We start from the raw sequence: 57,671 nt of genomic DNA, 5'->3' as shown, positions 1-57,671 counted from the left end.
GGGGAGACCACCTTGACGACGTGCTTCGCGCCGATCGCTGCGGCAGATTCTGCAGCGACGTCGACCTCGGAATAGCCCTCACGTTCGAAACCGGTCGTGAAGGTGATCAGGTTGGGGTTGTGGCGCATCGCCAGCGCCGCGATCGCCGTGGAGTCGATACCACCGGACAAGAACGAACCGACGGTGACGTCGGCGCGCATGTGCTTGGCGACCGAATCCTCGAGTGCCTCGGCGATTTCCTGGTAGCGCGCCTTCTCGGTGCCAGGTGCAAAAGGCTTGGCCGGGAACTTCGGCGTGAAATACCGCGTGAACGTGGGCTCCTCGCCCGGACGCACCCGGGCGAAGCTGCCCGACTCCAGGCGTCGGATCTGCTTGTGCAGTGTTTCCGGCTCCGGTACGTACTGCAGAACGGTGTAGTGCTCGATGGCACGCGGATCCAGCTCGGTACCGATGCCGATCAGATCGGTGAGTTCGAGCAGGCTCTTCTTCTCGCTGCCGAACGCGGTGCCGCCGGCGCCGGTCGCGATGAACAGCGGCTTGATCCCGAACGGATCGCGCGCGATGAACAGCTCGCGTGTGTCGGTGTCCCAGATCGCGAACGCGAACATTCCGCGCAGGCGCCGGACCGCGTCCTCACCCCAGTAGTGGAATGCAGCGACGATGGCCTCGGAGTCGCCCTCGGTGAAGAACTTGGCGTCGTGGTCCTTGACCAGTTCGGCGCGGATCTCCAAGTAGTTGTAGATCTCGCCGTTGAACGTGAGCGCATAACGCTCCGGGTTCTCCGGTGGGCCCCAACGCAGCGGCTGGTGGGAATGAGCGATGTCGATGATCGCCAGGCGGTTGAACCCGAAGACGAGGTGATCGTCGTTCCACGTCCCGTGTTCGTCCGGCCCGCGGTGACGAAGGCAATGCATCGCCTGGTCGACCCGCGAGACGGCGTCCTCGCTGGTTCCGCCAGATGTCAGTAGCCCGAGCAGTCCACACACAGCGTCCGGTTCCTCGATTCAGAATTTTTGTACAGAAGGCTCCCGGACACGAGTGTCGGGGAGAGGTCAACGAACTCTTGACGAAAGTATGCCGCAGATCGACGTCCCTGCCGATCGCGGCGGAACGAATCGACGTGATGTGCGTCGCCGAAACGACCTGAGCCGTTCCTGAGCAGCACCTGAGAGAGCTGTGTGACGTCCGCCGCGACACGGGCGAGGACCCGAGGATGGATAGCGCCCGGCTTTGGTCTACGCTGCGTAGTAATTGGGCCTTCCCTCCGGGCATGCCCTAGTTGAATTTTGTGGCGATCAGGAAGGCGTGAACGTGGCGCAAGGTCGGATCCTTCGGCGAGCGGGGCTGGCAGTATCTCTGGGCATTGCTGCCTTGCTGCTGTCGGGTTGCTCCATCGACAACGAAGTGCTTCGTTTCGGGTGGCCTTCGGGCATCACCCCGGAGGCGACGCGCATGCGTGAGCTGTGGACGTGGTCGGTTGTAGCCGCCCTCGTCATGGGTGTGCTGGTGTGGGGGTTGGTCTTCTGGGCCGTCATCTTCCACCGTAAGAAGAAGGACTCGCCGGAATTCCCGCGTCAGACGGCATACAACGTGCCGCTCGAACTCGGTTACACGGCAGTTCCCTTCGTCATCATCGCGGTTCTCTTCTACTTCACCGTCATCGTTCAGAACCATGTTCTGGACAAGACGGACAACCCTGACGTCGTTGTAGACGTCACGGCCTTCCAGTGGAACTGGAAGTTCGGCTACCGCTCCATCGAGTTCGGTGACGGTTCCGCCAAGTACAACGGAATCGACGTCGAGGCCGAAGAGGCTGCCAAGACCGAGGGCTCGACCGTGAACGAACACGGGGAAGAAGTTCCCGGCCCGATCCACGGCAACAGCACCGAGGACCTGAGCTACCTGCACTACGACAAGATCGAGACCGTCGGCTCCAGCCAGGAGATCCCGATCCTCGTTCTGCCCACCGGCAAGCGGATCCAGTTCGAACTTGCTTCCTCGGACGTCATTCACGCTTTCTGGGTGCCTGAGTTCCTGTTCAAGCGCGACGTTCTCCCGAACCCCAAGGAGAACCACTCGGACAACATCTTCCAGATCAGTGAGATCGAGAAGGAAGGCGCGTTCGTCGGGCGTTGTGCAGAAATGTGTGGCACGTTCCACGCGATGATGAACTTCGAGGTTCGTGCGGTTTCGCCCGAGGACTTCGCCAAGTACATCGAACTGCGCAAGGGTGACGCGGAGGGCAAGGGTGGTCTGACGACCGCCGAGGCTCTGCAGGCAATCGGTCAGTCGCCGGTGGCTACGTCGACCACGCCGTTCAACACCGACCGCGAGTACCGTCAGGCAACCGTCGCCACTGCAGGCAACTGAGCCGGCCAGCCTCTTCACTGAACAAGGACAAGTGCTGATATGAAGATCGAAGCCAAGCTCTTCGAGATCCTGACGATGTTCTTCATTCTCGTCGCGATCATCTACGGAGTGTTCACCGCTCTGTCACGCACAGGTATCGAGTGGGCCGGACTGACGGCCATCGTCCTGTCTGCAGGTCTGACGCTCATCGTGGGTACCTACTTCCGCTTCGTCGCCCGTCGTCTGGACACCCGTCCCGAGGACTACGACGACGCTGAAATCTCGGATGGTGCAGGAGAACTGGGCTTCTTCAGCCCGGGTAGCTTCTGGCCGATCCTGCTTGCCGCTGCTGCTGCACTCGCGGCAGTGTCGCTGGCGTACTTCCAGCCGTGGCTCATCGCAGTCGCAGTTGTCTGTGTGCTCGCCGCAGCCGCAGGCCTGGTGTTCGAGTACTACACCGGACCCGAGAAGCACTAGTTTCACCCGCACTCGAACAGAGGCGCCGCACCCACCCGGGTACGGCGCCTCTGTTGTCGTTTATGTACGTTTCGGTGGTAGGAGGGTGCCTGTCAACAACCGCCCTCTGTCAATCGTGGAGCGAGTATTCGAGGTCGTAGCGGTGCAGACCGTCGACGACCTCCAGCTCGAGAGTGCCTGCGATGCCCTTCAACTCGCCGGTTCCGGACCCCGGCACGATCTCGTACAGAAGCTTCTGCGTTCCGTCGATCATCTGACCGAACTGCTGCAGGGCGAACGATCCCACAGCTTCGTCGACCTGCCCCGTGACAAACTCCAAAGCGACATAGCCCGCTGCACCGGCTGTCGGATCGCCCGCGGACAGCATCAGGCCGGACGACGTGCCTTCGACGCCGCCGATGAACGTCTTGTCGAACTCGAAGCGTCCGACGCGTCCGGAGAGCTCAGGATCGGCGGGGCGAAGATCGATCTCGAAGGTGCCGCGTGCATGGGATGTCATGGTCCGAGTATCTCACCAGGCGACAACGCCTCGAGGGGACTCCCGAGAACGTGCAACACTCCGTAGATGATTCTCGAACATGCCGTCCTGCAGGTCGATCCGTCGCAGTCAGCGCGTTTCGAGGCCGCATTCGACGTGGCCCGAACCATCATCTCCGAGGTTCCCGGATTCATCAGGCTGCGGCTCTCGCACTGCCTGGAATCACCGGAGCGATATCTCCTGCTGGTCGAGTGGGAAGACGTGGAGTCACACACCATCGGCTTCCGTCAGTCCACGGGATACGAGAAGTGGCGAGAACTTCTCCATCACTTCTACGAGCCGTTCCCGACGGTGGAGCACTATTCAACTCTGTTCGAGGACTAGTAAGGCGTAGTGCCCGCTGTTGTCGACGCTCAGACGACGAACCGGGGGAGTGGTGCCCACTTGGAGGTTGTCCATACTGAATCGCTCAGAGAACGAGTGAGGCCCCGAACCGGAATCCGGTTCGGGGCCTCACTGGTCAACTGACGTTCTTAGTGGAGTTCTCCACTGGAACCATCGGACTTGCCGTTGGTTCGGTTCTGGTAGTCCAGAAGGATCTGAAGCTGCTCGTGCTCAGCTTCGTGATGAGCGGCTTCGAGAGCCTCGCTCTCCTCGACTGGGTCAGCGGTGATCAGGCTACCGCTACCGGGCTTGCCGGCGAGGCCGAGCTTGTTCATCTTCTTCGGGACAGCAGCACCCTGGTACTCGAGCGGGATCGGGTGTCCGTGCTCGTCGACGGGGCCGAGCGGCTGGTGGATCTCGATGTACTGGCCGTTCGGCATCCGCTTGATGATGCCGGTCTCGATGCCGTGTTCGAGGACTGCACGGTCACTGCGCTGCAGGCCGATGCAGAACCGGTACGTCACGAAGTACGCGATGGGCGGAAGGATGACCATGCCGATACGGCCGATCCACGTCATTGCGTTCAGCGAGATGTGCAGGTGGTACGCGATGATGTCGTTGATGCAGGAGATCGTGAGCACCAGGTAGAACGCGATGGACATCGCACCGATAGCGGTACGGACCGGCACGTCGCGCGGGCGCTGCAGGATGTTGTGGTGAGCGTCGTCTCCGGTGAGACGCTTCTCGATCCACGGGTACGCGATCAACAGTGCGAAGACGAGGCCCATGATCAGGGCGACGGCGAACACTGCAGGGATCGTGTACCGGTTGAACAGGTAGATCTCCCACGCCGGCCACAGTCGAGCAAGGCCGTCCGTCCACATCATGTAGATATCGGGCTGGGAACCTGCCGAGACCTGTGACGGGTTGTACGGACCGATGTTCCACACGGGGTTGATCTGGAACAGACCACCGAGCAGTGCGAGCACGCCGAAGGTCATGGCGAAGAACGCGCCACCCTTCATCGCGAAGACCGGGAGGATGCGGACGCCGACGACGTTCTGTTCCGTACGGCCGGGGCCGGGGAACTGCGTGTGCTTCTGGTACCAGACCAACGCGAGGTGGCCGGCGATCAGAGCCAGGATGATGCCCGGGAACAGCAGCACGTGAGCGACGTAGAGACGCGGGATGATGAGGTCGCCGGGGAAGTCGCCGTCGAAGATCAGCCAGTGCATCCAGGTACCGACGATCGGGATACTCATCGTGATACCACCGAAGGCGGCGCGGAGGCCGGTGCCCGAGAGCAGGTCGTCGGGGATGGTGTAACCGAAGAAGCCTTCGAACATCGCCAGGATGAGCAGCAGGCAGCCGATGACCCAGTTCGCTTCACGCGGGCGACGGAAGGCGCCGGTGAAGAAGATGCGAGCGAGGTGAACGATGATCGACGCCGCGAACATCAGTGCAGCCCAGTGGTGAATCTGGCGAACGAAGAGACCGCCGCGCACCTCGAAGGAGATGTTCAGGGTCGTCTCGTAGGCGCGAGACATCGTGACACCACGAAGCGGCTGGTATGCGCCCTGGTAGACGACGTGCGCCATAGACGGATCGAAGAACAGCGTCAGGAACACACCGGAGATCAGCAGGATCACGAAGCTGTAGAGCGCGATCTCGCCGAGCATGAAGGACCAGTGCGTCGGGAAGACCTTGTTGATCTGCCGGCGCATGCCTGCGGCGAGGTGGTAGCGGGAGTCCATAGCCTCCGCTTGTCCAGCCGCTGCCGCGCTGATCTTGGACGGTTTGGTTGTTGTTGTGGTCACGGTCGACGCTCCCAAAATGCCGGGCCGAGTGCTTCGATGAAGTCACCGTCGGCGACCAGGAAGCCCTCTTCGTTCACTGTAATAGGCAACTGCGGAAGTGCGCGAGCAGCGGGACCGAAGATCGGCTTGCCGTAGGTCAGTGCGTCGAACTGCGACTGGTGGCAGGGGCACAGAATACGGTTGCTCTGCTGTTCGTAGAGCGAGGTGGGGCAACCCAGGTGGGTGCAGATCTTCGAGTAGGCGAAGTAATCGCCGTAGTTGAAGCTTTCCTGGCCCTTACGCTTGGTGACACGCGCGGTGTCTTCCGTGCGGAGGCGGATGAGCATCACCGAGTTACGAATGCCGCGCAGTGCTGCGAGCAGAGCGTGCTCGTCGCCACGGTCGGACTCGCGGAACGGGAAGACCGTTTCCATCGAACCGGCATCGAGATCTTCCGGGCGAACGAGGACGATGTCCTCGGGACGGCCGGTGTCACGACGCAGGTAGATGGTCTCGCCCGGGTAGTTCGGGGTCCAGCCGGACACCCACAGAGGTGAGTCGTCGCCCTTGGCCCACGGGTTCTTGATGAGTCCGCCGAGGGGCATGACCATCATGACGCCGAGTGCGCCGCCGCCGAACATCAAGCTGCGCTTGATGGCCTTGCGGCGGGGGAGGGTGGACGTCTCGAGGGTGTCGCCGAGCTCGGCGACGATCGTGCGACGATCGACCTCGGTGGAACCACCGTCGTGGCGGTCCTGGATCGAGACCTCTTCGGGGATGAACTTCTTCGTGAACTGAACGGCACCGATGCCGACGCCGAGGATCGCCAGACCCATGGTCAAGCCGATCAACGGGGTGTACAGGCTGTACTTGCCGTAGTTCTCGTCACCGGCGCCTGCGTACTCCCAGGGCCAGAACAGGTAGATCGCGATGAACGCGATCGCCGAAACGCCGGCGAGGCCGAACCAGAAGGCGACGTTGCGCTCGGCGCGCTTTTCCGCCCTGGTGCCCTTTACCGACCAACGATCACGGCGGTAGACGACATCGACGCCATCGAGATTGGTACCCAGCTTGACCAGGTCGTCGCGTGACATCGCGTCGAGCTCTTCATCTGTGTACTTCTTAGGCGTATCGCCGCCATGCTGGCCAGCGTCGCTCATGACCTTGCTCCGATCCACAATGCTGCACCGACGACAGCGATGATTCCGACGGCCCACATGGCGAGACCCTCAGAGGCCGGACCGAGGCCACCGAGCCCGTACCCACCGGGGTCCTTCGACTCGCCCGACGACTTGACGTAGGCGATGATGTCCTTCTTCTCCTCGATCGTCAGCTGACGATCCGAGAACTTCGGCATGTTCTGGGGACCGGTAACCATGGCAGCGTAGATCTGCTGCTCGCTGGCCGGATCCAGGACCGGGGCGTACTTGCCCGAGGACAGTGCGCCACCGCGGCCGGTGAAGTTGTGGCACGACGCGCAGTTGAGCCGGAAGAGCTCACTGCCGCGTCCGACGTCGCCACCGCGCAGCGAGGACTGGGCGATTTCGCCGTTCTCGTCGCGGATGAGCGTCGGGCCGCCGCCGTTGGCCTGGATGAAAGCGCCGAGGGCGTCGGTCTGCGCAGCATCGAACTTGGGGTCCTTGCGTGCAGCCTGGGCCTCGTTGCGAGCTGCCGGCATACGACCAGAGGAGACCTGGAAGTACACGGCTGCTTCGCCGACGCCGATGAGGCTGGGACCGCGGTCCTGCACGCCCTGCAAGTTCGCGCCGTGGCACGTGATGCATGACGTGTCGTACAGCTGCTTGCCTTCACGAATCAGGGCTGCTGAATCGTCACTGGCGGTCGCAACCTGCGGAGCTGGTGTCAACGCCGAAGCGAGGAAACCTGCGCTGATCAATCCCATCATCAATACGAGCGCGCCAGTGACGCGCCGGCGGATTTTCCGCTGGCGACGCGACTTCGCGGCATTCGCTGAGTTATCGGATGCGGGAGGGGGGGATGAACTCATCTGTATCCCTTTGGTATGTCGGGACGGAACTGGACGTCAGGGGCTGCCTGGGGCGTACAGCTGATTAACGGATGAAATAAATCGTGGCAAACAGCGCGATCCACACGATGTCGACAAAGTGCCAGTAGTACGAAACAACGATCGCGGCGGTGGCCTGGGCGGGCGTGAACTTGCTGACCCGGGTACGTGCGATCAAGAAGACGAAGGCGATGAGACCGCCGATGACGTGCAGACCGTGGAAGCCGGTGGTCATGTAGAACACCGAGCCGTACACGCTGCTCGAAATCGTGGTGCCCTCGTGCACGAGGTGGTAGTACTCGTAACCCTGGCCGGCGACGAAGAACGCCCCCATGACCAAGGTGATGGTGTACCAGCGACGAAGTCCGAAGACGTCGCCACGCTCAGCCGCGAAGACACCCATCTGGCAGGTGAACGAAGATGCGATAAGCACCAAGGTCACCGGCACGGCCAGATACAGGTTCAATTCGGTTGGCTCCGGCGGCCAATTTCCGTTCGCCTGAGCTCGTGCCACGAAGTACATGGCAAAGAGCCCTGCGAAGAACATGAGCTCACTTGACAACCACACGATGGTGCCAACGCTGACCATATTCGGCCGGTTCAGCGAGTGCACGCGTTGGGTGATTGCCGATCCTGAAGTCCCTACTGCGCTCGTCACAGACAGAAGTATGACGCTTCGTCGTAAGAGACGACCACTCGGGTCCACCATCGGCGCGTCGCTCGGCTCGAGTTCGCGGGATCGGGCGGCGAACGCGCTGGTGGCGTGGTCGGAATATGCTGGCGCGATGGCAGCTACACACAAGAGTAGACCGTGGTTCCTGAGAATTTTCGGCACGAAGATTCCGACACCGCTCGATGCAGGGCGGTCGGATCTGGTCGTCGTTGCCGAAGGCTTCGACGACGCCGAGGCGAGCTCGACGGCTCTCGAACGTGCCGCCTCCACCGAGCCGGAGTTCAGGGCGGAGTCCGAAGTGGTTCTGCGGCATCATCTCGACCTCCCGGAGGGCTCGGTAGCCGATGCCGAGAGCATCGTCGCCCAGGACGGATATGTGCGAGGCTCGAGTCGGCCCGAGGACGTGACTCCGGTGGTCGAGAATTCGGTTCGCGTCGTCTTCGAGCGTGTCCAGGTGCTTGACGCCCTGCATTGCTCCCAGGAGCGGTCACGAATGGCTGGTCTGGCGCAGCGACTCGGTGGTTCGGTCGCCGGGTGGGACGCGCTCCAGCCCCCGATACTTGTGGAGGCGCCGCCCAAACGCGGTCGCAGAAAGTCCTGAGCGGCCCTATTCGGTTTCCTCGTTACCTCACTGACTAGGCTGCGAGGGTCATCGGCAGCACAAAATGGCAGCGCGAAACGACAGCTCGAAACGACAGCTCGAAATCCAGCCCACTTGAACGACAGGGGACCAAGGCACTATGGCCGGCACCGACGCATCCAACGCCGTGAACGTCGATTCGAGTGCAGTGGTGCGGTCCTGGCCGATGATTCTCGGTTTGCTCACGGACGGCAGTGACTTGTCGGAAGCCGACAGTCGCTGGGCTATGGGCGAGATCATGTCGGACAACGCCACCTCCGCTCAGATCGCTGCTTTCGGGGTCGGTCTGAAGATGAAGGGCGAAACCCCCGCGGAGTTGGAAGGGCTCGCCGCCGCGATGCTCGAACACTCCAGGCGCGTGCCGGTCGATTCCGACGTCGTCGACATCGTCGGCACGGGTGGTGACCGCTCCAACACGGTGAACATCTCGACGATGGCCTCGATCGTGGTTGCCGCGTCCGGTGTGCGAGTTGTCAAGCACGGCAACCGCGCTGCTTCGTCCAAGAGCGGTGGCGCCGACGTGCTCGAGGCGCTCGGCGTTCGCATCAACCTCGGGCCGGAGCAGGTTGCGAGGTGTGTCGAAGAGGTCGGCATCGGCTTTTGTTTCGCGCCGGTCTTCCATCCCGCACTGCGCTTTGCGGCGGTGCCTCGCAAGGAAATCGGCATTCCGACGGCATTCAACGTGCTCGGTCCACTGACCAATCCGGCTCGTCCGCGTGCCGGGCTGATCGGGTGCGCATTTCCGAAACTGATCTCGGTCGTCGCGGGAGTCCTTGCGCAGCGCGGCAATTCGGCGTTGGTGGTACGGGGAGACGACGGACTGGACGAACTGACCACATCGACGACGTCGACGGTTCACATCGTCGGCGGTGGAAGTGTGCGAACTGTCACGCTGGATCCGCGTGACCTCGGAATCGACCGCGTTCCTCTCGAAGAGTTGCGTGGAGGCGACGCCGAAATCAACGCCACCGTCGCCAGAACGCTGCTTTCCGGGCAGAAGGGGCCGGTCCGGGACGCGGTCCTGCTGAACGCGGGAGCAGCCATCGCGGCATTCAACGGTGTCGGCGACGATCTCGAGAGTGCGATCTCTGCCGGGATGACTGCAGCCGCTGCCGCGATCGACAGCGGCGCGGGCGCTGAACTGCTTCACAAGTGGGCGGCGCTCACCGCCGAGCTGGCCGACCAAGCCTGATCGAGGGGCTATTCACCCAGCGAGAAACCGGCCTCGACGTCTGCGCTGGAGAATGACTGGAACGCAATGTGTGTGGCGGTTCGGAGAACGCCGGGCACCTTGTTGATTCCTCCGGTGACCACGTCGGCGATCTGGGCGTGGTCACGCACTTTCACGATGGCGATCAAATCGACGTCACCTGCGCACGAGTAGACCTCGGTCACTCCGGACAGGTCGGCGACGGCCTGCGCGGTTTCCGGGATCCGAGCGGACTCGGCGTGAATCATGACGATGGCGTTGATCATTTCTCTCCTCGATTTCCCTGCGGGTTGTGATGACCCGGTGGTTTCGATCGAGCTTAGGGGTGCCGCCCCGCCGTTACGTCATCGATGTTCGGATTCGGTTCCGGCTCGGGCGAGTCGGCACCAGGCTTCCCACTTGCCGGCGCCGCTCACAGGTTCGACGTATCCGGATGTCGCCGACACGATTCGGACACCGTCCGACGAGAGCCACCTTGCGATCAGTCCCAGTTCTTCGGGTGACGCGCCGCGGAACGGGGCGTCGTCCGGTAGGACGGTTTCGGCCGCCGCGGTGATGGCGTCGACGACGGGCATCGGGTGAGTCCCACGTCTGGCGAGCCCGGCGGACGCGAGACGCCCGGACCGGATCACCGACAGCTCCCAGCCGCCGTCTCCGGTGGGGCGGGCGAGAACGAGTTGTTCGATCGCCGCGACTGCAGCGAGTCGCTGAGTGCGCCGCACTGCGGTGGCGACTGCGACCGTTCGGTCACGCAGACGAGCAGCATTCTCGAACAACGCGTGTGCGGACAGCTCGTCGATCCGGGCCTGCATCTGTTGGAGGGGAGCGTCGTTGGTTCCTCGGAAGAATCCACGCACGGCCTCAGGGGCGGCCGCGTAGTCCTCTGCGTTGATTTCCGGGGTCCAGGAGGCTGGACACGCCCCCAGTTCGCGAGCGGGGCAGTCAGGGCCGTGAACGGCGCCGCGTCCGAGACGCTTGGTACACGTGCGCAGACGACTGAACTCTGCGACGGTGTCGGCGACGTCGACTGCGTCGCCGCGAGAGGTGAACGGGCCGATCGAATCGGCCGTGGGCGTGCGAACCACGGACAGTCTCGGAAACGCCTCGTCGGTGAGGGTGATCCACCAACCTCGCTTGGGAAACTTGGAGCGACGGTTGTACGGCGGCGCATGCGCGCTCAGCAGTCGTAGTTCACGCACCCCGGCCTCGAGAGCGTGCGCGCACTCGACATGGTCCACGCGGGTGGCCAGCGCGACCATTTCCTTCATCCGGCCGCGGGTCTCCGAACCGGTGAAGTAGTTGCGGACGCGGCGTCGAAGGTCGGTAGCAGTTCCTATGTAGAGGGCTTCGTCGGAAGGACCGCGGAAAAGGTAGACACCGGGGCTTCGCGGCAGGTTTGCGGCGAAGGACCGTTTGGCCCGTTGATGCGAGGAAATGTTGGGCAGGTAGTCGACTAGTTCGCTGTAACTGTGGACACCCTGGTTTCCGACCCTGTCGATCAGTCCGTGGAGGACGTCGACGGTCGCACGCGCGTCGTCGAGAGCCCGGTGCGTCGGCTGGGTGGTCACTTGGAAGAGATGGGCGAGTGCGGAGAGCTTCACCGAAGGTGCCTCGTCGCGTGTGAGTACGCGCCGGGCGAGTTTGACGGTGCACAGGACACGGAACGCGGGCCACGGGCGCGCGCTGCGTGACGCCGCTGCTTTGAGGAAACCGATGTCGAACGGCGCGTTGTGTGCCACCAGCACCGCGCCCTCGGCGAACTCGAGAAATGCAGGCAGGACACGTTCGATGGGAGGTGCGCCGATCAGCATGGCCGTGGTGATTCCGGTCAGTTCGACTATGTAGGGCGGAATCGACCGGCCGGGGTCGACGAGTGTTGCCATTTCGCCCAGTACCTCGCCGCCGCGGATCTTGACGGCGCCGATCTCGGTGATGGAGTCCTGGTCGGCGCTGCCCCCTGTGGTCTCGAGGTCGACGACGACAAATGTTGTCTCGCTCAGCGGTGTGTCCAGTTCGTCGAAGCTCAGTTGCCGCCCGACGTCGAACTTCTCCCCGTCGGAGAACGGGGGCGGAGACGGAAATTCTCGGGCCGAGGCGGGACTCACACCGCAGACAGTAGAAGTACCCCCCGACACGAATTCGAGAGTGCAGACACGGAATCCGACCCGCACGGACTTCCATTGCGAAATCGGTGGATGAACGCCCGACAAAAGTAGGAGAGACGAGGATCACACTTGCGGTGGGAACTCGCGAATGTGGACGCGCGCCTACTTGTGAGTAGGGCGAGTCGAGGGGTCTTCGGTGCGTCTGTCGACGGCTGAAACCGCGTCCGTGACCGGAACAGGTTCTAGTTTCAAGTAATCATCGTTGAACTGCATGGAAGATCGGATTGTCGGGTTTGGTGAGCCTTGGCAGTGGGTAGCGGGCGCGGGTTTGACGGCCTGGAGTGGGTCGCCGAACCGACCTGTTGTTATCTCCCCGTGACCCGCCGGGCGTATCGCGGGCGCGGCACCACGATTTCCGGCGAATCGGGCACGATTGTCACGAAGCGGTCGACATCGTCGCGATCATTTCGTAACCTTCCTGAGACCTAACGAAGTCTTGCCGGACCAAACAGGACCGGCATCGTCAGGAACCGCCTAATCGGGATCTCCGCGAGGAACCCGAACCGGGAACCCAAGTTTCCACTGGGGTGAATCCCGCCTGGGGTGCAGCACGCAGGATCGCTGCAGACCACGCGGGTAGGGCTGATCTTCCCAGCCCGAACCCGTCAGCTAACTCGGTCGGCGGATGAATGGAAGAAATGGAGCACCCCTTAAGTGGCGTCACAGAGTTTCAAGCGTTCAGCGCAGTTGGCAGTAGCCGGCGCGCTCGCAGTCGGAGCATTCGCTGCAACCGCTGCACCTGCCTCGGCAGACCCCATCACCATCCCCGGCGTCGGCACGTTCGAGGTTCCGGGCGTTTCTATTCCTCAGTTGCCGGTCATTCCGGGCATCACCGACATCGCACCGGCTGCACCGGCCGCTCCCATCTCCAGTGTTGGTGAGCAGGCAGTTCGCGCCGCAGAGAGCAAGCTGGGCTCCCCGTACGTGTACGGCGCAGCCGGCCCGGACGCATTCGACTGCTCCGGTCTCGTTCAGTGGGCATACAAGCAGGCCGGTCTCAACCTGCCTCGCACGAGCTACGACCAGGCTGCAGCCGGCGTTGCCGTCGCACAGTCCGATCTTCAGGTCGGCGACGTGATCTCCTTCTACGGCGGATCGCATTCGGGCATCTACGCCGGTAACGGCAATGTCATCCACGCGTCGACCGCTGGTCAGCCCGTGAAGCTCGCTCCGGTGTCCTCGATGCCGTACGACGGCGCTCGCCGTTACTGATTTCTGAACACGCTCGACGGCTGTCTCCGGTAGGCAGTCGGAACGATCCGCCGCTGTGATGCGGCGGAGCTCGGGGGAGCTCCGGATCTTCGAATGTGGGCCTCGAATCTTCGATTCGGGGCCCACATTTTCGTTTCGCGACAATTCGCCCGGTACTTCACCCCGACACGCCTACCGGCAAGTAGACACAAACGTATGCCGTTCCGTAACCTTATCGAGACATTGCGCGGCCGAGACAGGTACTGTGGATAGTTGACAGCCAGCTAACAGATCGTCGACCGGTCCCGGTCGACGTCGCTTCACCGAGACGGAGAGTTGCATTCCGTGGTTTCATCGAAAAACAACAGTCGAGTACGGGCCGCATTGACAGTGGGAGTGCTGGCGTTCGGACTCGTTGCAGGGCCTTCGATGCAGGCCGGTGCCGACCCCGTCATCACCAACCCCACCGAGGCGCTCGACAAGCTCGGTGAACTCTCCCGGGTTTCCGAGCAGACCAACGAAGCGCTGCACAACGCGCAGATCGACCTCGACGCGAAGCTGGCAGTCGCGAATGATGCGGACGTGCGATCGGCAGCCGATCAGGGTCTTCTCGACGCGGCTTCGGCGCGCGTCGCCGAGTTCGCTCCGGCGGTAAACCGTATTGCCACAGCGAATTACCAGGGTGCGCGAACCAATCGCCTCTTTGCGTTGATGGTGAGCGACTCGCCGCAGCAGTTGCTCGACCAGATGTCTGCGCTCGACGTGATTTCCAACGACGCGGCAGTACAGGTCTCTCAGTTCAACCAAGCCACTGCCGATGCGCGTGCCGCCTCGGAAGCGTCGAAGCGATCGGCCGAAGAAGCGCGAACCGCCGCCGATCAAGCCCGCGCGCTCAGTGACGATTTGCAGCGCAAGCAGAGTGAACTGCAGACGCAGATCGCCGACGTGACCAAAGCCTTCCAGAATCTCACCGACGACGAACGTAACCAACTGAGCGGTACGCCTTTCCCGCCGGACGTCGATCTCAGCAAAATTCTGGCTAACTTGACCCCTGGCTCGGGTGCTGCTGCTCTGCAGGCAGGCCTCACGCGGATCGGTGACCCGTACGTCTGGGGCGCGACCGGCCCGAACGAGTTCGACTGCTCAGGTCTGGTGGTATGGGCCTACAAGCAGATCGGAAAGACTCTGCCGCGATCGAGCCAAGCGCAGGCGCAGGGCGGTGTACCGGTGTCGAGGGACCAACTACAGCCCGGCGACGTCGTGACGTTCTACAGCGACAACTCGCATGTCGGCATCTACGCCGGCGACGGAAACATTCTGCATGCGTCGACGTTCGGCGTACCGGTGAAGGTCCAGTCGATGGCAGGCATGGAGTTCTCCACTGCGCGTCGTTACTGACGGCTTGCTGCGCCCGAGCGGCGGGTGGCCAGCCGCCGTGAAGCGTCGAGTCGAGTTCTCCTACACTCGGCACCGTGCCGACTGAACCGATGACGACGCCCGACGTCGGCGCAGATCGACCACGCCGTTGGGAGTATCCGGCCCTCGTGGCGCTCGGTGTAGCCGTGGTGCTCGTTCTGGGCCTGACGATCTTCCTGACGAACAGGTCCGATTCCGACGAAAACGCCGCCGCCGAACAGGACGCGGAACGCAGCGCTCAAGTCCAGAGCTTTCTCGATGCATGGGCCGCGGCTCAGATGTCCGACGATCCGTCGGGGCTGGCGAAGTTCGTCGACAGTGCCGCCGCACCCGGTGTGCTCGAGGCGGAAGTTCGACGAGCCACTGCTGCGGGAGCGCTTGAATTCTCCGACTGGGGATACGAGATTCCCAGCGGCGGCCTGACTCCGGCGCCGCGAACCGGTGCGCCGGGCGGAGACGTCGAAGTATGGAATGCGCAAGTTCTGTTGCGGTACGCCCTCGACGGCGTCGACGCATTGCCCACGCGCAAGGCAGTGTCCATGACACTCGCGAAACGCGGCGATCAGTGGTCGGTTCTTGCGGACGGGTCGATCGTCGGACTGGACGGCGCCCGAACGGCGGGCGAATCCTGGAATGGCCCCTGGGACTTCGGCCCGCTTGCCGTCGCCGAGAATTCTGCGGGTAACGCGCTGGTGATCGGCCACCCGGGTCAGCAGGCGTTCGTCGACGCTTTGGCTGCCGATGTGGACTCAGCCATCGAGAACACGACGCAGTTGTGGGGGCCGTGGTGGTCCGAGCGCGCGGTGCTCATGGTGGCGGGGTCCGCTGAGGAATTCACCGCACTGGTCGGCTCCCATCACGACGGCGCTTCGATTGCTGCAGTGTCGGTCGCGGATGCGACGGCGGACGGGTCATCCGACGTGAGCGGCCAGCGAGTGGTCTTCTCGCCTGCCGCGGCTTCGAGGTTGACCGACATCACCAGGCGAACGGTGTTGCGCCACGAACTGATGCACATAGCCGCCCGATCGAAAACCCGTGACGGGTCGCCGATGTGGGTATTGGAAGGGTTTGCCGAATACGCGGGAAACCGTGGATCCTCGCGGGCCTGGGGTGAGATCGCGCCGACTCTGGCAGCAGCGGTACGCTCCGGCGATACTCCGACCGAGTTTCCGGACGACACGCAGTTCAGCGGTGTACCGGTCGTGAGTTCACTGGCGTACGAATCGGCGTGGTCGATCAACGCGTATATCGCCGATCGATTCGGAGAAGCAAAGCTGACCGACCTCTTTCGCGCTCTCGCCTCCGGAAAGATGACGGCCGAAGACCTCGATTCGCGGATCCGAGCGGTCGTTGGCGTCGGAACCGAGGAACTGCGAGCCGGATGGGTCGACTGGACCAACAGCCATCTGGGCTGAGCGGTTCGCGGCTGGGTCGATTGCAGCGGCGAGGTGCCCTTCGCACGTTTGAAGCACCGAGTGCCCTACGGTGGACGGATGCGCCGGACCCTCTTGGTGACCAACGATTTTCCTCCTCGCCCCGGAGGTATCCAGTCGTATCTCCACACGTTCGCCGGGCATCTGCCGCCGGACAAGTTGGTGGTGTACGCACCGCGGTGGCGGGGCGACTCGCACAAGAAGTTCGATGCGGCACAGCCTTTCGAGGTCGTTCGGCACCCGACGACGCTGATGCTGCCGTCGCCTTTTGTCGCTCGTCGAGCCGCGAAGTTGGTCAAGAAGCACGACTGCGAGTCGGTCTGGTTCGGTGCGGCAGCGCCGTTGGCGTTGTTGGCGCCGGTTGTTCGACGTGCCGGAGCGAGCCGAGTGATCGCGAGTACTCACGGCCACGAGGTCGGATGGTCGATGATTCCCGGTGCGCGGCAGTCGTTGCGTGTGATCGGTGACCACACCGATGCGGTGACGTTCGTCAGCAAATACACCCGTGGGCGGTTCTCGGCGGCCTTCGGCCCGCAAGCGGCGCTCGAGCACCTTCCTTCCGGAGTGGACACGTCAGTGTTCCACCCGGACTCGGTCGCCCGCGCGGAACTGCGTAAGCGATACGGGCTGGGCGAGCGGCCCACGATCCTGTGCCTGTCGCGGCTCGTGCCACGCAAGGGGCAGGACATGCTCATCAAGGCGCTGCCGACCGTACGCAAGAGCATTGACGGGGCGGTACTGGTGATCGTCGGAGGTGGGCCGTACGAGGACCATCTCCGCCAATTGGCGCGTAAGACCGGGATGGACGATCACGTCGTCTTCACGGGCACGGTGCCCGCCGCAGAGTTGGCGGCGCACCACACGATCGCCGACGTGTTCGCCATGCCGTGCCGTACCCGAGGCGCCGGATTGGACGTCGAAGGACTGGGAATCGTCTACCTCGAGGCCTCGGCTACCGGTGTGCCGGTCATCGCCGGGCGCAGTGGTGGCGCTCCGGAAACGGTGCAGCAGAACAAGACCGGGCTCGTGGTCGACGGCACCTCTGTTCGCGACGTCGCCGAATCCGTGATCGAGGTGCTGTCCGATCGTGATCGCGCGGCCGCGATGGGAGCAGCCGGCCGGGCATGGGTTGCCGAAGACTGGAAGTGGGACACGCTCGCTTCGAAACTGCGTAATCTCCTCGGCTGAGCAAACGGGACTCGAACGCGAACGGCCCGCACCGAATTCGGTGCGGGCCGTTCATGTCGGCACGTTCGTGTCGGCAGAGGGCTGATCGGCGAAAGACTACTTGGCGTAGATCTTTTCGATGTCGGCGGCAAAGCTCTCGTGCACGACGTTGCGCTTGAGCTTCATCGTGGGCGTGAGTTCGCCTGTGTCCTCGGAGAAGTCGACCGGAAGAATGCGGAACTTCTTGATCGCCTCGGCGTGTGAGACGAGCTTGTTGGCCTCGTCGATGGCGTCCTGGATTTCGCCGACCAGTTCGCCGTCCGAAACCAGGTCGGCCGCTGTGGTTCCTGCGGCCTTGTTGTTGCGCTCGTTCCAGGCGGGAAGAGCTTCGGCGTCGATGGTGATGAGGGCGCCGATGAAAGGCTTCTGGTCGCCGACCACGATGGCCTGGCTGATCAGCGGGTGCGCGCGAAGGGAATCCTCGAGCTGAGCGGGGGAGACGTTCTTGCCGCCTGCCGTGACGATGATTTCCTTCTTGCGGCCGGTGATGGTGATGTAGCCGTCCTTGTCGACGGTGCCGAGGTCGCCGGTGTGGAACCAGCCGTTCTCGATCGACTCGGCGGTCGCCTTCTCGTTGCGCCAGTAGCCGGTGAAGACCACCGGTCCCGAGAGGAGGATTTCGCCGTCTTCTGCGATACGAACGGAGTTGCCGGCCAACGGCTTTCCGACAGAGCCGACCTTCTGTGCGCCGATGGTGTTGACGGCGAACGCTGCGGTGGTCTCGGTCAGTCCGTAGCCCTCGTAGATCGTGACACCGATACCGCGGAAGAAGTGGCCGAGTCGAGCGCCCAGAGGTGCACCACCGGAAATGGCCAGCTGGCACTGCCCGCCGAGCGCTGCGCGCAGCTTCGAGTACACGAGCTTGTCGAAGAGAGCGTGCTTGGCCTTGAGAACGATGCCGGCGCCGCCCTTGTCCTGCGCCTCGCTCCACGCGACGGCAGTGTCTGCGGCCGCGTCGAAGATCTTTCCCTTGCCGTCGCCGTGCGCCTTGGCGCGTGCGCTGTTGTAGACCTTCTCGAACACGCGCGGCACCGAGAGGATGAAGTCGGGCTTGAACTCGCCGAACGTCGGAACGAGGTTCGGGATGTCGCTCGTGTGCCCCAGCGCTGCACCGGCGTCGAACGACGCGATGCTGACTGCGCGAGCGAGAACGTGCGCGAGCGGCAAGAACATCAGAGTGCGAACGCCGGGTGTCTTGAGCAGCGTGCCCAGGTTGGAGTCGAGGATGCCCTTCGACTCGGCAATCAGGTTGGAGTGCGTCAGCTGGCAGCCCTTGGGTCGGCCCGTGGTGCCCGACGTGTAGATCAGGGTCGCGGGATCGGATGCCTTCAGTGCCGCGACGCGGGCGTGGACGTCCTCGTCGGAGATGTCGGCGCCCAATGCGGTCAATTCCTCGACAACACCTTTACCGCCTGCCGCGGCATCGATCTGGTAGACCGTGCGCAGCGCGGGGGCGGCTGCAGCGACGTCCTTCACGGTCGCGGCATGTGCGTCGTTCTCGACGATGAGGTCGATTGCTTCGGAGTCCTCGAGAATCCAGCGAACCTGCTCGGCTGCGGAGGTTTCGTAGATCGGAACCGTCACGCCGCCGGCCGCCCAGATGGCGTAGTCGACGAGCGGCCATTCGAAACGCGTCGCCGACATGAGGCCGACGCGGTCGCCCTGCTTGACGCCGATCGCGATGAGGCCCTTGGCGACGGCAGTCACCTGAGCGGCGAAATCGCCTGCAGTGACATCGACCCATGCATTTCCGACTTTGCGCTTGTAGACAACCGCCGCCGGCTTCGTCTTCGCGAAGGCGAAGACCGAGTCGACCGCGGAGGCATCCTCGGGAATGGTGAACGTCTGGGGTGCGCTGAACTCAGGCACGAAATACCTCCGACACTGCGAAATACTGACGAGTAGGGTTTTCGTCTCCTACTGTAGTCGCATGTCCGACGCAGTTGTGGCCAGGCTTACAGTCTGTCCGGTATGTAGTGTTGCGACACCCCTCGACGCTTCGCGGACGCGATATGTGAAGCTACTTCGGTGAGCAGCATTCAGGTCGCAGACCAGACTTTCATCGCCGCCCCGCCCGAGCGGGTCGCCGAACTGTTGTCCTCGCGCGCGCAGTGGCGTCGCTGGTTCAGTGATCTCGAGCTCGAAGTCCGGGAAGATCGCGGTCCCGCAGGATTCCGTTGGGGAGTGTCAGGTCAGCTGGTCGGCACCATGGAGGTGTGGCTCGAACCGGTCATGGACGGGACGATCGCGCACTACTTCCTGCACTGTGAGCCGGTCGGCGTATCGCCGTCCGATCTGGCGACCCTCGACCTCGCCGGGATGAACCGCAAGCGTCGGGTCGATGGCAAGGTCATGTCGTTCCAGCTCAAACGCGAACTCGAAGCGGGACGTGCCGCCGGAGTAGCACCGGACTGATAATCGAAGCACTGCACGTTGTGCAGGTTCTGGACTTTTGACGAAGGAAGGTAGCGCAGTCGTATGGCCGAGAAGACCAAGGGGTTGATCAGCATCGACGCTCCTGCCGACGCCGTGATGGACGTCATCGCCGATTTCGAGCGGTACCCCGAGTGGGTGGCCGCGGCGAAGTCCGTCGAGGTGACGGCGCCGGGACAGGGCGGCCGCGCGGACCGAGTACGTTTCGTCCTCGACGCGGGGATGGTGAAGGACACCTACGAACTGCAGTATTCGTGGGCACCGGACGGTATGGCGGTGAGTTGGGAGCTGATCTCGGGCGAGATTCAGAAGTCCCAATTCGGTTCGTACACACTCGAGCCCGGCCCGAACGGCACCACGTCGGTCACCTACGAGTTGACGGTCGACCTGACGATTCCGATGATCGGTCTGTTCAAGCGCAAGGCCGAGAAGATCATCACCGACACAGCTCTGAAGGAACTGAAGAAGCGAGTCGAGGGCTGAGTGCCGGAGCAACGATCGCGCGTCCAACTGTTCGTCGGTAAAGGCGGAGTAGGCACGACGACGCTTGCCGCAGCGACTGCTGTGTCGGCTGCGACCGATGGGGCGAGAGTGCTGCTCGTGTCGATCGATCAGGCAGGTTCTCTTGCAGACGTCCTGGGCGTGCCGAATCCGCGAACGACCACATCTCTCACCGAGCGTCTCGACGTCCGGCAACTCGACACGTCAGCGCTCCTCGAGGACAAGTTCCGAGGATTGTCGGGGTTGATCGATGCTGCAGGAACTTTCGGAGCGGGAGATCACGAACACGGTTCGTCATTCGAGGGCTTGGAACCGGAAGAGTTGACGGGATCCCTGGGCATCCAAGACATGCTCGGGCTCGCCGAGATCGTCGACCTCTCGGACAGCGGCGACTACGACGTCGTGATCGTGGACTGTCCGGCCGCAGCCGAAGCGCTGCGGATACTCGGCTCGCCGTCGATGGTGTCGGAGTATCTCGAGCGATTGTGGCCGCGGCACAGGCGGATGGTCGCTGTGACAGGTACGGACATGCGGCTGCTCCTGCTCGTGTCCCTCGTCGAACGCGTGCTCGCGTCGGTGGATCGGATCGCGGTTCACCTCTCGGATCGGGAGAACACCGGCGTGCGTGTGGTGACGTCGGCCGACGGCGTGTCGGTCGCGGCGACTCGTCGGACGTTGTCCGGGCTGGCTCTGGCCGGGTTGCGAGTTGACGGGATTGTGGTCAACAACCTTGTCCCGCAGTTCAACTCGTCCGCCGGGAAGGGTGTCGACGATTCACCGGCGGCGCAGTGGCTCGCGTCGATCCGGGCGGCTCAGGCACTCGTCGTGGACGAACTGCGTGGATCAACCGATGGAATGTCCGTCACAACGGTCGAACGCGCTTGCGCCGAACCGGTAGGGTTGGCCGCTCTGGGCGAGATCGCGGCCACGTTCGAGGGTGGAGCGGGCACGGATTCGGGCACCGTCGGTACCGCGGACAACATCGTGGTGTCGTTGGAGTCCGGGACCGGAGTCGATTCGGTGTACGTGATGCGGATGTACCTTCCGCTCGTGGATCCGTCGTCGTTGTCGTTGGGCCGGGTGGAGGACGATGTGCTGGTGGGAGCAGACGGCGTACGACGCAGAGTTCGTTTGGCGTCGGTGCTGCGTCGTTGTGTCGTGAACGGGGCGGAGTTGGACGGCAGTTACCTGATCATCCGGTTCAGCCCGGATCCCGCGGTGTGGCCGGTATGAGCGAAGAGCACGAGCGCCTCGTCGCGGAGTTTCGCGCGCTGGCGGAAACCGTTCTGACGCGCCTGGAACCGGTGCTGCAGAAGGCCGCAGCAGCGACGGCAGACGTTGCGAGTGACTCGGCGTCCACGGACACGCAGCCGGTGTTCACCGGCTGCAGCTGGTGCCCGGTGTGCGCCCTCGCCGCACTGGTTCGCGGTGAGCACCACGAACTGTTGGCATTCCTCGCGGGTCAAGCAGCAGCATTCCTTGCGTTGCTTCGTGAGATTCTCGACGAGTTTCTCGGGGGGCCGTCAGGCCCCGATCGTGGACCCGAAGGCGGTCCGACGACGCCAGGTGCGGAGCGAACTCGCACGGCGGCATTTGTCCCGATCAACGTGACGGTCAAGGACTGACTCAGTACCCCGGGTAGAGCGAACGGCCCGAGATGAGCACAATCGACACAATGGTCACCGACGCACGAGGCACCGATTCAGGGTGCGCACTCCAGCGGACGCCGCTCGCGCGGGAATCGTCGCGATGAGCGCGCGCCGCTTGAAAGCGGTCTCCGACTCCACCATGGACGACATCTTGACGGTCGGCATCGACGTCGGCGGGACGAGTATCAGGGCCTCCGTCGTGGACGTCGACGGACAAGTGCTCGAGATGATTCAAGCCCCGACCCCGCAGTCGGCCAGGGCACTCGAAGACGGTCTCGATCGCGTCGTGCGCGAATTGGTCACCAGGCACGAGGTATCGGCCGTGGGGTTGGCGGTCGCCGGCTTCATCACCTCCGATCGAAGCTCGGTTCGGTTCGCTCCGCACTTGCCATGGGTGGACGCGCCGGTCGGAAGTGACTTGAGCAAGCGGCTCGGCTTGCCGGTCGTTCTCGAACACGACGCCAATGCAGCGGCGTTCGCGGAGCACCGATTCGGCGCGGCCGCAGGTGGCCGCAATGTCGTGATGGTGGCGATCGGGACCGGAATCGGTGGAGCGCTGCTGATCAACGGTGAGCTGTACCGGGGGAGTCACGGCGTCGCTCCCGAACTGGGCCACATCCAGGTCGTTCCGGGCGGGCGTCAGTGCGCGTGTGGCAAACGTGGGTGTTGGGAGCGCTATTGCAGCGGAACGGCGCTCGTCGACACGGCAATCGAACTGCTTGCCGCCGACCCGGCCGCGTCGACGGTCCTGGCGCGTGAGGTAGCGGTGGATCCTGGTTCGCTCACCGGTCGCCGGATCGCCAACGCCGCGCAGGACGGTGACCCACTCGCGCTGGCAACGATCGCCGAGTTCACCCGTTGGCTGGCCGTGGGTCTGGCCATGGTCGGTGACGTCTACGATCCCGATCTGGTCGTGATCGCCGGCGGCGTCGCGAGTTCTGCCCCACTGTTTCTCGACGACGCCCGCGAGCAATACGCGACATTGTTGACCGGGGCGAAGCACCGCCCACTGGCCCGCATCCGTTCCGCTCAGCTGGGCGAAGCTGCGGGCATGGTCGGCGCCGCCGCTTTGGCCCGATCGGTAGTGCCTCAGGATCTCGGTGGGGTCGACGGCGCTGGAACCACGTCTGCCGGACTGTGATCGGGTCGATCCTGCAGGGGCGTGTGTAGCGGGGGTTACCGGTCGGCAGTAAGGTCGTACTCAGCGAAATTCAGCTGTGAATGGGAGGGACGCCGTGTGGTATTGGCTCTTCAAGTATGTGTTGCTGGGGCCGATTCTCTGGCTGCTCGGGCGTCCGACGGTCAAGGGTCACGAGAACATTCCGACTGACGGGGCGGCCATTCTGGCCAGCAATCACCAGGCGGTTCTGGACTCGTTCTACCTTCCGCTTCGCGTCAACCGCCGCATCACGTTCCTTGCCAAGAGTGAGTACTTCACCGGTTCCGGTCTGAAGGGCGCTTTCCAGAAGTGGTTCTTCACCGCGGTCGGTCAGGTCCCTATCGACCGAACCGGTGCAGACGCGGCGCAGGATGCACTCAACGCCGGTCTCAAGGTCCTCGGTTCGGGCAGCCTGCTGGGTATCTACCCCGAGGGGACGCGCTCGCCTGACGGTCGCCTCTACAAGGGCAAGACCGGAATGGCGCGCCTCGCACTTGAATCGGGCGTCAAGGTGATCCCGGTAGCGATGGTCGGCACCGACAAGATGAATCCGATCGGCTCACGGATGTGGCGTCCCGCCAAGGTCACCGTGATCGTCGGCGAACCCATCGATTTCTCCCGCTTCGAAGGCATGGGCGGAAACCGCTTCGTCGAGCGCGCTGTGACCGACGAGGTGATGTACAAGTTGATGAAACTCTCCGGCCAGGAGTACGTGGACATCTACGCGGCAAGCCTCAAGAACCAGGCGCCCACGAAACCCGAAGCTGCCGTCGACGTTCCGGCGGAAGGCGGCGAGTCGGTTGTCGATCTCGTGGCCTCGGCCGAGTCGAAGGAATCCGCGAAGTCCGACAAGGATTCGCTCCCGGACGCACAAGCCAGCTAGAGATTTCCCACACCGGCCGCACGCGCATTGGCTCCAGAGCCTGCGCGTGCGGCATAGTTTTCGGACGTGCGCTACTTCTACGACTGTGAATTCATCGAAGACGGTCGAACCATCGATCTCGTGTCCATCGGCGTTGTCTGTGAGGACGGCCGAGAGTACTACGCGGTTTCGACGGAGTTCGATCCCGCCCGTGCCGGTAGTTGGGTGCGCAAGAACGTGCTGCCGAAGTTGCCGCAGCCTTCGTCGCCGCTGTGGAAATCACGCGAGAAGATCCGCGACGATCTTCTGAAATTCTTCGTTCCGCGGCCGATGGTGGTTCCGGAGCTCTGGGCGTGGGTCGCCGCCTACGACCACGTCGCGCTGTGCCAGTTGTGGGGCGACATGACGGAACTACCGCAGTCGATGCCGCGGTACACCCGCGAACTCCGACAGTTCTGGGAAGACAACGGCAGTCCTGCCCTCCCGTCGGCGCCCGCCGACGCACACGACGCACTTGCCGACGCCAGGCACAACCTCGTGAAGTTCGACGCCATTTCGGCTGCACGGTCACTTCGCTGACCCAGGTTTCGGTGCGCGGGAAGTGTTCCGATTGGGCTGCGATCGAGAGCCTGTGTGACGCGCCGAGGAGCGAGCGAATATCCTGTAGAGGTGAACTGGACTGTCGACGTGCCGATCGACCGCTTGCCCGAACTCCCGCCGCTGCCTGCCGGACTGCGTAAGCAGCTCGACGAGGCGCTCGCGAAGCCCGCTGCTCAGCAGCCCTCGTGGCCCGCTGACCAGGCGGCCGCCATGCGGACTGTGCTCGAGAGCGTGCCTCCCATCACGGTGGCCAGCGAAGTCGAGGCGCTGCAAGAGCGTCTCGCGCAGGTCGCGCGTGGTGAGGCATTTCTGCTCCAGGGCGGTGACTGCGCCGAGACCTTCGCGGACAACACCGAGCCGCACATCAAGGGAAACATCCGCACGTTGCTGCAGATGGCCGTCGTGCTCACCTACGGTTCCTCGATGCCGGTCGTCAAGGTCGCTCGCATCGCCGGCCAGTACGCCAAACCGCGCTCGGCCGACATCGACTCGTTGGGTCTGAAGTCCTACCGCGGCGACATGATCAACTCGCTCGTCGCCGACGAGGCAGTCCGCGCCCACGATCCTTCGCGACTGGTGCGTGCATACGCCAACGCCAGCGCCGCGATGAACCTGGTTCGCGCACTCACCGGCGCCGGCATGGCCGACCTGCACAAGGTGCACGATTGGAACCGCGAATTCGTCGCAGCGTCTCCCGCGGGCGCACGCTACGAGCAACTGGCAGCCGAGATCGACCGCGGCCTGCAGTTCATGAACGCGTGTGGCGTCACCGATCCGAGCCTGCACCAGGCACAGATCTTTGCCAGCCACGAGGCCCTGGTTCTCGACTACGAGCGCGCGATGCTGCGTCTCGACAACGACAGCGATCACCCCAAGCTCTACGACCTATCGGCTCACTTCCTCTGGATCGGTGACCGCACTCGTCAGCTCGACGGCGCGCACATCGCCTTCGCCGAGTTGGTGTCCAACCCGATCGGCCTCAAGATCGGCCCGAGCACGACGCCGGAAATGGCGGTGGAATACGTCGAGCGTCTCGACCCCACCAACAAGCCGGGTCGTCTGACTCTGATCTCGCGCATGGGCAACGGCAAGGTCCGCGACCTGCTGCCGGCGATCATCGAGAAGGTCCAAGCCACCGGTCACCAGGTCATCTGGCAGTGCGATCCGATGCACGGCAACACCCACGAAGCCTCCACCGGGTACAAGACGCGCCACTTCGACCGCATCGTCGACGAGGTTCAGGGATTCTTCGAGGTCCACAACGGTCTCGGCACGCATCCGGGTGGCATCCACGTCGAGCTGACCGGTGAGAACGTCACCGAGTGCCTCGGCGGCGCGCAGGACATCTCCGACCTCGATCTCGGCGGTCGCTACGAGACGGCGTGCGACCCCCGATTGAACACCCAACAGTCGTTGGAGCTCGCGTTCCTCGTGGCCGAGATGCTGCGAGGCTGAAACCTTGCTTCGCCGAAGCTGATTCGCGCCCGGCATTGATTTTCGGCAAACGCCCTCACCCGCTCGCGCAGGTGGGGGCGTTCGCTATTGCGTGAATCGTGTGACGAATCGGCGCTGCCAGGGCATTTCGACGGCGCGAGGTGAGTAGCGTGCGCGAACGTACGCGGTGGCGTCCTTACTGGGCACTCCGTCCATGACGGCAAGAGCGGCCAACGCTGTTCCGGTGCGGCCGTATCCACCACCGCACGCGATCTCGACTCTTTCGGTTTCCGAGCGCACCCACACTTCGTGCAAGGCCCTGCGCAGCGCATCGGGATCGCTCGGCAACCAGAAATCTCGCCAGCGGACCCACTCCGACTCCCACTCGGTGTCGGGAGGTTCTTTGCCGGTCAGATAGACGCCGAAGGTGGGGAGAGGTCCGGAAGGAAGTGGATTGCGGAGTCCTCGACCCCGAATCGATCTCCCCGACGGCAAGTCGAGTATCCCAATGCTCTCGGGTTCCCACGTGGCCATGAATTCAGATTAGGCCGAAGCGGACTGTCAGGGAATTGCGACGACGCTGATGTCGGTGCCCTTGGCAACGAGGTCGTTCTTGACGCTCTGGCTGATGATGACCGAGCTGTCGTTCTGGGTGAGCTGACGCACGGTGATCTCGAGGCCGAGGCGGCCGAGTTCTTCGCGTGCTGAAGAGACGGAGCGGCCGATCAGCGAGGGAACCTTGACGGAATCGGAGATGAGCAGAACCACGGAGGTGCCGGCGTTGACGGAGGACCCGACTGCGGGATCGGTGCCGATCACGCTACCGCCCTCGACGGCGTCGTCGAACGTTGTTCTGGTGGTGCTGACTGAGATGCCTACCTTGTCGAGGGCGGCGCGCGCAGCGTTCTCGGACATGCCCTTCACATCGGGAATGTCCACGGGCGGTGACCCTTTGGATGTGATGACCTTGACCGAGGAGCCCACGGCAACTTCGGTTCCCGGTGCCGGGTCGAGCGCGGCCACGCCGCCGATCGGGATCTTGGAGCTGAATGTGTCCCCGCCGTCGACCGCGACGAGAGTGCGGTCGGCGAGTTGTGCGCCCAGGGCCGAGACGTCGCCGCCGGCCGGAATGGGCGGGACAGTCGGACGCCCGAGCGAAGTCAGCAGCGCGACGGTCGAGCCTTTGGTAACCCTCGAGCCGGAGGCCGGGTCCGTCCCGATCACCGTGTCGATGGGTTGGGCGTCGGAGTACTGACCCTGGACGTCGGGGGAGAGCCCGGCGTCCTGCAGAGCGGTGACCGCAGTGTCCTTGGTCAGCCCGTCGATCGAGGGAACAGCTGTATAGCGGCCCGAGCCCATCCACCATCCGCCGAAGCCCAACGCGAGCGCGAGGACCGCGATGACGAGCAGCCAGATCAGGGTGGCTCGTCGCGATTTACGACGTGCCTCGACAAAATGAGCATGCGGATCGTCGTGCCCCGGGTGGTCGTCGCCGAAATCGGAACCGTCGTCGAAATCCGAGTCGCCGTCGACCGTCGCCGGACGAGCAGTTTGTGCGGTGACCGCGCGAGTGTGCTGGATACCGCCAGGGGGAGGAGAGCCCGTGCCGAGCGCCGTGGTGGCTGCCACAGCCGGGGCCACGCCGGACGCCAATACCGTCGTGGCAGCAGGGTTCGGGCGCGCAGCAGAGTTCGGGTGTACCTCCGTGAGAGGCGCAGGCGCCGGTTGTGGCCGGGCCGGGGCAACTTGCGCGCTCTGGTGCTGGGCGCTTCGACGCGGAGCGGGAACGCGGTATGACGGAAGTTCCAGTTGCTCGCTCACACTGCGAAGTGCAGCTGCCATCTCACCGGCGTCGGCGAAACGATGTGCGGGCTCGCGGTGAGTGGCTTCGGCAACCAGACGATCGAACTGCGCCGGTACACCGGGGATACGTGAACCTGGGCGCGGGACATCGTCGTGGATGCGTTGGTAGGCGATGGAGAGTGACGTATCGCCGGTGAACGGTGTTGTACCGGTGAGAAGTTCGAACATCAACACGCCGGTGGAATAGACGTCGCTTCGAGTGTCGGCAATTCCTGACGTCACCTGTTCCGGCGACAGATAGGCCGCGGTGCCGAGGATCACGCTGTTGGAGGTGGTGGTTGCTGCCGCAGCTGCACGCACCAATCCGAAGTCGGCGATCTTCACTTCGCCGGTGTCCGAGATCAAGATGTTCTCGGGTTTGACATCACGGTGAACCAGTCCCGCTCGATGCGCCACCGCCAACGCGTCCAGGACAGGTGCCACGACTGCAGCGACTGCGTGTGGCGGCATCGGTCCGCGCTCACGAAGGAGTTCACGCAAGGTTCCACCGTCGACGAGTTCCATCACGAGGAACACGTGATTGCGATCGCTGCCTTGGTCGTAGACGGCCACAAGGGCCGGATGCTTGAGTCGGGCCACGGCCCGGGCCTCGAACTCGAAACGAGTCAGGAACGCTGGATCGCCGGCGAATTGCGGGTCCATCACCTTGATCGCGACAGGCCGATCCAACCGTGTATCGAGGCCTCGATACACGGTCGACATACCGCCGCGCGCGATCGGTGCGTCCACTCGATAGCGGCGCTCGAGCATTTCGCCGATCAACCCTCGACCTCCGTAATGACTGTTCCTCCGTGCTTGCGATCTGTCTGCTTGCGGTCTGGGTGGTAGCTGTCAGCATGTGGGTGGTTGTATACCGCGTACTGGTTCCCGCAGTGAGGGCACCGATTCACATCCACCGCGAAATCCCGGTTACTGATACGCCGCATCCCGTCCATCGTAGCCAGCGATACCGACGCGGAAGTCTCGACAACGTCACAGAGCGCTGTGACCTGAGCGGAGCGGCAGTTTCGAGCACTGCACCGGGCGGTACACAGCGGGCTCGCCGGACCGGATAAACTTCTCGCGGTGAGCGCGATTCCTTATTGTGATGATGTCCTGGATTCTTCGGTTTCCCTGTTCCAGCTTGTGGATGTGGCGAAGAACGTCGGGTTGCCGGTGAGCAAGGTTCACCAGTTGCTTCGCGATCACAAGATCATCGCAGTCAAGCGGCATGGCGTTCTCGGTGTCCCCGAAGTGTTCTTCGGCGAGGACGGCCAGATCGTCAAGTGGCTGCCCGGTCTGCTGGCGGTGCTGCACGACGGCGGTTACACCGAGATCGAAATCCTCCGCTGGTTGTTCCTGGCCGACGATTCTCTCCCGGGGCGCCCGGTGGACGCACTGCATGGTGATCTCGCGCGTGAGGTCATCCGCCGCGCACAGGCCATGGCTTTCTGAGCTGCCGGCCTTCTGACAACTCACCGCATGCGGTTTTTCGCCGCGTAGGTTGCCGACCGGACCAGACCCGGCGCAGCGACTCGAAGTCGCGTGCGTCCGGGAACGGACACACGTCGATGCAGTATCCGGAAGTCGGCGCGCTCGACCTGGTCGAGAATTGCTCCGTACAACACGAAAGCCGTGCGGATCGACGGCTGGACCCGCCGATCGAGCATCGGGATGCCGGATTCGGCAGACCGATACCGCCCCCGCGTCACGGCAATGAAGTGCGCCAGCGCGCGCTTGACCCGAACGTCCACCGTTCCGGTTCTGCGCCCGTGCTCGAGCATCTCGATGTCGACCCCGAATGCGGCGAACTCGCCTGCCGGTAGATACAGACGTCCCCGGTCGAGGTCTTCACCGACGTCGCGGATGAAGTTGGTCAGCTGAAACGCCTCACCGAGATTCGACGCGGGCACTACAGCTTCCTGCTGCGGAACGCTCACTCCGAGAATCGGGAGCATCTGCAAACCGATGACGACGGCGGAGCCGTACATGTACTCGGCAAGCTCGTCCATCGTGTCGTAGACGGGTCGAAACTTCGCCGTGTCGGGGGCGTCCATCCGCATGGACTCGAAGAAGGCGTCGAAATATGCGCGCGGGATGTCGAACGTCTTCACAGCATCCGCGAAGGCGGGGAGTACGCGTGTCAGGTCGAGGGGAACCGTCGACGGGAAGCCACCTGTCGCAGTGGGGTTGTCGAGTGCGTTGACGGCTGCACGTTCGACGTCGGCGAGCACCGTGCCTCGTTCATGCGGACCCGAGGGTTCGTCCACGATGTCGTCGACGACGCGAGCAAATGCGTAGAGCGCGTGAACTGCGCGGCGTCGAGGTACGGGCAACAACCGGGTGGCCAGAAAGTACGTTCGGCCGTGTTCCCTCGTCACGTCCTCGCAGAATTCATAGGACGCAGGCAGTGCGTTCATGACACGCGGATCACGCAGATCCTGACGTCGAGGGCGCCGAGGCGGCTGACGTCATTTCGATCGGTTTCTCGTGTTTGCGTCCACGAAGTCGCAGTGGGTCTTCCGTCTGCAAGGACATCGCCGCGATCACGGCAGCGACGATGGCCAGAGCCACGTGCGGGAAGGTGTACAGGCCGATCGATCCGTCCGGCTGGAACACCAGCATCAGCCAGGTGGACAGCCCGGTCAGTACGGCGAGAGTCGTCGGCGACATTGCGAAACCGGCAGCTACTGCCAGCGGCCAGGAGTAGTACCAGGGGAGTGCTGCGGGGGACAGAACGACGATGGCGACCATCACGATCACGATGCCCATGACGGCGTCGCGCTCGGTCTTGCGGTAGCGCCACCACACGACGGCGATGATCGCGATCAACACAACCGCCGAGATGGTCCGGGAGACTTCGAGGATGTCGTTGAAATGGTCGCCGGCGAACCAGGAGGTTGCCATGGTTCCGATGTGCGCCACGATCGTGGGCAGCGAGAGCCAGTTGATGATCTTTGCCGAACCGGAGAGTGCCGTCGTCCAGCCGAGGCCGACTCCGGCGATCAGTGAGGTGGATCCGAGTACCGCCACGAACACCGCGAAACCTGCGCCGGCCGTTTTGACGAACGATCGGATCGGTGACGCCGGTTCTCGCCCGGCGGCTGCGGCGTCCTCCCGCTCATGGATCATCCAGATCCAGACTATGAAGGGAAGTGCGACGCCTGCGGTTGCCTTGATCGCGACGGCAAGCGCGATCAGCCCGATCCCGAAGAGGTGCTTGCGTTCGAGAGCGAGCGCAATGCCTGCGGCCATGAGGCCGACCATGAGCATCTCGTTGTGAACGCCGCCGATCAGGTGGATCAGGACGAGGGGATTGAGTACTGCGAGCCACAGGGCGATCGAGGTGTTTCCGTCGAGCTTCGTCGCGAGATGGGGAACGGCCCACATCATCAGGGCGAGTCCGGGCAGCATCGTGATCCGCAACAGCATCGTGCCGGCGATGACGTTCTCACCGGTCAGCCGAACGATGGCGTCGGCAAGGAGAAGGTGAACCGGACCGTACGGGGTAGTTGTCGTCGTCCACACGTTTGAGACGTTGTCGAGCAGGATTCCCGGATTGACGACGGGGCCGACGGCATAGGGGTCGAAGCCGTTGCGCAACAACGCGCCTTGCGCCAGGTAGGAGTAGGCGTCACGGCTGAACATGGGCACCGCGAACAGCAGCGGAAACGTCCAGACCGGGACGACGTAGCGCAATCCGCGCAACGAGACGTCACCGCGCAGAGTCGAGCGGCCCAGTCGAACCCAGGCGGCGATCATGCACAGGACACCGATCCAGACGATGGCCGCCGACAGAATCGATCCGTGGCCGAAACGGAGCCAGGACAGATGCATCGACTCGAGCAGCGGATCTTGGCGCCGGACGCTACCGGCACCGAATCCGCCGAAAGTGATCATGACTGCGCCGAAGAAACCGAGCAGTGCACTGTGACCTTCGGGAGTCCGAAGGAAATTGGCGGCCCTTAGGTGCCACGGTCTTTCAGTGGCTGCGGCAGAGGACGTCATCGGTGCAGGTTCCTCCCCCGAGGAGATCGGTGTCGATCGGCGCATGCAGCGCCCGAGTCGGTGAATCGTGGATGAATGGTCGGTTACGAGGGGCTAGTTTAGTTGCTCGCACGAGTGCCCACCGCGCTGGCTCGCTCGCGTGTACCGGTAATACGTTCGGCGGCGAGCCGTCCGGACAGCAGAACGGTCGGTACTCCCACCCCCGGAACGGTTCCCGATCCGGCGAGAACGACGTTGTCGAAGCCGCGGGCGAGGTTCTTGCGTCGGAACGGCCCCGTCTGGGTGAAGGTGTGTGACGCCGCGAACGGGCTACCCGCGGCCATGCCCTTTTCGAGCCAGGTCTGCGGGGTGTCGATGTGATCGATATCGAACCCCTCCACCAGTCCCGTATAGCCACGTTCTTGCAGCGTGAGGATGATTTCGCGCACGTAGGGCGGGCCGAGAGTCGACCAGTCGAGACTTGCACTGTCCAGATTCGGACACGGCGCGAGGACTGACAGCGGTTCACGGATTCGGCCGTCTCGCGAGAAGGCCAGGCTCGGATCGGTCTGTGCCGGTCGGGTGACGAGCAGTGACGGATCACTCATCAGTCGCCCGCGGCCGCGGCGTGCCGTGATCTCGGCGAAGGTACGCTTCCACGCCTCGCCGAAGTCGATCATGTGGTGTCGCTGCGCGGGCCATTCGTCGGCGACCGCGGAGGAAACAGTGCCGTGAATCACGACAGCGGACGGCGATGTACGCACCGGGCGCGGACGCAATCGCGTATGCGGGCGCAAGAGCGAGTCCGTGACGGCCATGTCGGGAGTGAGGACGGCGGCGTCACAGTCGAAGCGCTCGCCGTCGCGTGTGTGAACGGTGTGCACGCGCCGATCGCTCACCTCGAGGCGTTCGACAGTGCGGCCGAGATGCAGAATTCCGCCGGCCTCGGTGAAGGCGTCGGCCATCGACTCGGCGATCGTGCGCATCCCGCCCTCGGGGAAGTAGACGCCGAGTGAGGTGTCCATGTGAGCGATCGCCCCGTACACCGCGAGGGCCCGAGACGGAGCAACGCCCGCATACAGCGCTTGGAAGGTGAAGATCCGCCGGAGGCGAGGGTCGCGGATCTTGCGATCCACCTGCCCGCCCAGTTTCCCGAATCCTCCCAGTGCGACGAGCCGGCTCAGATCTTTGACTGCGTCACGCGAATTGACCAGTCCGAGGGGAGAATCGAAGTCGGCGTCCATGAAGCGGTCGAATTCCGCGTCGAAGATCCGGTTCAGCCATTGCCGCAACGCACGGTATCGCTGCGCTTCTTCCGGCCCGCAGACACGGGAGACTTCGGCAGCCATGTCTTCTGGGTCGGCGTGGACATCGAGAGCGGTGCCGTCTGCGAATCGCGCGTGGTACGTCGGATCGAGCTTGTGCACAACGAATTTGGGGTTTGTCGAGGCTGGGTCGGCGCCGACGGCCGCAAGGGCGTCTTCGACGAGTTCGGGCATCGTGAGCACCGTTGCGCCGTTGTCGATGCTGTAGTCATTGCCCTGGTAGACACCGACTCGCCCACCGACCGAGCTGTTGCTCTCGAGAATCGTAACGTCGCGGCCGGCGCCACGCAGATACAACCCCGCAGACAGTCCGGCAAGTCCCGCGCCGACGATCACGACTCGATCGGTCGGCGAGCTGACGGTTCGAGTGCGGTGCACGTGTGCCACGGTCAGTAGCTTCGCTTCGTGGCCGCGATCGCCATGTCGGTCAGGCGAGCCTTGGACTCTGCCGTTGCCGTGCTCGAGTCGAGGGCGTTCGCAGCTGCCTCGACGAGGGTGTCGATCTGCGTTTCGACGTCGGTGACGGCGCCCAGATCGGTGATCACCTGGCGCAGAGTGTCGACCTCGGTGTCGGTCAGCTGGGTGCCGATTCCGTTGCGGAGCAGTTCTGCTGCCGCCGGATCTGCGGCGTCGGCGCGGGCAAGCGCCATCGCGAACAGGACAGTTCGCTTACCGGCGATGAGATCGTCGCCCGACGGTTTGCCCGTGACGGACGGATCTCCGAAGACACCGAGCAGGTCGTCGCGAAGTTGGAAGGCGATACCGATGTCCGTGCCGAAGGTCCGGTAGGCATCGACCAACTCGGCGTCCGCACCGAACAGTGCGGCGCCGAGGTGCAGTGGGCGTTCGATCGTGTACGCGGCGGTCTTGTAGCGGTTGACCCGCATGGCTGCCTCGACGGTCTCGTCGCCTCGGGCTTCATTGCTGATGTCGAGGAATTGGCCACCGAGCACCTCGGTGCGCATTGCCGACCAGACCGGACTGACACGTGCGGCCGCCTCGGGGCTGATCCCGGATTCTCGGATCATGTCGTCCGCCCAGGCCAAGGCCAGGTCGCCGAGAAGAATGGCGACGGCCTCGCCGAAGTGCGCGGAATCGCCGCTCCACTCCTCGTCTCGGTGCTGGTCCTCGAATTCGACGTGAACGGTCGGGAAGCCGCGCCTGGTCGTGGATGCGTCGATGATGTCGTCGTGGACGAGCGCGCAGGCCTGCACCAGTTCGAGGGCGGCGCACGCACGAATCACCGCGTCTGCGTCCTTACCGTTCGGGTCGCCTCCGGCGCCGAGCCATCCCGTCCAGGCGAACGCCGGTCGGACGCGCTTTCCTCCGCGCAGGACGAAGGCCTCGAGGGTGCTGACGGCCTCCTCGTATCCACCGCCGATGTTCGAGACGAGTTCGCGGCGTGAAGCGAAGAAGTCGCGGAGCGCTGCTTCGAACAGACCTGGCAGTTCGAGTGAGGTCGGATGCGGTGCGGTGTTGGTCGAACTCTGTCCAACGCGCGCGGTTCCTGCGGACAGGGTGGCCTCCAAGATCGGTATGTTCTCGCGCCGGATGGTTACACGGAAGCGAGCTTGGGGCCCAGCTTAGTAGGGGTTGGAATCAACGGCGGGTCGGGCCGTGAACTGCGCGATCCTGACATTCGGGATACGCAGTACTGGGCGATGAGCTTGTTTGCAGCTGGAAAACATATGCTTGACCGGTGACATTCGATCCAGTCAGGGGCCGCTCCAGCGAGGGGTGGGCCACCCGAACACCGTCGATCGTCGATCGGATCGCTTCCTCGACAGGTAGCCGTATTCCGTTCTCGGTCGAGTTTTCGCCGCCGCGTGACGCGGACGCCGAAGCGCGCCTGTGGCGTGCGGTGCGTATCTTCGAGCGGCTCGGACCGGCGTTCGTCTCGATGACCTACGGCGCAGGTGGCTCGACGCGCGATCGTACGGTGCGTGTCACCGGCGAACTTGCCGAAGAGACGACCCTGCTGCCGGTTGCTCACCTGACTGCTGTCTCACACAGCACCGAAGAGCTTCGCGCCATGGTCGGTGCCTACGCCGATCGTGGGATCAGCAACATCCTCGTATTGCGCGGCGATCCGCCCGGCGATCCGCTCGGCGAGTGGAAGAAGCATCCCGAAGGCGTCGAGTACGCCGAGGAACTCGTGCGGATGGTCCGTGACCTGGGCGACTTCCACGTCGGCGTCGCATCGTTCCCCGAGGGGCACTACCGCGCTCCGGACTTGGCATACGACACGAAGTACCTGGTGTCGAAGTTGCGTGCCGGCGCCGAGTACTCGATCACACAGATGTTCTTCGACGTGGAGGACTATCTGCGTCTTCGTGACCGGGTGAGTGCGTACGACGCAGAACAGGGCGCCAAGCCGATCATCCCGGAGATCATGCCGGTGACGTCGCTACGCTCGGTGCGGCGCATGCTCGAGCTCTCGGGCTCGTCATTGCCCCCCGCTCTCGAGCGTCGATTCGACGCCGCGGCCGGAAGCGGTCCGGACGAGAACCGTGCAGCGGTCCGCGAACTCGGCATCGATCTGGCCACCGAGATGGGTGAGCGGTTGATCGCCGAAGGCGCTCCGTGCCTGCACTTCATCACGTTGAACTTCGCGCGCGCCACCAGTGAGGTCCTCGAGCGACTCGGTCTCACCCCCGACACCTCTGTCGGGACAGCACAAGCCGTCTGATCCCGGTTGCCCCGCTCGACACCAATCGAGGGGGCAATCGCCAGGCGCTACTTCGCGGTGTTTTTCGGATTCCTGTTGTCAGCTTGCTTGCTGACAGGTGATTTCGTGACAGGCGTCTTCATGACCGGTGCTTTCGCGGCGGGCGCGCGCTTGATCGGTGCTCGATTGCGCGCCATCCAGGCCATCGCACCGACGACAATCGCGACACCGAGCGCCAGCCCGGCCATGATTCCTGCCCACCCGGCGAAGCTTCGGGTGCTTGGGTCTGCGTAGTTGACCTCGGCGCGCATTGTCGACACCTCGCCGGCGGGCAAGGTCCACGACACCCGTGAATCGCCGTCTCGTGTTCCGTTGGTCGTGCCGACCCGTGCCGGGAAGGCGATGCTGACCTGGACGTCGGCGCCCTGAGTTGGAACCGTCTTCAGGTCTGCCTTGCCGTCGAGCGTGACGGTGTCCCCGGATCGCTTGAGGGTGATCTGGAACGACCCGGACCCCTCGGCGTACATGGAGCCCAGTTGGGCGACGTCACCGAAGGACAAGTCGCTGAAGAACGCCTGGCTGCCGACGTACCCGTCCTTCTTGTACTCCTGAACCCGTATCTTGTCCTCCAGCGACGAAGGTGGGGTCAGCTGCGGACCCTTGTCCGCCTCGTTCGCGGGAATAGCGGCAGCTACCACCTGTCCGGTCACACGATCGTTCGCGGACACTCCCATCGACACCTGCACGCGGATGCACCCGGCAAGCAAGGGAACAAGCATGAGGGCGAGCGCGGCAACCGTCAGGAAACGTTTCCGACTGGTCGGCTTGGCGGCGGGATCGGTGGACTGTTGCACAGTGGTCATCGTGCCAGCCGTGGCGTAGCCAGTCATCGAGGCGGGGGCGTGTCGGCGGGTGAAGTTCGGCGGGTGACCTTCACGACCTGCTCGAACGACGCATCCAACGACGAGTCGCGCCCTGGCGGCTGTCCGACAGTGCGATTCGAGCCGCACTGCGACCGCTGGCTCCGGACACACCGCCACCGGGATGAGTCGATGCTCCGGTCAGATACAACCCGTCTGCTCCCGGAACGCGATGGCCGGACAGTTCCGGAAGCGGTCGCCACAACATCATCTGATCGAGTGACATCTCGACGTGCATGACATTTCCGCCGATCATCCCCAATTCCGACTCGATGTCCCGGGGAGTCTGAATGAATCGGTCGAGGACGGAATCGGCGAACCCGGGTGCGAAAGCCTCCATCTCGCCGACGATCCGGTCGGCCTCCGCCTCGGCGACCGATGCCCAATCGCGATGTCCGCTGAGGCGATACGGCTGCCACTGCGACCACAGTGTCACCTGATGCCGACCGGCCGGGGCGATCGTGGGATCGATTCCGCTGAAACTCATTCCGAGAACCGCAGGGCGAGGAGGAAGTTCCCCCGCCAGTGCTGCGCCGTGTGCAGTGCGCAAGTGTGCGCGATCGGAGACGAGTAATTGCAATCCCGAGGTACTTTCCCGTGTCGTGGCGTCGCCGCGGTACGACGGAAGCGCGGATGTCGCCAGCCGAAGTACCGCGCCGATGCCGGGGCCGACCCTGATTTTCCGCCGCCAGTGATCGAGCGTGGTTCGGTCGAAGCCCCCTCGGCCCAGGAGGTCGAGCGTGGTCAGGATGTGGCACCCGGCGATTACCTTGCGAGCGTGAACTTCTCGACCGCTCTCGGTTGTGGCGGTCCAGTGACTCGAGTTTCGGCGGATCGACGTCACGCCGTCACCGAGCGCGACCGTGGCGCCGTCGACAGCCATCCGGGAGGCCAACGCAGCACTCAGTGCGCCGCTTCCACCGACTGCTCGCCCTGGCGGCAAGATGTGCATGAGGGCCGCGAAGCCGACCATCGGAGCGGTTCCCGGTTCCGACATCGCAGGCCCGGACTGGGCGCCGAACCACGCAAGCGCTGCTTTGAGTGCCTCACTGTCGAAATACTCGTCGAGCAGTGCGTCGCCAGGCGCGAGGAACTGCCGAGACAGTTCGCTGTTGCCGCGTGCGGTGGCGAGACCTCCGAACGCACCGATCAGGTTCGATCCGGTGGGCGGTGCGGAAAACGCTTTCATGACATGTCGACTGCGCTCCGACCAGACCGCGACGAATCGCCGGTAGGAGTCGGCGTCCTTTGTCCCGCATGCTCGTTCGATGGACCAGCAGGTTGCGTCGAGGTCGCGGTGAAACACGATGCCCGGCCCGTCGGTGCCCGGGGCGGGCGGCGCGAACGCCCACGGGTCACAGTCGATGTAGCGCAGTCCGTGCGCGCCGAGTCCGAGCTCCTCGATGATGCCGCTGTGTCGGATCATGAGGTGTGCCGACGACCCCCGGTCCACCTTGTATCCGGGAAATCGCTCGACGGTCGAGACTGCGCCGCCGAGAACCGTGTCCTTCTCCAGAACCTCGACCGACCAACCCTCGCGTGCGAGGTAGGCGGCCGATACGAGCGCGTTGTGTCCGGAGCCGACGACGACGGCGTCGAGAAGCGCGCTCACAGTGGGAGTCCACGGCCGAGGACTGCGAACGGCCGGTTGTCGCCGGCAAAACGAAATCTGCGGAGCACGTCACGAAAGCCGAGGCGACGGTACAGCCGCCAGGCTCGGTTGTCCTCGTCGTACACCTCGGGTGTCGACAACAGAACACTGCGTTCGGGTCGATCGACGAGGAGGTGACGCAAGAGCGATTCGCCCAACCGGTGACCTTGTCCGTTCGGATGCACGTGGAGTTCGGTGAGTTCGAAGTAGTCGCTCAGAATCGCGTCGATCTCGCTCTGGGGACGACCCGAGCGCCGAAGCCCGTGCAGTACCTGTTGATGCCACCACTGGTCCGGGCTCCCGCGATACCCGTAAGCGATCCCCACCAGCGGCAGATTTTCGTGTGACGGTTGCTGAGGAACCGCCAAAGCGCCGACTGCCTTCCATCCAGGCCGGTTCGCGTGCTCCTGCCACATCGGTGCGCGATGGAACTCGGTTCCTCGCGGATAGTCCATCGCGGTGACGTACACGGCCAGTGCCTCGTGGAGTCGACTCGCGAATTCTGCGCGATCGAGGTCGACCGTATGTGGTGTCCAGGCGATCTGCGGGTCGACCGGTCTCACCTCTTCTCTTGACGGCGTGTCGGTGGGTGCAGTTATATTGAATAGGTCGAACAGATGTTCGATGTGGGTGATCCGGAGATGCCCGAAGGGAAGCGGGCATCTCCGGCCCACCTGGTCTTGGATCCTCACGGTGCAGGAGGTGCCCCGATGTCCGAGCGTGTGAAGCCTGAACGTGTGAAGTGCCAACGAACTCTTCCTGCCGAGTTGTCGAGTCCGTCGGATGCCGCAATTTCTCGATTGCCGATGTCGGCGAGGCGGTCCTTCGGCGCGAGGGACGCCAGCGACCGCACTGCTCGAGTGGGAAAGTCCGGTGTGGCGTGGGGGCTGCTCCGGAAGGCGGATGCGCTTCTCGAGGAAGCGATTGGGGCGGGCGATCCTGCCGACCGGTTCCGGTGTGCCTACCTGGCGGCCCTACGTGGTGCCGGGGCAGTGTTGGCCGCAGCTCCTGCCGGTGCCGGCTCGAAGCGCAAGCGAAGCGGAAACGCGTGGGTTCTGATGGACGCCGCAGCGCCCGCGTTCGGAGCGTGGTCGAAGTTCTTCGCAGGGTGGTCCTCTACGCGTGCGGCCGTGGAAACCGGCGTGTCGATCGTGATCACGGACTCCGATTCCGACGCATTCTTCGCCGAGGTCGGCCGTTTTCTCACGGCGGTCGAAGATTTCATCGGTCAGGACGCGTCCGAGCATTTGCGAGCGTCGTGAACAAATGGTCCGTGTCGGCAGTTGTTTCCGGGGAATTTCCTGGTCCGCACAGGCAAATGGAGCCGAATCGGGGCCCTTCGGCACGAATACGTACGCTTGTGGCGGAACTCGTACCCGGAGTTGGTGGTCCGAGACCTAAACTGCTCGTATTATGAAAACAGGTAATCGTCCAACTTGATTACCCGCCGCCTCACACCGTGGGGTGGTTGCCAAACTTCCAGTGCCGGGGGAGGTACCGTGCCACTCTCCGAGCACGAGCAGCGCATGCTCGATCAGATCGAGAGCGCTCTCTATGCCGAAGACCCCAAGTTCGCCTCCAATGTGAGGGGCGGCCGTATGCGGGCGCCGTCGAGTAGACGGCGGTTCCAAGCAGCGGCTCTATTCGTGCTGGGTCTGGTCCTGCTGATCGCGGGGGTTGCACTCCCGCTCAAGCCGGGCGGTTTTCCGATCATCAGCCTGTTCGGTTTCTTGTTCATGTTCGGCGCAGGGGTGTTGTTCCTCTGGGGTGGTGGACGTAAGTCTGCGCCGGCCGCCGACTCCGCTTCCGAAGGTGGCAATCATCCCTCCGGTCCGCCGGGTAGGGGTAGTGCCGGCGGATCCGGGCGGGGACGCGGCCGGAAGTCCGGCGGTGGATTCTCGTCGCGGATGGAAGATCGATTCAAACGCAGGTTCGAGCAGGACTAGCTCTCCCGCCCTTCTTCGGGCGTACTTCGAGAGTGATGCAGTTCGGACGTGACGCCCTCTTCAGGGCACGGACGACCACACGTGTGGCGGTCGGCAACCAAGGTTGCCGACCGCCACACGCCGTTGCTGTGGGTGTTGTACGTGTGCGCCGGCAATCCATCGAGTGAATCAGTGACGTGCGAGCGAATCACTCGCCACTCCCTGCTGCCTCAGGGCATGCCCGCGGGCTTCCTCCACTTCGCTCCACTCGGCCCTCCACTTTCCTCCACCCTGGTCGAACTGCAACGCACGACCAGACCTCGTCCCGCTCACGTCTATTCGAAAACCGCGCTTGTACTGCGATTTTGTGTGGGGGAGCAACAGATCGTGGCGTAAAGGGTCGATCTGACGGCGGTGTGGGCCGGGACACGGTTACAAATTTCCCCCACGTCTCCCCACCTGCGCTGACCTGCTATTTATCAGCAAATGATGCTGAATAGGGACCATGTGCTCCTTGTTTGTGGGGGAAAGTGGGGTACTGTGGGTTCGGGCGGAGAGCTGAAGCACGATCCGCTCGATAGGGAGGGTTTCAGCGCAAGCTCGCAGGAGGTGTCGAGTGTTCCTCGGTACCTTCACGCCGAAGCTCGACGACAAAGGTCGGCTCACGTTGCCGGCAAAGTTCCGAGACGAACTGGCAGGAGGATTGATGATCACCAAGAGTCAGGATCACAGCCTCGCCATCTACCCCCGGGACGAGTTCGTCAAGCTTGCTCGAAAGGCAGCGGCAGCTCCACGCAATGATCCGGCAGCTCGGGCGTATGTCCGTGCTCTGGCCGCCGGCACAGATGAACAGCACGCCGATGCCCAGGGGCGAATCACCCTCTCGGCTGATCATCGGCGTTACGCAAACCTGTCCAAGGAATGCGTAGTGACCGGCTCCGTCGATTACCTCGAGATCTGGGATCTAGCAGCCTGGGAGAGGTATCTCGGAGACAACGAAGAGGACTATTCGCAGGCAACAGGCGAATCTCTCAGCGAGATCGTCTAGGCGAAGAGCCCCCGGCGAATGCCGCGAGGCCTCTGCCCGGAAAGACCCTGACGCACTTCCCCAGCGCCAGGTTCTCCTTCGGGCAGGGACCTCGAAGCATTCGCCTTCTCGAACAGTCATCGCCTTCTCGGAAAGTCAGCACCTTTTCGAAAAGTCATCGGAAATCATGAAAGTAGGAGCCGGAGCAATCATGGTGGATCACGAGGTGAACGAACCCTCGGATGCCGATGGCTTCGCGCACGTCCCTGTACTTCTGCACCGCGCCGACGATCTTCTCGGCCCTGCCATCACCGCCGTCGGTGACGGTGGAGCGGGCGCATACATGATCGATGCGACGTTGGGGCTCGGTGGCCACTCCGAATTCTTCCTGGGCAAGTACCCGGGCCTTCACCTCATCGGTCTCGATCGCGACACCAACGCACTCCGGATCGCTTCCGAGCGTCTGGCGCCATTCGCGGACCGAACGACGTTCGTGCACACCACGTACGACGGGATCGAGGACGCGCTCGAACAGGCAGGTCTGCCGTCGACGGAGTCGGTTCACGCGATCCTTTTCGATCTGGGTGTGTCGTCGATGCAGTTGGACGAAGCCGACCGAGGTTTTGCGTACTCGATCGACGCTCCTCTCGACATGCGGATGGATCAGACGGTCGGGCTGACCGCGGCAGAGGTCCTGAACACCTACAGTCACGGCGACCTTGCTCGCATTCTGAGCACGTACGGCGAAGAACGGTTCGCGGGAAAGATTGCGTCCGAGATCCTTCGGCAGCGTGAGCGTGAACCCTTCACCACCAGTGCAGCTCTGGTCGAATTGCTGTACCGAACAATCCCGGCAGCCACGCGGCGTACGGGGGGACACCCGGCCAAGCGCACCTTCCAAGCGCTGCGGATCGAAGTCAATGCCGAGTTGGATTCGCTTCGTGCAGCCGTTCCTGCCGGGCTCGACGCACTGGCAGTCGGTGGGCGAGTGGTGTTCATGTCCTACCAGTCGCTCGAGGATCGAGTTGTGAAGGCGGAGTTGGTTCCCCGCTCGAAGTCCACCAGTCCTGAAGGACTACCGGTCGAGTTGCCGGGTATGGGACCGGAGTTCCGCATTCTCACCCGTGGCGCAGAACGTGCGTCAGAGCAGGAAATCGAAGAGAACCCACGATCAGCTCCGGTGCGTTTGCGTGCCGCAGAACGCATTTCCAGGAGGCGGGCATGAGTCGTCAGGGCAAATCCGGTGCAGCGCAACGTGCATACGACAAGCGCACCGCACGGGCGGCAGGCCGGACCGGAACTGTCGCTGCTGCCGGCCCGTCTATCTCTCCTCGGGCGATGCTCAAGGGGAGAGTGCCGTTCGTCGCCTCCGTCATCGGACTTCTGTCCATCGGTCTCGCGGTGACTCTGCTGCTGACCACTCGCGCTGCCGAGGATTCGTACCAACTCAGTGATGCACGTGCATACAACCAGTCTTTGGTCGAGCAGAAAGCAGCGCTCGAACGTGACTTCCAGTCGCGTAACTCGGCTCCGGAGTTGGCAAATCAGGCAAGCGCTCTCGGCATGGTCCCCGCCAAGGACCCTGCACGACTGGTAGTTCATCCGGACGGTTCGGTCGAGGTCGTCGGAACGCCGACTCCCGCGACTGCCGGAGCTATGCCTCCGCTCGATGCGCCCACATCGGTGCCCGCACCGACTGCGACACCCCCGCGCACCACAACGCCGGTTGCTCCCGGAGCCACGCCGAGCGTTCCGAATAACACGCGAAACCTCGCGCAGAGTGAACAATTGGTTCCTGTGATCCCCACGACGACAGCACCCGCCACCACGACGGCGGTGCCTGCTCCGCCTGAGGAACGTCGGTGAGTCAGAACTCCCGTAACAACCCCGGTCGGCGTCCGCGCCGCTCGGCCACCGCCTCATTTCCGTTTCGTCAGCGAGTCGGTCGTATCACCATGTGTGGTGCGCTCGCCGTTGCGGCATTGCAGCTCTTGTGGATTCAGGGAATCGACGCGCCGAGTCTGGCTGCGGAATCTGCCAATCAACGAACCACGACCCAGGTCGATCCGGCTGTACGTGGCTCGATAACCGATCGCAACGGAAACCCCCTCGCCTTCACCATGGAAGCCAAGGCGCTGACTTTCCAGCCGGTGCGGGTACGCAAGGAACTCGAGGAAGCGCGCGCCAAGAGCATCGAGCAGGGCGCCGAGGGTGACAAGCAGGCGCCGGAAGTGAGCGATCGCCTCGCCGAGATCGCCGCCGGAATCCACGCCAAGCTCGGCGATACCGTTCCGGAAAAAGATCTGCTTCAGAAGATGAACAGCAACGAGACTTTCACGTACCTCGCGCGCAGCGTGGATCCGGCGGTTGCTGCCGAGATCTCGGACAAGTTCCGGGAGGTCGGCCTCGAGCGTCAGGACATCCGCGAGTACCCCGGTGGCTCTCTGGCCGCGAATCTCGTCGGCGCGACCGGCTGGGACGGGCACGGTTTGCTCGGTCTCGAAGATTCGATGGACTCCACGCTCGCCGGAACCGATGGATCCGAAACGTATGACCGCGGTTCCGACGGCGCTGTGATCCCCGGTAGCTGGCGCGACAAGCAACCGGCAGTCAACGGTTCGGGTGTCGAGCTGACCATCGATTCGGACCTCCAGTTCTACGTTCAGCAGCAGGTCCAGATCGCCAAGGACAAGTCGGGCGCAAAGAACGCTTCGGTTGTGGTCATGGACTCCAAGACGGGACAGGTGTTGGCCATGTCCAACGACAGCACCTTCAACCCCGCAATCGGCATCGACAAGAACGCGCCGACAGCCGAAATGGGCAATCCGTCGGTCAGTACGCCGTTCGAGCCCGGATCGGTGAACAAGATCGTCACCGCAGCAGCGGCCATCGAGGACGGTAAGACAACTCCGGACGAAGTTCTGCAGGTCCCGGGCAGCATCACGATGTCCGGTGCCACAGTCAAGGACGCGTGGGATCACGGTGTGGCCCCGTACACCTCTACCGGTGTGTTCGGAAAGTCCTCGAACGTCGGCACCTTGATGCTCGCTCAGCGAGTGGGCGAGGATCGCTACGCAGACATGCTGAACAGGTTCGGCCTCGGACAACGCACCGACGTCGGACTTCCCGGCGAGAGCGCGGGCAGCGTTCCGAGTCGCGACCAGTGGTCGGGCGGAACCTTCGCGAACCTGCCGATCGGGCAGGGTCTCTCGATGACAACCCTGCAGATGACCGGGATGTACCAGGCCATTGCCAACGACGGCGTGCGAATTCCTCCGCGGATCGTGAAGTCGACTGTCGATTCTTCCGGCACGCGGACCGAGACGCCGCAGCCCGAGGGCGTCGAGGTGGTCAGCGCCCAGACAGCGGCGACCGTTCGAGACATGTTCCGGTCGGTCACTCAGGAAGACACCGGCAACCAACGAGGAACCGGTGTTGCCGCGGGTGTGGAGGGATACCAGGTCAGTGGAAAGACCGGGACCGCGCAGCAGGTGGATCCCGCGTGCAAGTGCTACTCCAACTCCAACTACTGGATCACCTTCGCGGGAATCGCGCCTGCGGACAATCCTCGATTCGTGATCGGAATCATGCTCGACGCACCGGTTCGCGGCGTGGACGGCGGCGGCGGTCAGTCGGCGGCACCGTTGTTCCACAACATCGCGTCGTGGATGCTCCAGCGTGACAGTGTCCCGATGTCGCCGGACCCCGGTCGCAAGTTGGTGTTGCAGGCGGACTGATTGCGGTGTGTCGGTTTCGACACGGTCTTCGGGTGAATCCCGGACACGGTAATCTCAAACGTCGCAGTAACCTCATTCATCGCAGTGCGCCGAACTTTGCTTGCGTTGCGACCGCCATAGACAACGACCGCCATAGACAACGACCGCGATAGAACAACGACAATTGCCAGGAGTCGAGTGACAGTGCCGAATCGTTTGCAATCGTCGAACTCGGACGGCGCTCCCGGGACGCGTCCGACACAACCGGTTGCTACCGCGATCACGGCGCTCTCCGAACTGTCCGGGGCTCGCCTCGAATGGGTGGGGCTACCAGGATCACAGTCCTCGGAGGTCGTCGTCAAGGGCGTCGACCTGCGTGCGCAGGGAATCGTGACCGATGACCTCTTCGCCGCTCTGCCCGGTGCACGGACCCATGGCGCTCAGTTCGCCGTCGACGCTCTGGGGCGCGGTGCGACCGCGATCTTGACCGACGAGGCCGGCCTCGAACTGATCGAGGCCGCGGACAAGGCGCCTGACCGGTCCGTCCCAGTTCTCGTTCATCCGAACCCGCGGGATGTGCTCGGTGAGATCTCCGCGGAAATCTACGGCCGGCCCTCGGAGAAGATGCAGGTCGTCGGCATTACCGGTACATCGGGCAAGACCACGACGTCGTACTTGCTCGAAGCTGCGATTGCCGGAGCCGGCCGCAAGCCCGGCCTGGTCGGGACCATCGAGACTCGAATCGACGGCCGCCGGGTGCCCAGCGCTCTGACCACGCCGGAAGCTCCGCAACTGCATGCTCTGTTCGCCGTGATGGCAGAGCAGGGGATCGATACCGTCGTCATGGAGGTCTCCAGTCACGCTCTCGCTCTCGGACGCGTCGACGGCATCCGCTTCGACATCGGCGCGTTCACCAATCTTTCGCAGGACCACCTGGATTTCCATCGGGACTTCGAGGAGTACTTCCAGGCCAAGGCTCGGTTGTTCGATCCTGAGTCGACGGTGCGAGCCGAGCATGCCGTCGTCTGCGTCGACGACGTGTGGGGTCGACGGATGGCCGAGTTGGCCGCGACCGACGAGAGCGACGCGGTGACCACGGTCTCGACCTCGACGGCCGAGGCCGAGTGGACGGTCGGCGCAGTCGAGGTTGCCGAGGACGGCTCGCAGACCTTCGAGTTGGTCGGGCCGGACGGACAGTCGTGGCCAGTCTCACTTCGTCTCCCCGGGCGATACAACGTGGCCAACGCTGCGCTGGCGTTGACCGTCAGTTTTGCTGCGGGCCTCGACCCGGACGCGGCTGTTCGAGCGCTCGGGACCGTGGACGTCCCGGGGCGAGTTCAGCGGATCGACCGGGGGCAGAGCTTTCTCGCCGTGGTCGACTACGCGCACAAACCGGCAGCGCTCGAAGCTGTGATCGCCACGCTGCGCAACCAGGTTCCCGGTCGCGTTGCCGTGGTGGTCGGCGCAGGCGGGGATCGCGACGCCGGCAAACGGGCACTGATGGGTGAAGCGGGTGCGCGTGGCGCAGACCTGCTGATCGTCACCGACGACAACCCACGCACCGAGGATCCGGCGAAGATTCGCGCTTCGGTGATGCAAGGCGCCATGGACGTGCCCGAATCCGAACGCGGCGAGGTTCGCGAAGTGGGGGACCGGGCCGCCGCGATCGAGCAAGCAGTCCGGTGGGCACAGCCAGGAGATGTCGTCCTGGTGGCAGGCAAAGGCCACGAAGTAGGTCAAGAAATCGACGGGGTCAAACACCCGTTCGACGACCGCGAGGTGTTGGGCGAAATGATCGGCCGATTCGCGATCAACACAGCACATGGAGGCAAGCAATGATCCCGATGACGCTCTCTCGGATCGCCGAGATCGTCGGAGGAACCCTGCACGACGTCGACGATTCGTCGACGCAGGTGACTGGAACCGTCGAATTCGATTCGCGCAAAGTAGCTCCAGGTGGGCTCTTCCTCGCCCTACCCGGAGCGCGTGTCGACGGTCATGATCACGCGGAAGCGGCGGTGGCAGCGGGCGCTGTGGCGGTGCTCGCGGCGCGGCCGGTCGGAGTTCCGGCAATCGTCGTTCCATCGGTGCCGAACGACGGTCCCAGTGCAGTGATGCTGCTCGAACACGACACCGACGGGTCCGGAGCCGCGGTCCTGCATGCCCTCGGCCTTCTGGCCCGAGCAGTCGTCGACGAACTGGCAACTGATGGCACACCGGCCGATGGTGGACTGACGCTGGTCGGTGTCACTGGTTCTGCCGGCAAGACCTCGACCAAGGATCTGATAGCAGCGCTGCTGCGCGAGTGCGGCGAGGTGGTTGCGCCCCCCGGGTCGTTCAACAACGAATTGGGTCTGCCGTGGACAGTGCTCCGCGCCGACGAGAAGACCCGCTTCCTCGTTCTCGAGATGTCGGCCCGTGGGGTCGGTCATGTCGGCGAACTGACGAAGATCGCGCCGCCGAAGATCGGCGTAGTTCTCAATGTGGGCACTGCCCATCTCGGTGAATTCGGTTCGCGTGAAGCGATCGCGGTCGCCAAAGGTGAACTGGTGGAAGCACTCCCGTCGGCAGCCGACGGTGGAGTTGCGGTCCTCAACGCCGACGACCGCATGGTCGCCGCAATGGCGAGTCGAACCAAGGCCCGGATCGTATTCGTCGGCCAGTCGGAAGACTGCGACGTTCGGGCGACCGACGTGGTTGTCGACGACCAGGCCAGGGCTTCCTTCACACTGAACTGTTCACAGGGTTCTGCACGTATTCGCCTGGCCGTTCACGGCGAACACCACGTGAGCAACGCCCTGGCCGCGGCGGCCGTCGCACTCGAGAACGGCCTCGCGGTTACAGACATCGCACGTGTCCTCGAGGGCACGAAGGCAGCGTCCGCGAGGCGGATGGAAGTCACCGAGCGCGCCGACGGCGTCACCGTCGTCAACGACAGTTACAACGCCAATCCCGATTCCATGCGCGCTGCGCTCAAAGCGTTGGTGTCCATGGCGCGATCGGATCGGCACTTCGGTCGCCGTAGCTGGGCTGTGCTCGGAGAGATGGGTGAGCTCGGACCGGAATCAGTTGTCGAGCACGACGCGATCGGTCGCCTGGCCGTCAGACTCGATGTCAGCAAGTTGATCGTCGTCGGGACGGGCCGCACCTCGCGTGCGATGCATCAAGGAGCAGTGATGGAGGGGTCGTGGGGTGACGAGTCCGTCGTCGTGCCCGACGCAGCTGCGGCAATCGCCATTCTCGAAGCGGAACTCGAACCGGGCGATCTCGTCCTGGTGAAGGCGTCCAAGTCGGTGGAACTGTGGACGGTCGCCGAAGCGATACTGGCCGCAACGCCCAGTGACAACACCGGTGACGCGAACACCGATGGCGAGAACGGCGGGGATTCGCAGTGATCCAGATTCTTCTCGCCGCAGGCATCGCGCTGGCGGTCTCCATCATGCTCACGCCGATCCTGATCAAGGCGTTCTCGAAACAAGGTTTCGGGCAGGAGATCCGAACCGAAGGTCCAGCCAGTCACCAGGCCAAGCGCGGCACTCCCACGATGGGCGGCGTCGCGATCCTGACCGGAATCTGGGCCGGCTATCTCGGCTCACACCTCATCGGTCTCGGCATGGACAACGCGGAGGGACCGTCGGCGTCCGGCCTACTCGTTCTCGGTCTGACCACCGCGCTCGGTGGAGTCGGTTTCCTCGACGACTTCATCAAGATCCGCAAGCAGCGCAATCTGGGACTGAACAAGACAGCGAAGCTGGTCGGCCAGTTCGTCGCTGCCATTGCCTTCGGAATTTTGGCCCTTCAGTTCCGCGGTGACGACGGGCTGACTCCGGGCAGTGTTCATCTGTCGTACGTCCGCGACATCGCCACCGTCTCACTCGGGTCCGTGGTCTTCATCGCCTTCTGCTACCTACTGGTCAGCGCCTGGTCCAATGCCGTCAACCTGACCGACGGCCTCGACGGATTGGCCGCCGGTGCGATGAGTTTCGTTCTCGGCGCCTACGTCATCATCACGTTCTGGCAGTTCCGCTACTCGTGCGAGACGAATCCCGGTAAGGGTTGCTACGACGTCCGAGACCCGCTCGATCTCGCGGTGCTCTGCGCGGCCGGCGCCGGCGCGTGCATCGGTTTCCTCTGGTGGAATGCCGCACCCGCCAAGATCTTCATGGGCGACACTGGTTCACTTGCCCTCGGCGGCATGCTCGCCGGATTGTCGATCACCACCAGCACGGAACTGTTGATGGTGGTCATCGGTGCACTGTTCGTCGCGGAGGCCGCGTCGGTGGTGATCCAGGTAGCGGTGTTCCGGTCCAGCCGACGGCGGGTCTTCCGAATGGCGCCGTTCCATCACCACTTCGAACTCGCCGGGTGGGCTGAAACCACGGTCATCATCAGATTCTGGTTGCTGGCGGCTATTGCGTCGGCTATCGGATTGGCACTCTTCTACAGCGAATACCTCGCAGCGCTCGGAGGCTGAAAACCATGACCAGCTCAGCGGATTCCGAGAACGACCTGTCCTGGCTCCGCGGTACGCGAGTGCTGGTCGCCGGTGGGCGGGTGTCCGGTCAAGCGACCATCGAACCTCTCGTCGCCCTCGGTGCTGTCGTGACGGTTGCCGATTCGACCTTGGACTTCGCGGAGCGCTGCGCGGAGCTCGGCGCGGACATGGTGACCACCACCTCGATCGAGGATGCTCCGGATTCGATCACCGAGTACGGGCTCGTCGTCACCAGTCCGGGCTTTCGGCCGGATGCACCGATCCTTGCAGCCGCCGCCGGTCACGGGATTCCCATCTGGGGAGACGTCGAGTTCTCCTGGCGCGTCGACCACAGCGGGCACTTCGGCACACCCCGTAAATGGCTCGTCGTGACGGGGACGAACGGAAAGACCACGACGACGTCGATGCTGGCCTCGATTCTCGACGCCGCTGGAGTTGTCGGCCGAGCCTGCGGAAACATCGGGCTGCCGATACTCGACGCACTCGCCGAGACGTCGCCGCGCGTGGAGTACCTCGCTGTCGAACTGTCGTCCTTCCAATTGCACTGGGCGCCTTCGGTGCGTCCGGATGCCGGCGTGGTCCTCAACGTCGCCGAGGATCACCTCGACTGGCACGGCGGAATGAGCGCGTACGCCGAGGCCAAGTCGCGGGCGCTGAGCGGAAAGGTCGCGGTGGTCGGCCTCGATGACGCGATCGCTTCCGAGCTGGGAACTCGCGCAACTGCAGACATTGTCACCGGGTTCAGATTGGGTGAACCGGGCGAAGGGGAACTGGGTGTCGAAGCGGGACACCTCGTGGACAACGCATTCGGCGATCACGTCCGCTTGGCCGAAGCAGCGTCGATAGATCCCGCCGGCCCGGCAGGCGTCATGGACGCGCTGGCCGCCGCCGCCTTGGCGCGGGCACTCGGATTCGAGGCAGACGTCGTCGAACGCGGTCTGGCCGCACACAAGGTCGGCCCACACCGAGGGGCGCTGGTCGGCCGTGTCGGGTCCGTTGTGTACATCGACGACTCCAAGGCCACCAATCCGCACGCAGCCAGACCGTCGATACTCGCGCACGATCGCGTCGTCTGGGTTGCAGGCGGTCTGCTCAAGGGAGCCAGCGTCGACCAATTGGTGAGCGAAGTCGGCCCTCGACTCTCCGGCGCTGTCCTTCTCGGGCGTGACGCTGGTGTGATCGAGGACGCGCTCGCGCGACACGCACCCGATGTTCCCGTGGTGCACGTGATGTCGGGGGACGATGCAGTGGTGAGCGAAAACAGCAGCAACTCGACTCTCACCATCCGGCTGCCGTCGGGTGCCGACGCGGATGCCGTCATGGCCGCAGTGGTAATCGAAGCTGCCGAGTTGGCGTCCCCCGGTGATGCAGTTGTACTCGCCCCGGCCGCCGCGTCCTTGGACATGTTCGCCAGCTACGGACATCGTGGTGACAGCTTCGCCGCCGCCGTAGCCGCATTACCCGATCCGTTCACGGATTCGCCTGGCCAAGCCGGGAACTTGCTATGACCAAGGGTCCCAAGACCCGAATCGGTGCCTGGTTGGCGCGGCCGTTGGCGTCGTTCCACCTGGTGGTGACGATTGCCACGATGTTGACTGTCTTGGGGCTCGTGATGGTTCTGTCGGCGTCGAGCGTCGAGCAGTACGTGTCCGGTGGCTCGGCGTATTCGTTGTTCACCCAGCAGTTGATCTTCGCGATTCTCGGAGCTGTGCTCTTCTACGTCGCGCTGCGGATCCCGGCGAGAGTGCTCCGGCAGTATTCGTTTCCGCTGTTCGTCGTCGTGCTGATCATGCTGGTACTCGTCCTGATTCCGGGAATCGGCACAGAAGCGCAGGGCGCGCGTCGCTGGTTCAACGTCGGCGGGTTCTCGGTGCAGCCCTCGGAAATCATGAAGGTCGCGTTGGCGATCTGGGGCGCCCATCTGTTGGCTTCGCGGCGGCCGGACGACCGATCCGTGAAGTCGATCCTGATTCCGCTCGTGCCCGCAGCAATGCTGGTCTTCGCCTTGGTCGTCGCGCAGCCGAACCTCAGTACGACCATCGCATTGGGAATCATCGTCGGGGCCCTGCTGTGGTTCGGTGGGCTGCCACTGAAGCTCTTCGGCTCGATCGCGGTGACGGGCGTCGTCGTGGCGGGCGTGCTGGCGATGACGGCCGGTTATCGTTCCGATCGAGTTCAAGCCTTCTTCAACAAGAGCGACGACCTGCAGGGCAACAACTATCAGGCCAAGCAGGCTTTGTATTCGCTCGCCGACGGGGGCGTTTTCGGACGCGGACTCGGTCAGAGCGTCGCCAAGTGGAACTACCTACCCAACGCGCACAACGACTTCATCTTCGCGATCATCGGCGAAGAGTTGGGATTTGTCGGCTGCGCAGTGGTGATCGGTTTGTTCGCTGTATTCGTCTACACGGGATTGCGGATCGCAGCCCGCAGCATCGATCCGTTCTGGCGGCTCCTGTCGGCCACTGCAACTACCTGGATCGTCGGCCAGGCAATGATCAACATCGGTTACGTCATCGGACTGCTGCCGGTGACCGGACTCCAGTTGCCCCTGGTCTCCGCCGGCGGTTCGTCCTTGGCGATCACATTGTTCATGTTCGGTGTCATCGCCAATGCAGCGCGCCACGAGCCCGAAGCAGTTGCCGCTCTGAACTCCGGGCAGGACGGCAAGATCTCGAAGTTGCTCAGACTGCCGAAGCCCGTGCTGTACCACCCGCCGTCAGGGGGCCGGCCGATCCGTCGACCGAAGCCCGCACGGCAGATCGAACCGGCACGCGGACGCGACGGCCGGCGCGCGATCGAGACGGGCGATCGACGCAAGCGGGCAGATCAAGGTGCTCGCCCTTCCTCGGATTCCAACCGAGGTGCGGCCGCTGGGTCACGGAAGCGCACCGCGGGAGGGCAGAATGGTCAGCGTCGGCAGGCGCCGACACGTAGGGCACAAGATCCACGAGAAGTTCGAGAGCGAGGAATTCGTAGGTGAGCGGCAACAAATCGGCTCTGTCGGTAGTGGTGGCAGGGGGAGGCACGGCTGGTCACATCGAACCCGCACTTGCTGTCGCGGACGCGGTCAAGGCCGCTGCGCCCGACACCAGAATCACTGCGCTCGGGACGGCGCGTGGTCTCGAAACCACCTTGGTGCCGGCTCGCGGGTACACGCTCGAGCTCATTCCCCCGGTTCCGCTTCCTCGTAAGCCCACGATGGATCTCGTCAAACTGCCGACACGCATCCTCGCCTCGGTGCGCAAGACCCGTGAGGTACTCGATTCCGTCGACGCCGACGTGATCGTCGGTTTCGGTGGTTACGTCGCGCTTCCGGCGTATCTTGCCGCACGTGGCGGTGTTCTTCGGCGCCGCCGCAAGATTCCGATCGTCATCCACGAGGCGAACGCCAGTGCCGGCATCGCGAACAAGATCGGTGCTCGCCTGGCGACGCGGGTGCTTGCTGCTGTTCCGGGTTCCGGAGTGAAGAACCGCGGCGATCAGGACGCCGAGATCGTCGGCATCCCGGTTCGCGCGTCGATCGCCAATTTCGATCGAGCTGGACTCCGCTCGCAAGCTCGCGAGTACTTCGGACTACCTCAGGACGGTCCCGTTCTGCTCGTCTTCGGCGGATCGCAAGGCGCGAAGTCGCTCAACGACGCGGTGTCCGGAGCAGCGGAAGAACTGGCGAAGGCCGGGATCTCGGTCCTTCACGCACACGGACCCAAGAACTCCCTCGAAGTCACGCAGTACTCGGAGACGGCACCGTATGTGGCTGTTCCTTATCTTTCGCGGATGGATCTCGCGTATGCCGCAGCCGACGCGACTATCTGTCGTTCGGGCGCGATGACGGTCGCCGAGGTCTCGGCGGTCGGGCTTCCGGCCGTCTACGTTCCGTTGCCGCACGGCAATGGTGAGCAGGAACTCAACGCGAAACCCGTTGTCGCAGCGGGCGGTGCGATCATCGTCTCCGACAACGAGCTCACGCCGACGTTCGTCGCCGGTACCGTCGTCCCGATGCTGAGCGACAGCGCGCGCCTCGACAAGATGAGCAGTGGCGCTGCCAACGTCGGGCACCGCACCGCGGCAACCGAGATCGCACGGATCGTGCTCGACATCGCGGCAAAGGAAAACGCCGTCCAGGAAAACGCAAGGGGAAACCGATGACCGCGCTGCCCGCCCACCTCGAGCGAGTACACATGGTCGGAATCGGCGGTGCCGGTATGTCCGGCATCGCTCGAATTCTGCTTTCCCGCGGGGGCCTCGTCTCGGGTTCGGACGCCAAGGAGAGCCGAGGAGTCCTGGCGCTCCGTGCACGCGGGGCGCAGGTCCGCATCGGCCACGACGCCGATGCTCTCGACCTGCTGCCGGGTGGTCCGACCGTCGTCGTCACGACGCACGCGGCTATCCCGAAGGACAACCCGGAACTCGTCGAGGCCGCTCGCCGCGGAATCCCGGTGATTCTTCGTCCGGCTGTCCTTGCATCACTGATGCAGGGCAATCGCACGTTCCTGGTTTCGGGTACACACGGCAAGACGTCGACAACGTCGATGCTCGTGGTCGCCCTGCAGCACTGTGGTTTCGACCCTTCGTTTGCCGTTGGCGGCGAACTCAACGAAGCGGGAACGAATGCCCATCACGGCAGCGGTGACGTCTTTGTCGCGGAGGCGGACGAGAGTGACGGGTCGCTGTTGCAGTACGACCCCAACGTGATCGTCGTGACCAACATCGAGGCCGATCACCTCGACTATTTCGGGAGTGTCGAAGCGTATGTGAAGGTGTTCGACGATTTTGTCGACAAGTTGCGTCCGGGTGGGCTCTTGATTGCTTGCCTCGACGACCCGGGATCGGCGGATCTCGCGAAGCGAATCGTGGCCTCGGGCCGTTCGGACATCCGGGTACTCGGTTACGGATCGGCAGACGCGCAGGAAGTGGAGGCGGGCACCGCCTTCGAGCCTGTCGACGGTGTCGAGGTCGGAGTCCGACTACTGGGCTTCCATGCGCACGATGTCGGGGGAGTCCTGCAGTTCCACCTGGCGGGCGAGAGCGCCGCGCGAACCGTGCGGATGGCAGTGCCGGGTCGTCACATGGCGCTCAACGCACTTGCGGCTCTACTGGCTGCCCGTGACGCCGGCGCCGAGACGGAGGAGATCGTCGAGGGGCTCGCCGGATTCGGTGGCGTACACCGCCGGTTCCAGTTCACCGGCCGCGAGCGTGGTGTCCGGGTGTTCGACGACTACGCCCACCATCCGACCGAAGTTCGTGCGGTTCTCGGCGCGGCGGCGGATCTGGTTCGACCGGAGGACGATTCGTCGTCGACCAATTCGGCAGCCGGACGCGTGATCGTGGTCTTCCAACCTCATCTCTATTCACGCACCGCCGCGTTTGCCGAGGAGTTCGCGCAGGCGCTGGACTTGGCCGACGAGGTTGTCGTTCTCGATGTCTACGGCGCTCGCGAAGAGCCGATGCCGGGCGTCAGTGGTGCGCTGGTCGCTCAGTCGGTCACGAAACCTGTTCACTATCAACCGGATCTGTCACAGGCGCCGAAGCAGGTGGCGGCGTTGGCTCACCCCGGCGACATCGTCATCACGATGGGTGCCGGTGACGTGACCATGCTCGGCAAACAGATCCTCGATGCTTTGCGTTCGGCGCCGCATCCCGCGCCGCGATGACACCCGACGCACGAAGTCGGCGCGGGCGTCGAGATCCTCGAGCCAGACAAGCCACCAGTACGCGTCGGCGCAGTACTCGCACCGAATCGCGATACTCGACGCGGTCGACGGAGCCGGCTCCCGAACCCACACCGACTCGTAAGTGGTTCAAGCGACCGCTGATCGTGGCACCGCTGGCAATCGTGCTGGTGGTGGGAATTGCGTTGACGGCTTGGTTGTCTCCGGTGCTCTCGGTCCGGGGCACCGAAATTCTCGGTGCGACGACCGTCAGTGAGGAACAGATCCTTTCGCTCCTGGCCGTACCGACCGGTCAGCCGTTGATGCGGGTAGACACCGGCGCCGCCGCCGCACGTGTGGCGACGATTCCGAAGGTGGCCTCGGCTCGTGTGCAGCGGATGTATCCGTCGACTATCCGCGTCACCGTCACCGAACGGGTACCGGTCGTTTTCGTCGACTCACCTGAGGGTGCACACCTGCTGGACGAGAAGGGCGTCGACTTCGAGATGGGCGTCCCGCCGCCCGGGGTTCCGCGTCTGGTGACACCGACGCCCGGGTGGAACGACGAGCCCACGCTTGCCGCGCTCGAGGTGTTGTCGGTGTTGCCGCCGGATCTGAGATTTCAGGTGGGAGAGGTTGCCGCTCGGTCGATTTCGAGTGTCACGCTGACTCTGCTCGACGGTCGCGTCGTAAACTGGGGCGGTGTCGAGCACTCGGATCGTAAGGCTGCTGTGACGCTTCCGCTGTTGACCCAACCGGGGCAGACGTACGACGTGTCCAGTCCTGATCTGCCGACGGTGCGATAGCGCCCGGTGCAGCCGTGCGTCAGTGCGCAGCAAATACTTCGGTGTGTCTCGGCGCGCCTAATGGCGGAACGCGACGACGGTGCATAGCGTTTCGTTTCAGATCGAATACTTGACATAACTCTAACCCTGTGGTTGAGGTTTAGGGTTGTTCTCGAAGAGCATGAAGCTACAAAAACAGCAGTAACAAAGACAGCAGCACTGACAAGCAGCGTGAAACACGACACGGAAGGCGAGAGCCGATGACGCCCCCGCACAACTACCTCGCCGTAATCAAGGTCGTCGGCATCGGCGGCGGCGGCGTGAACGCAGTCAACCGCATGATCGAACAGGGACTCAAGGGAGTCGAGTTCATCGCGGTCAACACGGACGCGCAAGCCCTTCTGATGAGTGACGCCGACGTCAAGCTCGACGTCGGTCGTGAATTGACCCGTGGCCTCGGCGCCGGTGCCGACCCGGAAGTGGGTCGCAAGGCAGCCGAAGATCACAAGGACGAGATCGAAGAGGTCATCAAGGGCGCCGACATGGTGTTCGTGACCGCAGGCGAGGGCGGTGGCACCGGAACCGGTGGTGCCCCTGTCGTGGCAAGCATCGCCCGGAAGCTGGGCGCACTCACCGTCGGTGTCGTGACGCGGCCGTTCTCCTTCGAGGGCAAGCGTCGTGGGGGACAGGCGGATACCGGAATCCAGGCGCTCCGCGAGTCCTGCGACACGCTGATCGTCATTCCCAACGATCGCCTGCTCCAGCTCGGTGACGCGGCCGTCAGCCTGATGGACGCGTTCCGCAGCGCGGACGAGGTTCTCCTCAACGGCGTCCAGGGCATCACCGACCTCATCACCACTCCGGGTCTGATCAACGTCGACTTCGCGGACGTCAAGGGTGTCATGTCCGGTGCCGGTAGTGCGTTGATGGGAATCGGTTCCTCGCGGGGTGAGGGACGCGCGATCAAGGCGGCGGAATCCGCGATCAATTCCCCGCTCCTCGAAGCTTCGATGGAAGGCGCCCGCGGCGTGCTCCTGTCGATCGCCGGCGGTAGCGATCTGGGTCTGTTCGAGATCAACGAGGCGGCTTCGCTGGTGCAGGAAGCTGCCCACATCGACGCCAACATCATCTTCGGAACGGTCATCGACGATTCACTCGGTGACGAGGTTCGTGTGACGGTCATCGCTGCGGGATTCGACGGAGGAGCTCCGGCTCGTCGTCCCGTGGAGTCGACCGCGCAGGGACGTGGAGCTATCGGCGCCGGGCGCGCGGGTGAGGTCGGCCGGTCGCCGGTGGCCGCCGAACCTGCTGGCGAGCAGCCGATTTCCGCAGCGCGCGAGACCACCGGTTCGGGCAGCTTGCCTCCGATCGGTGGCCCCCGCCATGCGCCGGTCCAGGAAGACGAGGGCGACGACGACGTCGACGTGCCGGTCTTCATGCGTCGCTGACGTAGGGCTACAAACAGTTTCGAGAACAGGGTGCCCGGAATTTCTGGGTACCCTGTTCTTGACTGGATGTCCGGTCACGTCTGAGCCGGACGACAACTTTCGACGTTTGTGAGCACACTTATCTTGAG

Annotated in this window: 54 protein-coding genes and 1 riboswitch (2 of these 55 running past the window's edge); of the genes, 36 read left to right on the top strand and 18 right to left on the bottom strand. The window is 63.7% G+C overall.

All coding sequences use genetic code 11. The features are described 5' to 3' along the window. Positions 1-986: the 5' portion of an asparagine synthase (glutamine-hydrolyzing) gene (gene asnB, locus BH682_RS16970; protein WP_003941790.1), read on the bottom strand. Its footprint begins 940 nt before the window's first position; 986 of the gene's 1,926 nt are visible here — the first part of the coding sequence; the start codon lies at positions 984-986; its stop codon lies off the left edge, out of view. 319 nt (positions 987-1,305) lie between these two features. Here asnB and ctaC point away from each other — a divergent pair, with 319 nt between their 5' ends. Both ctaC and BH682_RS16960 read left to right on the top strand, forming a co-directional pair. Then, positions 1,306-2,370, top strand: coding sequence for an aa3-type cytochrome oxidase subunit II (gene ctaC / locus BH682_RS16965; protein ID WP_030537048.1), 1,065 nt, complete (start codon positions 1,306-1,308; stop codon positions 2,368-2,370). Positions 2,371-2,409: 39 nt separating this feature from the next. Then, positions 2,410-2,826, top strand: a complete 417-nt coding sequence (locus tag BH682_RS16960) for a cytochrome c oxidase subunit 4 (protein WP_003941723.1) — start codon at positions 2,410-2,412, stop codon at positions 2,824-2,826. A gap of 109 nt (positions 2,827-2,935) precedes the next feature. Here BH682_RS16960 and BH682_RS16955 read toward each other — a convergent pair whose 3' ends face one another. Then, a complete protein-coding gene (locus BH682_RS16955) occupies positions 2,936-3,325 on the bottom strand; it encodes a DUF3224 domain-containing protein (RefSeq protein WP_030537047.1) in 390 nt (129 codons plus the stop codon). Positions 3,326-3,391: 66 nt separating this feature from the next. Here BH682_RS16955 and BH682_RS16950 point away from each other — a divergent pair, with 66 nt between their 5' ends. Then, entirely contained in the window at positions 3,392-3,688 is a 297-nt protein-coding gene (locus BH682_RS16950) for an antibiotic biosynthesis monooxygenase family protein (RefSeq protein ID WP_075833449.1), read from the top strand. Positions 3,689-3,837: 149 nt separating this feature from the next. Here BH682_RS16950 and qcrB read toward each other — a convergent pair whose 3' ends face one another. From qcrB to ctaE, 4 genes are all read right to left on the bottom strand, one after another. Beyond that, positions 3,838-5,442 (bottom strand): cytochrome bc1 complex cytochrome b subunit, encoded by a 1,605-nt coding sequence (qcrB, locus tag BH682_RS16945; RefSeq protein ID WP_007730057.1) that lies wholly within the window; start codon positions 5,440-5,442, stop codon positions 3,838-3,840. A 59-nt stretch (positions 5,443-5,501) separates the two neighbouring features. Then, positions 5,502-6,644, bottom strand: coding sequence for a cytochrome bc1 complex Rieske iron-sulfur subunit (qcrA, locus tag BH682_RS16940; protein WP_007730058.1), 1,143 nt, complete (start codon positions 6,642-6,644; stop codon positions 5,502-5,504). Beyond that, positions 6,641-7,492, bottom strand: coding sequence for a cytochrome bc1 complex diheme cytochrome c subunit (gene qcrC / locus BH682_RS16935; protein ID WP_003941682.1), 852 nt, complete (start codon positions 7,490-7,492; stop codon positions 6,641-6,643). Before qcrC ends, qcrA begins: the two co-directional genes overlap by 4 nt. A 64-nt stretch (positions 7,493-7,556) precedes the next feature. Continuing rightward, positions 7,557-8,168 carry an aa3-type cytochrome oxidase subunit III gene (gene ctaE / locus BH682_RS16930; protein ID WP_007730060.1) on the bottom strand — a complete coding sequence of 204 codons (612 nt, stop codon included), beginning with the start codon at positions 8,166-8,168 and terminating at the stop codon, positions 7,557-7,559. 127 nt (positions 8,169-8,295) lie between these two features. Between ctaE and BH682_RS16925 the strand changes: the two genes are divergently transcribed. Further along, a complete protein-coding gene (locus tag BH682_RS16925) occupies positions 8,296-8,784 on the top strand; it encodes a hypothetical protein (RefSeq protein ID WP_042453564.1) in 489 nt (162 codons plus the stop codon). Positions 8,785-8,923: 139 nt separating this feature from the next. Continuing rightward, a complete protein-coding gene (gene trpD, locus BH682_RS16920) occupies positions 8,924-10,015 on the top strand; it encodes an anthranilate phosphoribosyltransferase (protein ID WP_003941751.1) in 1,092 nt (363 codons plus the stop codon). 8 nt (positions 10,016-10,023) lie between these two features. Here the strand turns inward: trpD and BH682_RS16915 are convergent, their stop codons facing one another. Both BH682_RS16915 and BH682_RS16910 read right to left on the bottom strand, forming a co-directional pair. Further along, complete coding sequence (locus BH682_RS16915) at positions 10,024-10,299, bottom strand: Lrp/AsnC family transcriptional regulator (RefSeq protein WP_003941677.1); 276 nt, start codon at positions 10,297-10,299, stop codon at positions 10,024-10,026. Positions 10,300-10,377: 78 nt separating this feature from the next. Continuing rightward, on the bottom strand, positions 10,378-12,138 hold the full coding sequence (locus BH682_RS16910) for a DEDD exonuclease domain-containing protein (RefSeq protein WP_176741994.1): 1,761 nt from the start codon (positions 12,136-12,138) through the stop codon (positions 10,378-10,380). A 521-nt stretch (positions 12,139-12,659) separates the two neighbouring features. Continuing rightward, a riboswitch (cyclic di-AMP (ydaO/yuaA leader) is annotated at positions 12,660-12,838 on the top strand. 14 nt (positions 12,839-12,852) lie between these two features. Between BH682_RS16910 and BH682_RS16905 the strand changes: the two genes are divergently transcribed. The 4 genes from BH682_RS16905 to BH682_RS16890 all read left to right on the top strand — a co-directional run bounded on the left by BH682_RS16905 (position 12,853) and on the right by BH682_RS16890 (position 17,426). Then, positions 12,853-13,410 carry a C40 family peptidase gene (locus tag BH682_RS16905; protein ID WP_003941754.1) on the top strand — a complete coding sequence of 186 codons (558 nt, stop codon included), beginning with the start codon at positions 12,853-12,855 and terminating at the stop codon, positions 13,408-13,410. Between the two features lie 324 nt (positions 13,411-13,734). Next, on the top strand, positions 13,735-14,787 hold the full coding sequence (locus tag BH682_RS16900) for a C40 family peptidase (RefSeq protein ID WP_003941704.1): 1,053 nt from the start codon (positions 13,735-13,737) through the stop codon (positions 14,785-14,787). 74 nt (positions 14,788-14,861) lie between these two features. Next, positions 14,862-16,220 (top strand): peptidase MA family metallohydrolase, encoded by a 1,359-nt coding sequence (locus tag BH682_RS16895; RefSeq protein WP_223304499.1) that lies wholly within the window; start codon positions 14,862-14,864, stop codon positions 16,218-16,220. A 78-nt stretch (positions 16,221-16,298) separates the two neighbouring features. Then, positions 16,299-17,426 carry a glycosyltransferase family 4 protein gene (locus BH682_RS16890; RefSeq protein WP_003941734.1) on the top strand — a complete coding sequence of 376 codons (1,128 nt, stop codon included), beginning with the start codon at positions 16,299-16,301 and terminating at the stop codon, positions 17,424-17,426. A gap of 96 nt (positions 17,427-17,522) precedes the next feature. On the opposite strand, the gene BH682_RS16885 is transcribed toward BH682_RS16890, so the two are convergent. Further along, on the bottom strand, positions 17,523-19,334 hold the full coding sequence (locus BH682_RS16885) for an AMP-dependent synthetase/ligase (protein WP_075833447.1): 1,812 nt from the start codon (positions 19,332-19,334) through the stop codon (positions 17,523-17,525). Between the two features lie 159 nt (positions 19,335-19,493). Between BH682_RS16885 and BH682_RS16880 the strand changes: the two genes are divergently transcribed. The 8 genes from BH682_RS16880 (at position 19,494) to BH682_RS16845 (ending at position 26,124) form a co-directional block, all read left to right on the top strand. Further along, positions 19,494-19,880, top strand: coding sequence for a hypothetical protein (locus tag BH682_RS16880; protein WP_003941776.1), 387 nt, complete (start codon positions 19,494-19,496; stop codon positions 19,878-19,880). 63 nt (positions 19,881-19,943) lie between these two features. Next, positions 19,944-20,381 (top strand): SRPBCC family protein, encoded by a 438-nt coding sequence (locus BH682_RS16875; protein ID WP_003941701.1) that lies wholly within the window; start codon positions 19,944-19,946, stop codon positions 20,379-20,381. Further along, positions 20,382-21,632, top strand: a complete 1,251-nt coding sequence (locus BH682_RS16870) for an ArsA family ATPase (protein WP_075833445.1) — start codon at positions 20,382-20,384, stop codon at positions 21,630-21,632. Further along, the gene (locus BH682_RS16865; RefSeq protein ID WP_007730069.1) at positions 21,629-22,024 is read left to right on the top strand and encodes a hypothetical protein; all 396 of its coding nucleotides are present in this window, start codon (positions 21,629-21,631) and stop codon (positions 22,022-22,024) included. The genes BH682_RS16870 and BH682_RS16865 overlap by 4 nt, the downstream gene beginning before the upstream one ends. A gap of 124 nt (positions 22,025-22,148) precedes the next feature. Then, positions 22,149-23,189 carry an ROK family protein gene (locus tag BH682_RS16860; RefSeq protein WP_020969875.1) on the top strand — a complete coding sequence of 347 codons (1,041 nt, stop codon included), beginning with the start codon at positions 22,149-22,151 and terminating at the stop codon, positions 23,187-23,189. A gap of 94 nt (positions 23,190-23,283) precedes the next feature. Continuing rightward, on the top strand, positions 23,284-24,090 hold the full coding sequence (locus BH682_RS16855; protein WP_003941692.1) for a lysophospholipid acyltransferase family protein: 807 nt from the start codon (positions 23,284-23,286) through the stop codon (positions 24,088-24,090). A gap of 66 nt (positions 24,091-24,156) precedes the next feature. Next, a complete protein-coding gene (locus tag BH682_RS16850) occupies positions 24,157-24,648 on the top strand; it encodes a polyadenylate-specific 3'-exoribonuclease AS (protein WP_003941683.1) in 492 nt (163 codons plus the stop codon). A gap of 90 nt (positions 24,649-24,738) precedes the next feature. Further along, positions 24,739-26,124 (top strand): class II 3-deoxy-7-phosphoheptulonate synthase, encoded by a 1,386-nt coding sequence (locus BH682_RS16845; RefSeq protein ID WP_007730070.1) that lies wholly within the window; start codon positions 24,739-24,741, stop codon positions 26,122-26,124. An 84-nt stretch (positions 26,125-26,208) separates the two neighbouring features. Here the strand turns inward: BH682_RS16845 and BH682_RS16840 are convergent, their stop codons facing one another. Together BH682_RS16840 and pknB are read right to left on the bottom strand one after the other, a co-directional pair. Continuing rightward, positions 26,209-26,637, bottom strand: a complete 429-nt coding sequence (locus BH682_RS16840; protein WP_003941706.1) for a protein-tyrosine phosphatase family protein — start codon at positions 26,635-26,637, stop codon at positions 26,209-26,211. A gap of 27 nt (positions 26,638-26,664) precedes the next feature. Further along, a complete protein-coding gene (gene pknB / locus BH682_RS16835; RefSeq protein ID WP_083954681.1) occupies positions 26,665-28,728 on the bottom strand; it encodes a Stk1 family PASTA domain-containing Ser/Thr kinase in 2,064 nt (687 codons plus the stop codon). A 303-nt stretch (positions 28,729-29,031) separates the two neighbouring features. Between pknB and BH682_RS16830 the strand changes: the two genes are divergently transcribed. Then, positions 29,032-29,400, top strand: a complete 369-nt coding sequence (locus BH682_RS16830) for an Rv2175c family DNA-binding protein (protein WP_075833441.1) — start codon at positions 29,032-29,034, stop codon at positions 29,398-29,400. A gap of 20 nt (positions 29,401-29,420) precedes the next feature. Here the strand turns inward: BH682_RS16830 and BH682_RS16825 are convergent, their stop codons facing one another. The 4 genes from BH682_RS16825 to BH682_RS16810 all read right to left on the bottom strand — a co-directional run bounded on the left by BH682_RS16825 (position 29,421) and on the right by BH682_RS16810 (position 34,786). Beyond that, positions 29,421-30,365 carry a phytoene/squalene synthase family protein gene (locus BH682_RS16825; RefSeq protein WP_064689161.1) on the bottom strand — a complete coding sequence of 315 codons (945 nt, stop codon included), beginning with the start codon at positions 30,363-30,365 and terminating at the stop codon, positions 29,421-29,423. A 10-nt stretch (positions 30,366-30,375) separates the two neighbouring features. Beyond that, positions 30,376-31,953 carry an alpha-(1->6)-mannopyranosyltransferase A gene (locus tag BH682_RS16820; RefSeq protein ID WP_087503812.1) on the bottom strand — a complete coding sequence of 526 codons (1,578 nt, stop codon included), beginning with the start codon at positions 31,951-31,953 and terminating at the stop codon, positions 30,376-30,378. Between the two features lie 98 nt (positions 31,954-32,051). Beyond that, on the bottom strand, positions 32,052-33,644 hold the full coding sequence (gene crtI / locus BH682_RS16815; protein WP_075833438.1) for a phytoene desaturase family protein: 1,593 nt from the start codon (positions 33,642-33,644) through the stop codon (positions 32,052-32,054). A 2-nt stretch (positions 33,645-33,646) separates the two neighbouring features. Then, on the bottom strand, positions 33,647-34,786 hold the full coding sequence (locus tag BH682_RS16810) for a polyprenyl synthetase family protein (RefSeq protein WP_083954680.1): 1,140 nt from the start codon (positions 34,784-34,786) through the stop codon (positions 33,647-33,649). Positions 34,787-34,956: 170 nt separating this feature from the next. Between BH682_RS16810 and BH682_RS16805 the strand changes: the two genes are divergently transcribed. Beyond that, positions 34,957-35,946, top strand: coding sequence for a methylenetetrahydrofolate reductase (locus tag BH682_RS16805; protein ID WP_075833435.1), 990 nt, complete (start codon positions 34,957-34,959; stop codon positions 35,944-35,946). 47 nt (positions 35,947-35,993) lie between these two features. On the opposite strand, the gene BH682_RS16800 is transcribed toward BH682_RS16805, so the two are convergent. The 3 genes from BH682_RS16800 to BH682_RS16790 all read right to left on the bottom strand — a co-directional run bounded on the left by BH682_RS16800 (position 35,994) and on the right by BH682_RS16790 (position 39,059). Next, a complete protein-coding gene (locus tag BH682_RS16800) occupies positions 35,994-36,788 on the bottom strand; it encodes an LppM family (lipo)protein (RefSeq protein WP_075833434.1) in 795 nt (264 codons plus the stop codon). 70 nt (positions 36,789-36,858) lie between these two features. Further along, a complete protein-coding gene (locus tag BH682_RS16795) occupies positions 36,859-38,457 on the bottom strand; it encodes a phytoene desaturase family protein (protein WP_075833432.1) in 1,599 nt (532 codons plus the stop codon). Continuing rightward, positions 38,454-39,059, bottom strand: coding sequence for a GNAT family N-acetyltransferase (locus BH682_RS16790; RefSeq protein WP_003941672.1), 606 nt, complete (start codon positions 39,057-39,059; stop codon positions 38,454-38,456). Before BH682_RS16790 ends, BH682_RS16795 begins: the two co-directional genes overlap by 4 nt. A 147-nt stretch (positions 39,060-39,206) precedes the next feature. Between BH682_RS16790 and BH682_RS16785 the strand changes: the two genes are divergently transcribed. From BH682_RS16785 to pgeF, 17 genes are all read left to right on the top strand, one after another. Then, positions 39,207-39,758 carry an SAV_6107 family HEPN domain-containing protein gene (locus tag BH682_RS16785; RefSeq protein WP_223304500.1) on the top strand — a complete coding sequence of 184 codons (552 nt, stop codon included), beginning with the start codon at positions 39,207-39,209 and terminating at the stop codon, positions 39,756-39,758. A gap of 237 nt (positions 39,759-39,995) precedes the next feature. After that, positions 39,996-40,442, top strand: coding sequence for a DUF3040 domain-containing protein (locus BH682_RS16780; protein ID WP_003941660.1), 447 nt, complete (start codon positions 39,996-39,998; stop codon positions 40,440-40,442). 48 nt (positions 40,443-40,490) lie between these two features. Continuing rightward, a complete protein-coding gene (locus tag BH682_RS36385) occupies positions 40,491-40,817 on the top strand; it encodes a hypothetical protein (protein ID WP_190287606.1) in 327 nt (108 codons plus the stop codon). Positions 40,818-41,037: 220 nt separating this feature from the next. Then, positions 41,038-41,469, top strand: coding sequence for a division/cell wall cluster transcriptional repressor MraZ (mraZ, locus tag BH682_RS16770; protein WP_003941779.1), 432 nt, complete (start codon positions 41,038-41,040; stop codon positions 41,467-41,469). 190 nt (positions 41,470-41,659) lie between these two features. Continuing rightward, the gene (rsmH, locus tag BH682_RS16765) at positions 41,660-42,673 is read left to right on the top strand and encodes a 16S rRNA (cytosine(1402)-N(4))-methyltransferase RsmH (RefSeq protein ID WP_007730079.1); all 1,014 of its coding nucleotides are present in this window, start codon (positions 41,660-41,662) and stop codon (positions 42,671-42,673) included. Continuing rightward, a complete protein-coding gene (locus BH682_RS16760; RefSeq protein ID WP_003941715.1) occupies positions 42,670-43,314 on the top strand; it encodes a hypothetical protein in 645 nt (214 codons plus the stop codon). Before rsmH ends, BH682_RS16760 begins: the two co-directional genes overlap by 4 nt. Further along, positions 43,311-45,185, top strand: a complete 1,875-nt coding sequence (locus tag BH682_RS16755; protein ID WP_003941764.1) for a peptidoglycan D,D-transpeptidase FtsI family protein — start codon at positions 43,311-43,313, stop codon at positions 45,183-45,185. Before BH682_RS16760 ends, BH682_RS16755 begins: the two co-directional genes overlap by 4 nt. A 183-nt stretch (positions 45,186-45,368) precedes the next feature. Then, on the top strand, positions 45,369-47,003 hold the full coding sequence (locus tag BH682_RS16750; protein ID WP_003941795.1) for a UDP-N-acetylmuramoyl-L-alanyl-D-glutamate--2,6-diaminopimelate ligase: 1,635 nt from the start codon (positions 45,369-45,371) through the stop codon (positions 47,001-47,003). Continuing rightward, positions 47,000-48,559 (top strand): UDP-N-acetylmuramoyl-tripeptide--D-alanyl-D-alanine ligase, encoded by a 1,560-nt coding sequence (locus BH682_RS16745; RefSeq protein ID WP_075833430.1) that lies wholly within the window; start codon positions 47,000-47,002, stop codon positions 48,557-48,559. The genes BH682_RS16750 and BH682_RS16745 overlap by 4 nt, the downstream gene beginning before the upstream one ends. Next, a complete protein-coding gene (gene mraY / locus BH682_RS16740; protein ID WP_003941699.1) occupies positions 48,556-49,638 on the top strand; it encodes a phospho-N-acetylmuramoyl-pentapeptide-transferase in 1,083 nt (360 codons plus the stop codon). The genes BH682_RS16745 and mraY overlap by 4 nt, the downstream gene beginning before the upstream one ends. Positions 49,639-49,643: 5 nt before the next feature. After that, the gene (gene murD / locus BH682_RS16735; protein ID WP_075833428.1) at positions 49,644-51,167 is read left to right on the top strand and encodes a UDP-N-acetylmuramoyl-L-alanine--D-glutamate ligase; all 1,524 of its coding nucleotides are present in this window, start codon (positions 49,644-49,646) and stop codon (positions 51,165-51,167) included. After that, positions 51,164-52,642: a putative lipid II flippase FtsW gene (gene ftsW, locus BH682_RS16730; protein WP_003941724.1), complete on the top strand. Its 1,479-nt coding sequence runs from the start codon at positions 51,164-51,166 to the stop codon at positions 52,640-52,642. Before murD ends, ftsW begins: the two co-directional genes overlap by 4 nt. Next, a complete protein-coding gene (murG, locus tag BH682_RS16725) occupies positions 52,639-53,808 on the top strand; it encodes an undecaprenyldiphospho-muramoylpentapeptide beta-N-acetylglucosaminyltransferase (protein WP_003941767.1) in 1,170 nt (389 codons plus the stop codon). Before ftsW ends, murG begins: the two co-directional genes overlap by 4 nt. Then, positions 53,805-55,313: a UDP-N-acetylmuramate--L-alanine ligase gene (gene murC / locus BH682_RS16720; RefSeq protein ID WP_030537033.1), complete on the top strand. Its 1,509-nt coding sequence runs from the start codon at positions 53,805-53,807 to the stop codon at positions 55,311-55,313. Before murG ends, murC begins: the two co-directional genes overlap by 4 nt. Before the next feature lie 164 nt (positions 55,314-55,477). Next, the gene (locus BH682_RS16715) at positions 55,478-56,116 is read left to right on the top strand and encodes a cell division protein FtsQ/DivIB (RefSeq protein ID WP_063316280.1); all 639 of its coding nucleotides are present in this window, start codon (positions 55,478-55,480) and stop codon (positions 56,114-56,116) included. 239 nt (positions 56,117-56,355) lie between these two features. After that, complete coding sequence (gene ftsZ / locus BH682_RS16710) at positions 56,356-57,543, top strand: cell division protein FtsZ (RefSeq protein ID WP_003941788.1); 1,188 nt, start codon at positions 56,356-56,358, stop codon at positions 57,541-57,543. A gap of 108 nt (positions 57,544-57,651) precedes the next feature. Continuing rightward, positions 57,652-57,671, top strand: partial view of a peptidoglycan editing factor PgeF gene (pgeF, locus tag BH682_RS16705; protein ID WP_007733207.1) — the beginning only. The gene runs 748 nt beyond the window's last position; the window shows 20 of its 768 coding nt (coding positions 1-20); its start codon is at positions 57,652-57,654; the stop codon falls past the right edge of the window.

The organism is Rhodococcus sp. YL-1, from assembly GCF_001942025.1.
GTDB lineage: Bacteria > Actinomycetota > Actinomycetes > Mycobacteriales > Mycobacteriaceae > Rhodococcus_F > Rhodococcus_F qingshengii.
The sequence above is the reverse complement of the archived record's forward strand: the minus strand, read 5'-3'. Positions and strand labels throughout refer to the sequence as shown.

Excerpts from the sequence above, each read along its gene's own strand:
- BH682_RS16960 (WP_003941723.1), top strand. The coding sequence starts at position 2,410 with ATGAAGATCGAAGCCAAGCTCTTCGAGATCCTGACGATGTTCTTCATT.
- BH682_RS16955 (WP_030537047.1), bottom strand. The coding sequence starts at position 3,325 with ATGACATCCCATGCACGCGGCACCTTCGAGATCGATCTTCGCCCCGCC.
- BH682_RS16950 (WP_075833449.1), top strand. The coding sequence starts at position 3,392 with ATGATTCTCGAACATGCCGTCCTGCAGGTCGATCCGTCGCAGTCAGCG.
- qcrB (WP_007730057.1), bottom strand. The coding sequence starts at position 5,442 with ATGGACTCCCGCTACCACCTCGCCGCAGGCATGCGCCGGCAGATCAAC.
- qcrA (WP_007730058.1), bottom strand. The coding sequence starts at position 6,644 with ATGAGCGACGCTGGCCAGCATGGCGGCGATACGCCTAAGAAGTACACA.
- qcrC (WP_003941682.1), bottom strand. The coding sequence starts at position 7,492 with ATGAGTTCATCCCCCCCTCCCGCATCCGATAACTCAGCGAATGCCGCG.
- BH682_RS16925 (WP_042453564.1), top strand. The coding sequence starts at position 8,296 with ATGGCAGCTACACACAAGAGTAGACCGTGGTTCCTGAGAATTTTCGGC.
- trpD (WP_003941751.1), top strand. The coding sequence starts at position 8,924 with ATGGCCGGCACCGACGCATCCAACGCCGTGAACGTCGATTCGAGTGCA.
- BH682_RS16915 (WP_003941677.1), bottom strand. The coding sequence starts at position 10,299 with ATGATCAACGCCATCGTCATGATTCACGCCGAGTCCGCTCGGATCCCG.
- BH682_RS16890 (WP_003941734.1), top strand. The coding sequence starts at position 16,299 with ATGCGCCGGACCCTCTTGGTGACCAACGATTTTCCTCCTCGCCCCGGA.
- BH682_RS16875 (WP_003941701.1), top strand. The coding sequence starts at position 19,944 with ATGGCCGAGAAGACCAAGGGGTTGATCAGCATCGACGCTCCTGCCGAC.
- BH682_RS16865 (WP_007730069.1), top strand. The coding sequence starts at position 21,629 with ATGAGCGAAGAGCACGAGCGCCTCGTCGCGGAGTTTCGCGCGCTGGCG.
- BH682_RS16860 (WP_020969875.1), top strand. The coding sequence starts at position 22,149 with ATGAGCGCGCGCCGCTTGAAAGCGGTCTCCGACTCCACCATGGACGAC.
- BH682_RS16840 (WP_003941706.1), bottom strand. The coding sequence starts at position 26,637 with ATGGCCACGTGGGAACCCGAGAGCATTGGGATACTCGACTTGCCGTCG.
- BH682_RS16825 (WP_064689161.1), bottom strand. The coding sequence starts at position 30,365 with ATGAACGCACTGCCTGCGTCCTATGAATTCTGCGAGGACGTGACGAGG.
- BH682_RS16820 (WP_087503812.1), bottom strand. The coding sequence starts at position 31,953 with ATGACGTCCTCTGCCGCAGCCACTGAAAGACCGTGGCACCTAAGGGCC.
- BH682_RS16800 (WP_075833434.1), bottom strand. The coding sequence starts at position 36,788 with ATGACCACTGTGCAACAGTCCACCGATCCCGCCGCCAAGCCGACCAGT.
- BH682_RS16785 (WP_223304500.1), top strand. The coding sequence starts at position 39,207 with ATGTCCGAGCGTGTGAAGCCTGAACGTGTGAAGTGCCAACGAACTCTT.
- rsmH (WP_007730079.1), top strand. The coding sequence starts at position 41,660 with ATGGTGGATCACGAGGTGAACGAACCCTCGGATGCCGATGGCTTCGCG.
- BH682_RS16760 (WP_003941715.1), top strand. The coding sequence starts at position 42,670 with ATGAGTCGTCAGGGCAAATCCGGTGCAGCGCAACGTGCATACGACAAG.
- BH682_RS16745 (WP_075833430.1), top strand. The coding sequence starts at position 47,000 with ATGATCCCGATGACGCTCTCTCGGATCGCCGAGATCGTCGGAGGAACC.
- murD (WP_075833428.1), top strand. The coding sequence starts at position 49,644 with ATGACCAGCTCAGCGGATTCCGAGAACGACCTGTCCTGGCTCCGCGGT.
- ftsW (WP_003941724.1), top strand. The coding sequence starts at position 51,164 with ATGACCAAGGGTCCCAAGACCCGAATCGGTGCCTGGTTGGCGCGGCCG.
- murC (WP_030537033.1), top strand. The coding sequence starts at position 53,805 with ATGACCGCGCTGCCCGCCCACCTCGAGCGAGTACACATGGTCGGAATC.
- ftsZ (WP_003941788.1), top strand. The coding sequence starts at position 56,356 with ATGACGCCCCCGCACAACTACCTCGCCGTAATCAAGGTCGTCGGCATC.